General features: G+C 55.7%; 32 protein-coding genes and 1 other RNA gene (1 of these 33 running past the window's edge). 26 read left to right on the top strand and 7 right to left on the bottom strand.

Annotated elements, in window-relative coordinates; genetic code table 11:
* The 3 genes from DQG13_RS18125 to DQG13_RS18115 form a co-directional block, all read left to right on the top strand.
* Positions 1–1332 carry the end of an ATP-binding protein gene (locus DQG13_RS18125; protein WP_113021199.1) on the top strand. Its footprint begins 1803 nt before the window's first position, so only the last 1332 of its 3135 coding nucleotides appear in the window; its start codon lies off the left edge, out of view; the stop codon is at positions 1330–1332.
* A complete protein-coding gene (locus tag DQG13_RS18120) occupies positions 1304–2464 on the top strand; it encodes a response regulator (protein ID WP_113021198.1) in 1161 nt (386 codons plus the stop codon). Before DQG13_RS18125 ends, DQG13_RS18120 begins: the two co-directional genes overlap by 29 nt.
* A gap of 210 nt (positions 2465–2674) precedes the next feature.
* Entirely contained in the window at positions 2675–3349 is a 675-nt protein-coding gene (locus tag DQG13_RS18115; RefSeq protein WP_113021197.1) for a S1 family peptidase, read from the top strand.
* A 110-nt stretch (positions 3350–3459) separates the two neighbouring features.
* Here the strand turns inward: DQG13_RS18115 and DQG13_RS18110 are convergent, their stop codons facing one another.
* Entirely contained in the window at positions 3460–4539 is a 1080-nt protein-coding gene (locus DQG13_RS18110; protein WP_113021196.1) for an RNA-guided endonuclease InsQ/TnpB family protein, read from the bottom strand.
* Positions 4540–4741: 202 nt separating this feature from the next.
* On the opposite strand from DQG13_RS18110, the gene DQG13_RS18105 reads away from it, so the two are divergent.
* From DQG13_RS18105 to DQG13_RS18095, 3 genes are all read left to right on the top strand, one after another.
* Positions 4742–10096, top strand: a complete 5355-nt coding sequence (locus DQG13_RS18105) for a DUF5011/hyalin repeat domain-containing protein (protein ID WP_113021195.1) — start codon at positions 4742–4744, stop codon at positions 10094–10096.
* A gap of 79 nt (positions 10097–10175) precedes the next feature.
* Entirely contained in the window at positions 10176–17777 is a 7602-nt protein-coding gene (locus DQG13_RS18100; RefSeq protein ID WP_113021194.1) for an S-layer homology domain-containing protein, read from the top strand.
* Positions 17778–17818: 41 nt separating this feature from the next.
* Complete coding sequence (locus tag DQG13_RS18095; protein ID WP_113021193.1) at positions 17819–27166, top strand: S-layer homology domain-containing protein; 9348 nt, start codon at positions 17819–17821, stop codon at positions 27164–27166.
* 425 nt (positions 27167–27591) lie between these two features.
* Here DQG13_RS18095 and DQG13_RS18090 read toward each other — a convergent pair whose 3' ends face one another.
* Both DQG13_RS18090 and DQG13_RS18085 read right to left on the bottom strand, forming a co-directional pair.
* The gene (locus DQG13_RS18090) at positions 27592–28410 is read right to left on the bottom strand and encodes a hypothetical protein (RefSeq protein WP_113021192.1); all 819 of its coding nucleotides are present in this window, start codon (positions 28408–28410) and stop codon (positions 27592–27594) included.
* A 31-nt stretch (positions 28411–28441) separates the two neighbouring features.
* On the bottom strand, positions 28442–30418 hold the full coding sequence (locus DQG13_RS18085) for a M1 family metallopeptidase (RefSeq protein ID WP_113021191.1): 1977 nt from the start codon (positions 30416–30418) through the stop codon (positions 28442–28444).
* Between the two features lie 265 nt (positions 30419–30683).
* Here DQG13_RS18085 and DQG13_RS18080 point away from each other — a divergent pair, with 265 nt between their 5' ends.
* On the top strand, positions 30684–31763 hold the full coding sequence (locus tag DQG13_RS18080) for a helix-turn-helix domain-containing protein (protein ID WP_113021190.1): 1080 nt from the start codon (positions 30684–30686) through the stop codon (positions 31761–31763).
* 13 nt (positions 31764–31776) lie between these two features.
* On the opposite strand, the gene DQG13_RS18075 is transcribed toward DQG13_RS18080, so the two are convergent.
* Positions 31777–33495, bottom strand: a complete 1719-nt coding sequence (locus DQG13_RS18075) for a hypothetical protein (protein ID WP_113021189.1) — start codon at positions 33493–33495, stop codon at positions 31777–31779.
* A gap of 174 nt (positions 33496–33669) precedes the next feature.
* Between DQG13_RS18075 and DQG13_RS18070 the strand changes: the two genes are divergently transcribed.
* Positions 33670–34170 carry a YwhD family protein gene (locus tag DQG13_RS18070; protein WP_113021188.1) on the top strand — a complete coding sequence of 167 codons (501 nt, stop codon included), beginning with the start codon at positions 33670–33672 and terminating at the stop codon, positions 34168–34170.
* A gap of 249 nt (positions 34171–34419) precedes the next feature.
* Here the strand turns inward: DQG13_RS18070 and DQG13_RS18065 are convergent, their stop codons facing one another.
* Together DQG13_RS18065 and DQG13_RS18060 are read right to left on the bottom strand one after the other, a co-directional pair.
* A complete protein-coding gene (locus tag DQG13_RS18065) occupies positions 34420–36477 on the bottom strand; it encodes a transglycosylase domain-containing protein (protein WP_113021187.1) in 2058 nt (685 codons plus the stop codon).
* A gap of 125 nt (positions 36478–36602) precedes the next feature.
* Positions 36603–37430, bottom strand: coding sequence for an AraC family transcriptional regulator (locus tag DQG13_RS18060; RefSeq protein WP_113021186.1), 828 nt, complete (start codon positions 37428–37430; stop codon positions 36603–36605).
* A 236-nt stretch (positions 37431–37666) separates the two neighbouring features.
* Between DQG13_RS18060 and gnpA the strand changes: the two genes are divergently transcribed.
* A complete protein-coding gene (gene gnpA / locus DQG13_RS18055; protein WP_113021185.1) occupies positions 37667–39823 on the top strand; it encodes a 1,3-beta-galactosyl-N-acetylhexosamine phosphorylase in 2157 nt (718 codons plus the stop codon).
* Positions 39824–39945: 122 nt separating this feature from the next.
* On the top strand, positions 39946–40353 hold the full coding sequence (locus DQG13_RS30840; protein ID WP_258525742.1) for a YwiB family protein: 408 nt from the start codon (positions 39946–39948) through the stop codon (positions 40351–40353).
* Here the strand turns inward: DQG13_RS30840 and DQG13_RS18045 are convergent.
* Positions 40314–41543, bottom strand: a complete 1230-nt coding sequence (locus DQG13_RS18045; RefSeq protein ID WP_113021183.1) for a S8 family peptidase — start codon at positions 41541–41543, stop codon at positions 40314–40316. The genes DQG13_RS30840 and DQG13_RS18045 overlap by 40 nt on opposite strands.
* Before the next feature lie 430 nt (positions 41544–41973).
* On the opposite strand from DQG13_RS18045, the gene rpoE reads away from it, so the two are divergent.
* The 16 genes from rpoE to DQG13_RS17965 all read left to right on the top strand — a co-directional run bounded on the left by rpoE (position 41974) and on the right by DQG13_RS17965 (position 57499).
* A complete protein-coding gene (rpoE, locus tag DQG13_RS18040) occupies positions 41974–42552 on the top strand; it encodes a DNA-directed RNA polymerase subunit delta (RefSeq protein ID WP_113021182.1) in 579 nt (192 codons plus the stop codon).
* Positions 42553–42800: 248 nt separating this feature from the next.
* Positions 42801–44402, top strand: coding sequence for a CTP synthase (locus tag DQG13_RS18035; protein ID WP_113021181.1), 1602 nt, complete (start codon positions 42801–42803; stop codon positions 44400–44402).
* Positions 44403–44698: 296 nt separating this feature from the next.
* Entirely contained in the window at positions 44699–45091 is a 393-nt protein-coding gene (locus DQG13_RS18030) for a response regulator (protein ID WP_113021180.1), read from the top strand.
* Between the two features lie 296 nt (positions 45092–45387).
* The gene (fba, locus tag DQG13_RS18025) at positions 45388–46245 is read left to right on the top strand and encodes a class II fructose-1,6-bisphosphate aldolase (RefSeq protein WP_113021179.1); all 858 of its coding nucleotides are present in this window, start codon (positions 45388–45390) and stop codon (positions 46243–46245) included.
* 736 nt (positions 46246–46981) lie between these two features.
* Positions 46982–48232, top strand: coding sequence for a UDP-N-acetylglucosamine 1-carboxyvinyltransferase (locus DQG13_RS18020; protein WP_113021178.1), 1251 nt, complete (start codon positions 46982–46984; stop codon positions 48230–48232).
* A gap of 84 nt (positions 48233–48316) precedes the next feature.
* Positions 48317–49594 (top strand): transcription termination factor Rho, encoded by a 1278-nt coding sequence (gene rho / locus DQG13_RS18015; protein ID WP_113021177.1) that lies wholly within the window; start codon positions 48317–48319, stop codon positions 49592–49594.
* Between the two features lie 41 nt (positions 49595–49635).
* On the top strand, positions 49636–50907 hold the full coding sequence (locus DQG13_RS18010) for a radical SAM family protein (RefSeq protein ID WP_113021176.1): 1272 nt from the start codon (positions 49636–49638) through the stop codon (positions 50905–50907).
* Between the two features lie 131 nt (positions 50908–51038).
* The gene (rpmE, locus tag DQG13_RS18005) at positions 51039–51236 is read left to right on the top strand and encodes a 50S ribosomal protein L31 (RefSeq protein WP_113021175.1); all 198 of its coding nucleotides are present in this window, start codon (positions 51039–51041) and stop codon (positions 51234–51236) included.
* 79 nt (positions 51237–51315) lie between these two features.
* Positions 51316–51714 (top strand): hypothetical protein, encoded by a 399-nt coding sequence (locus DQG13_RS18000; protein ID WP_113021174.1) that lies wholly within the window; start codon positions 51316–51318, stop codon positions 51712–51714.
* 62 nt (positions 51715–51776) lie between these two features.
* Positions 51777–52042: signal recognition particle sRNA large type (ffs, locus tag DQG13_RS17995), an RNA gene on the top strand.
* Between the two features lie 188 nt (positions 52043–52230).
* Positions 52231–53640, top strand: a complete 1410-nt coding sequence (locus tag DQG13_RS17990; RefSeq protein WP_113021173.1) for an ATP-binding protein — start codon at positions 52231–52233, stop codon at positions 53638–53640.
* A gap of 258 nt (positions 53641–53898) precedes the next feature.
* Positions 53899–55659 carry a DNA polymerase III subunit gamma/tau gene (gene dnaX, locus DQG13_RS17985; protein WP_113021249.1) on the top strand — a complete coding sequence of 587 codons (1761 nt, stop codon included), beginning with the start codon at positions 53899–53901 and terminating at the stop codon, positions 55657–55659.
* A 64-nt stretch (positions 55660–55723) separates the two neighbouring features.
* Entirely contained in the window at positions 55724–56035 is a 312-nt protein-coding gene (locus tag DQG13_RS17980) for a YbaB/EbfC family nucleoid-associated protein (RefSeq protein WP_113021172.1), read from the top strand.
* Positions 56036–56097: 62 nt separating this feature from the next.
* Positions 56098–56694 carry a recombination mediator RecR gene (gene recR / locus DQG13_RS17975; protein ID WP_113021171.1) on the top strand — a complete coding sequence of 199 codons (597 nt, stop codon included), beginning with the start codon at positions 56098–56100 and terminating at the stop codon, positions 56692–56694.
* 181 nt (positions 56695–56875) lie between these two features.
* On the top strand, positions 56876–57217 hold the full coding sequence (locus DQG13_RS17970; RefSeq protein WP_181592830.1) for a DUF2508 family protein: 342 nt from the start codon (positions 56876–56878) through the stop codon (positions 57215–57217).
* Between the two features lie 15 nt (positions 57218–57232).
* Positions 57233–57499 (top strand): pro-sigmaK processing inhibitor BofA family protein, encoded by a 267-nt coding sequence (locus DQG13_RS17965; protein ID WP_113021169.1) that lies wholly within the window; start codon positions 57233–57235, stop codon positions 57497–57499.
* Positions 57500–57671: the final 172 nt, after the last annotated feature.

The raw sequence follows: 57671 nt of genomic DNA, 5'->3' as shown, positions 1-57671 counted from the left end.
AAGCTGCTGAATAAAGAAGATCCCTTCGGCGATGATTTGCCGGCAGAAGGTTACACCGGAATGGGAGTCGGGCTGTACATTTGCCGCAAGCTGGCGGAGGGCATGAACGGCTCCCTGGGCATTGACTGGTCCGAACCGGGCAAGGGCACCCGGATGAGGGTTAGCTTGCCCGTGGAGCAGGCTCCGGCTTCTTCGGAGGATGCTGAGGGCGCAGGTTTCCCGGACAGCCAATTCCTGCAAAGCCCGGAGCCCCTGGAGATTCTCGGCGAGTATAAGCAAACCATTCTGATCGTGGACGACGAGCCGTCCAATATCTATACGCTGCTGAATATTTTGCGCCGCCATCCCTATAATCTGCTGTCGGCCTTGTCCGCCAAGGAGGCCCTGGCGCAAATAGCCCGGTATCCGAATATTGACCTGATCATCCTGGACGTGATGATGCCCGAGATGTCCGGCATCGAGCTGTGCCGGATGCTGAGAGAGCAGTATTCGATTCTTTCGCTGCCTATTCTGTTCGCCACAGCCAAGGACCGCTCCCAGGATATCGTCCTGGGCTTCGCCGCAGGCGCCAACGACTATGTAACCAAGCCTTTTGAAGGGGAAACCATGCTGGCCCGGATTCAGAACCTGCTGGCGATGAAATCCTCCTTCCAGGAAGCGATCCGCAATGAGCTGGCCTTCCACCAAGCGCAAATTAAGCCGCATTTTTTGTATAACGCGCTAAGCAGTGTCATCTCCTTCTGTTATACCGACGGGGAAAAGGCGGCGTACTTGCTTTCGCGGCTCAGCCAATATCTCCGCTACATTCTGGATGTGGACAGCCATGAGCTGCTGGTGCCGTTAAGCCGTGAGCTGGAGCTGATCGAAGCGTATGTGGATATTGAGCGTGCCCGTTTCGATGACCGGTTCGAGTTTGTCAGCCATGTGGAAAATGGGCTCGAAGAATTTCCCATTCCCTCCCTCTGCATTCAACCGTTTGTGGAAAATGCCATCCGGCACGGCTTCTTCGATCAGGACGGCCAGGGGACGGTGAATTTGATTGTGGAGAGGGAAGCGAAGGGAATCCTGATCACTGTAGAGGATAACGGCGCAGGCATCCCGGAGGAGGCGCTGAGGCGGATTACGGGTGCCGGCAGACCTGGGGAAGGCATAGGGATCGGCATTCTCAATATCCGGCGCCGGTTGGAAGCCATCCCCGGCGCTGCCCTGCAGGTGGCTTCGGAGCTGGGACGGGGAACGAAGGTTGTGATGCGGCTGCCGCGGGCTGCCGACGGCTTGGCAGCGGGGAAAGGGGGAGAGAGGAATGTTCCGAGTAGTAATCGTGGAAGATGAAAAACCGATTCTGGAGCTGATGAAGGTCGTTGTGGGACGAAGCCCCCACTGCCGGATTATCGGCGCCTTCAGCAACCCGCTGGAAGCATTGGAAAAGCTGCCGGAGCTTCAGCCGGATATTGCGTTCCTGGATGTGGAGATGCCCAAGCTGTCCGGTCTTGAGCTGGCCCAGAGGCTGAACGAATGCTGCGAGGGGACGCGCATTGTCTTCACTACAGCTTACAAGGAATACGCCCTGGAAGCATTCCGGGTGTTCGCCTTCGACTATATATTGAAGCCGGTGATGGCCGGCGCCATCGACCGGATTACCACCCGCCTGCTGAAGGAGACAGGCCCTGCGGGGAGCGCGGCAATGCTGCCTCCGGAGCCTGTTCGGAAGGCCGCCATCCATTGCTTCGGCAGCTTTGAGGTGCGGGATGCCAGGGGCGATCTGGTCCGGTGGCCCACCCGCAAAACGGAGGAGCTGTTCGCTTATCTGCTTTGCTGGCCCAATCAGGACATCAGCAAGTGGAAGCTGGTGGATCTCCTGTGGCCGGAGATGGATGAGGAGCGGGCTGTCCATAATCTGCACAACACCGTGTACCGGCTGAAAAAACTGATTAAAGAGCAGGACATCGGGATGGATGTAATGAAAACGGGAGACGGCTATTTGTTGAAAACTTTGGATACGGACTACGACCTGTTGGAGTTTCTGCAAAGCATGCCGGGGCACGGGAAGACAGAGCTGTCCGGACAGGAGCGGCTGGAGGCGTTGTTTGCGCTTTATGGCGGGCCGTTATTGACCCAGAAGGATTATGTGTGGAAAGTCCAGCTGGAGGAAAGCTGCGGCAAGCAGTACAGGACCATCGCCTGCCGTCTGGCGGAGGGGTATCTGGCGGAAGGGGACTGGGGCAGGGCGGAGCAGCGGCTGCTGGCCTGCCTCTCCCATTATCCCCTGGAGGAGGAGTTGAATCTTCTCCTGCTGGAGGTATACGCCGCCGCGGGCAAGCGGGAGCGGATCGCCCGGCACTATACCCTGTTCGAAGCTCAGTACCGCAAAGAGATGGGAATGGAGGTTCCTCTGGAGATCAGCAGAAGAGCCAAGCTGTACATGGAAATGTTGAAAGTTCCCCAGTCCCGCCAAAAAAATTAAAAATAAAAAAACACCTTGCGGCCCAGTGCGGCAAGGTGTTTTTGGCATTTTGTAGCCGTTTTCTTTGATATTTCCGCGAATTCGGAGGTGAGCCGCGGGAACTAGCAGCCTGGCCGGCATCCGACTTTTGAGAGAATTTTGAGAGAAGGCTACTCTATAATTATATCTATTCATTGCGACAAAAGTCGCAGAACGGAGAGTGGTGACGAAGTGTGGCGAAAGGGCGGGCTGCTGTTTGTAATACTAATGGCCCTGTTGCTGGCGATCAACGGGTTTTCCGTGTCCCAAGCGGATTCCCCTCCCCGGTATAATGCGGAGGAGCTTTATTCTCATGTGGAGGAGGCTGTTTTTTATGTAAGGGTGCTTCGGGAGGACGGTACGCTGAAGGATGTGGGCACCGGGTTTCTGATCCGCCCGGACGGTACAGCACTGACTGCGTACCATGTGGTGGAGGAAGCGGAGCAGGTGGAATGTGTGATGAATGACCTGTCTACAGTCACAGGCCTGGTAACGGCCAGGAACGAAGCTGCCGATACGGCGGTATTGAAGCTGGAGCAGCCGGCGGACAACGCCGGAGTACAGCGGACATATTCGTTTATTCCGTTGCGCACCGGTCAGATGAAGCATGGCGAGAAGGTTTTTGCCATCGGGTTTCCTATGAAAGGGACGAAGATGATCACGGAAGGGATTGTGAATGCGCCACGGGCCGCCATCAACGGAAGGGACCGGGTGCTGGTTTCAGCCGAACTGGTCAACGGCATGTCCGGCGGTCCGTTAATGGATGAGCATGGTTATGCGGCCGGCATTCTGTCCGGGTCGCTGCGCACCATGAGCGGCATTCATTTGGCCGTGAGCGCCCAGGATGCGGCGGCAGCTGCAAAGTGAAAGAAACTATCCACGTGATGACTCCCCGTAGCTAAAGCTAGGGGTTTCTCGGTTCAACGAGTCCGCTCATGCGGCGCTCTCCCCGAAGGCTCCATCCGAGCCGAACGTTTTTATGCCGTTGCTCGTTTCAGGATGTTCACAGCCGCGTTTTCGTCTCTGTCGGCCACGAATCCGCAATATGGACAGTGATGTTCCCGATCCTTAAGCTGCTTATTAACGATTTGACCGCAATTCGAGCATAGTTGAGACGTATGGCGAGGGTCTACCTGTTTCACAACTCTACCGGCGCTCTCAGCCTTGTAGGAGGTGAAGGCGACAAGTTGACTCCAACCGCTGTCGATGATGCTCTTTGCCAGGTGATGATTCTTAACCATACCGAGAACGTTCAAATCCTCGAACGCGATCAACCCGTATCGATTGACGAACTGGCGGCTGACTTTATGAGCATAATCCTTGCGCTGGTTGGCGACATGTTCATGCAGCCGGGCAAGAACACGTATAGCCTTCTTCCGGCGATTCCCGCCTTTCTTCTTGCGACTGACGGAACGCTGCAAACGTTTAAGACGCTTTTCCGACTTGCGCAGATAGGCAGGCGACTCGAAATATTCACCGTCAGATGTAACGGCAAGCATCTTCACACCCAGATCAACGCCAACAGCATCCGTACACTGTGGAAGCTGTTTCGGTTCGACTTCCGCTGACAGGCAAGCGTAATAGTTGCCGTTCTTCTGGATGATCGTACAAGTCTTGATCTTCCCTTCTACAGGTCGGTGCAACTTTATCTTAACATCTCCAATCTTGGACAGCGTAAGCTTGTTCAGTTCCAGCTTGTAGCCACCTTGCGGATAGGTAAAGCTATTGTACTGCGTGGCAGGCTTAAAGCGAGGAAACCCAGGCTTCTCTCCTGCCTTAACGCGGCGGAAGAAAGCCTGAAACGCCTTGTCTATGCGTTTGGCAACGTCTTGCAAGAGTTGGGAGTGTACTTGCTTAAGGGCTGGAATCGCCGCTTTACGTTCGCTAAACGTGTTTGCCTGATCGTAATAGGTGAGGCTCTTGCCCTCCTCTCGGTAAGCGTGAATACGCTCGTCAAGCAAGCGATTGTACAGCAGTCGGCAGCGTTCTGTAGTGAAGTCAATCGTTTTGCGCTGTTCCCGATTCGGATACAGCCGATATTTGTATGAAATCAGCATGGTTAACGCTCCTTTTGCAGTCGAACAGCACATTGTTATTGCTATCTACTGTTCTGGACATTTTTTCACCCCAAGAACAATATACCAATCCATGAGATAGCTTGTACATATCTAAACTACGTGTTTCAATGATGGCGGCTTACATCCCCCTAGAATGGGGTTTTACGCCGCGACCTATAAGGTTGCTTTGGGAGGATACATAATGCTGAAAAGGTTAAAAAAGTGGACGTCAATCATCCTTGCCGCCAGCCTGCTGCCGGCCATGTTTGCGCCTGCAGGAACCAAGGAAGTGAAGGCGGCGACAGGGCAGTATGAGGATGTGTTTATTAATCAGACCAAGGTATATAACAAAAGCACCATTAGTCAAAACCCCGCAGTTCCTAAAATAGATAGCGAGGGTAGTATGGACTTTGAGGCTTGGATGTGGTTTCCCCGGCAGTATGCCGGAGCAGGGTTTCCGGGCGTATACATTGAGTATGGCGGAGAGTACCTTAGGGGTACACAATCTGCAATGGATTTTAAGGGCTCCATCCATGTAGCCGAAGTACCGGGTCTGCGGGAGCTTGCTGCCAGTGGACAAGGAGAGTTCCGCTTCTTTATCAACACGATGTGGGAATCTGACGATGACTTCGTCAGCATGGAGATCAAAACGGACAGATCGAACTACTATAAATACAGGGAGGAGCATGGAGGAAGCCATCCCGACCGCAATGATAATGTTGATACGGGCTGGCAGGCACTTGATCCCAATGATGTGATTACCATTACATTAGAACGTGATGGAACCGCCGCTATCGATGGAGTACATCTGTATTTTCGAGACATTCACGACCCGGAATTGCAGGAGTATCAATTCATCTCTACAGGTACGGAGCGGAACAATACGAAAATTGGCGAGAAGGAGCTGTTCCTGAAGGCAGGAGAGCAGATGACCCTTACCTATCCCTTCAGTGAACTGGTCAAGCCCAGCTCACCAGGCGAAGCCGCTGACTTGAATCTTCATTATTTATTTACCAACCCGGCGGGAACAGGCTTGCCCGGAGCCGGACAGAATCAAGGGATGAGGCTTCCTGCTTCAACCAATTGGAGCCAGTTCACAGATAAGCTGGCTTACTCCTATTCCCCTACACCCCTTCATCATTCGGGCAATTTGCCAATTAAGAACGGCGGGGAACTGACGGAACTTCCATTAACAGGAGGGCTGAACGAAAAGGCGCTTAGGGAGAAAATCATTGATGCCGATTTTCATGACCCGGCAGGCAACCCCCTTAAAATAACCAAATTTGGTCAAGCATCCAGTGTTGCCGGTTCCTCCTTTTTAAGCGGCAAAACTGTCAATCCCTTCGATGAAACCGTTGATCCGGATAACGCCATATCCGGTAATGACGGCTACCGGGTTATTGTCGATGCGGTGCCGCCCAAATACTCTTTTGTGGCAAACGGCATTCAGCCTGATATCCTTACGGGCAGTACCTTAAACGGCGGCGACGAGATCTACTTTAAGGTACAGCTTACGGAGGATGTCATTATTAAAGAAGGACTGAACCTGTCCGATTTAATTCTTCATTTCAATAATGGCATGAAGGCTAAATACGAGGATGGCTCGAACACTCCTACCTGGACGTTTAAGGCAGAAGTAACAGATGCTGATATAGATGTAGCATTGTTAAAGGTTATCGCCCTTACCCATGAGAGCAGGGCAGCGCAAGGCTATTACGATAAAGGCGTAATCCAGGATTATGCCGGCAACCTGCTGATGGACGCCGCCAACACCAGCAAATCATCGGAGCCTGCGCCCACAGATCCCTCCCAGCGGATAGCCGACACCAAGATTGACTGGGCAAAGCTGTCCATCGATAACAAGGACCCGGAATTCAGCTACTACTATGACAGCGAAGGCGCAACTGACGCGGTATATGGCAAACGGGGGAAAATCACCATTGATGCCAATGATCCTTCGGTTACGGCTCCCCCTCTTGATCCGGATGAGCCTGGAGTTGTACGCCCAAGCCGTGGTATCTACCGCCCGCTGAATATGACGGGACCGATCGGAGAGAATTCCCCGGGAGTCGGATTAGTGTATTATTACTGGAGCCAAAAACCCGACAATCCGCTGGCAGACAAAGAAGGGGATAACTATGCCGCAGTCAAGCGGTATTCCCTGAAAGGATTGCAACCAAGCGACGGCCTGTATCCAGGGAAATTAGCAGATTTGAACTTTATGGTAGCCAACAACAAAACCAATCTGCTTTCTCCTCCTGCGGAGGCTTACGCTTCTGAAGCCAGCGGCCCCTGGTACCTGCACACCTGGACAGCAGATATGACTTGGGATACGGCCAGGGAACTGATGCAATACAACAAGAATAAAGACTTTGCAAGTGAACATCCCGACATGTACAACGCATGGAAGAATGAATATTTTGCCAGTCATCCCGGGGCTTCTGAGGCTGACGCAGAATTTTACGCCAAGAGTGAGGCTCTAAAAACGGTTGCCGAGTACGGAAATCTATCCATATGGACACCGGAGGATTTCAAACACGATGATTCCAACTGGATTTATAACAAGGCGACGCTGCTGCTGGACAATAAAGCCCCAGAGCTTTCAGCAACCATCGATATCGGCCAAGACACTGCCGAGGTAAAAGCACAGGTAAAAGCAACCGACGATCATAGCGGAATTGATGCGGCCAATGTGCAGTATCAGTGGGTGAAGGAAAATGAAGCGCCAAGCCCCATTGCCTGGACTACTGTTCCGGCTGATTACATCGTTTCCACACAAGGCCATGTTTTTGAAGACGGCAACTATGTATTGTACCTGCAGGGTGCGGATCATGCCGGAAATACAACGGCGGTACAAACGACGAAGGTTGCAAGGGTCAACTCATCCAAAAGGATGGAGGTTTCCTACTCCTCAAAATCGGAAAATTATGTGAAGAGCCATGACGTGGAGTTTTCCATTAATGGGATTTCGGTTGAAGATATCTCTTACGCATATAGCAACTCCGTGGCGCGCCCGGCGGACAGTCAATTTAAGCCGACTACCAGCGTAGTGGTCGGGAATAGCCCTGCAGCAGGCGGCTTGGCAGCGGACAGCACAGCGGCGCCTTCCGTTACCGCCTCTGTTTATGCGGCAAGCACTGTAACCTCGGCGGTCTATGAATCCAAGGTCTGGATTCCGGCGGACACTGCGCTGAACGGCGACCAATATCTGCATGTCCGTGTCAAGGAATTGGATGCGCAAGCCTATTATTTCAACCAGCTGTACAAGTTTGATGATGCCGCGCCTGCCGTCACCTTCAGCATCAACGGTGTCGGCTACGCAAAACCGGGTCACACCGTCATTGTGACGGCAACCGAGCCGTACCGGCCGGATGGCAAAACAGTGAAATACCAATGGGTCCGGGAAGCTGTCCCTGCCCCCGGTGAGGCATCGGCGGGATGGCAGGCTCTTCCGGGAGACGGCAGGGCAGCGCTGGATAACTCCGGACTGGCCGTTGGAGAGGCTGCGGACTTCATCTTATATGTCTTGGCCACAGATGGGGCAGGCAACAGTGCCGTTACCCATACGGGAGCCTTCCGGCTGTCGCGGGAGGATGACCGTCCCGTACAGGTTCTCCAATCCGACCTGATTGCCTTTGAAGGCAATGAAACCGATGGATACAAAGCGGTGCTCCAACTGGAGCTGCAGAATTCCACCAAGGACGGCTATGAATATGCCGTGTCCAAGGATAACGGCGCCACATGGACCGCCTGGATGCCGTATACCAACTTCGTTCGTACGACCGTTGACGAAAAAACACCGTCCCAACTGCAGCTGAAGGTGAAATTCCGTTCCCCCTATGGAGGAGAAAGCAGTCCGGCGGATGTGGACACCAGGGGATTCAACCCGGAGGCAAATCCGCTCTACGGCATCGCCTCGTACAGTACCTTAAAATCAGTGGGCAGCGGAGATGTAGCATTAACCATTTCGGTTCCCGCCGGGGTGAAGGTGACACCTTCCGCTGCAGACAATCCGGCGGCCCCGGTTCATGCCAGAGGCAATACCTACAATATCCCGCAGAACGGGGTATACACCTTCGACATGACCGACCTTACTGCTCCGGACCGCAAGGCCAGGCTTTTGGCGGTAGTGAAAAACATTGACGATACGGCTCCTGAAGGAACGGTTGCCTACAACATTACCGGGCCTACCTCCTCCAATGTAACGGCTGAACTGCAAACCGCCGAGCCGGTGCGGGTGCTGAACAATGACGGAAGCAGGCGGCGCGTCTTTACGGAAAACGGCACATTCACCTTTGAATTTGAGGATGAAGCGGGCAACAAGAGCACAGCGACAGCAACGGTCGGCAACATTGATAAAACACCTCCCTCCGTACGCGTCGCGAAGTCGTATACGTACGGAACCAACGGGTCAAAAACCTTTAAGACCATCACTGACAGCCAAGGCAATGTGATTTTGGCGGAGGGCGTTGTGGTGAGTGTGGCCAAGACCGCTGTCAATGCCAAGGATTTCACTGTCATTCAAGGCCAAACCCCGGTTACCATGCTGGAGAACGGCAAGGCGGAATTTACTGTACGCGACCACATGGGCAATACGGCTGTTCTGGAAGAAGACATTGCCTATATTGCTCCCGCATTTGCGGCGCCGCAGATCGTTTACGAGTATGTGGATGAGAACGGACAACCGCTGCCTGCGGAGAAAATAGTGACTATCGGCGGCAAAACCTATGCCAAGGGCAATGTGAGGGTCACCTTGAGCGGGCAGGTTAATGCCCCCAACAAAATCTTCTTGGGAACGGCACCTTCTATTGACGAACAAGGAAACTACCTCAACCAGATAAGCGGGTCCGACGGCAGTTACGCCCACTCAGCCGTATACAGCACCAACGGGCGGACAAGAATTGCACTGGCCGATCTTCTGGGGCATATGGTCATTTCCCAAATTGAAGTAGCGGGTCTGGATAATACGGCCCCTGAGCTCAAGCTGAACCGTCCCGTAACCTCCGTGATCCGGAATCAGGCAGGCTTCAATCCTTACACGGATTTGGGCGGTTATACGGTTTCCGACAACCTGTCGGATGCGGGCAACCTTGCGGTATCCATCAGTGATCTGGATTTGACCAAAACAGGCAAGCAAACCGTCACCTATACAGTAACGGATGAAGTGGGCAATAGCTCGGCTGTCACGCAATCGGTAGTCGTGATGCCGGATACGGGGCTGTTGATCACCGGCAATGGGGAAGTATTGTCCTCCAGCCTGGAAGAGTCCTTGCTGTTTGATACCAACAAAATTACCTTCCGCGTACAGGGCTACGATGAAATGACGGTTGAGGGAGAAAAGGCAACCAATGAACGGGCCACCTTCACCATCCTGTATCATTCGGGACTGTACCGGGAAGGGCAAATGAAATATATTGCCGAGGAAATATCCTATGAAGCGCTGACGGCCAAACAATTCCAGGTTACCTTCCCCAAAACAGGCTGGTATACCATTATTGTCAGAACGCAAGAGAGAGAAAGGGAGTTCGCTTCCTTCTTTGTAGGCAAAGCAGATTAAGTGAATCCCGGAAGTTTGTCCGGCGGTGCGGTCAACGCCGCTTCGCCGGACAACCCTGGAATAAAGGAGTCAAATGCGGATGAGAGGATTTAAACAGACAATTGTAATCCTGCTAGCTGTAATTCTGGCCTTGGGGCTTCCGGTCTCGGCCTTTGCCAATGAAATGGGCAAAAAAGACGTGACAGTATTAAGCAACAGCTTCATCAAGGTGACGGTTAATAATCATACGGGCCGTTTCGCCATTCGGACCGTGGACGGCCAGCCCGTCCGCAAGAATGACCAGAACGTGAACATGATGTTCCAGGGAGATGATCCCGAAACTTCCTTTACCACCTTCCGGATTGACGGAACCGACTATATTTTCGGCAACCCTTATAAATTCGGAGCGGAGTTCTTCTCGGAAATTTCCACCCCGCGGATTGTGGAGAATACGGACGGAACCAAGCAGATTGAGACCACCTGGAGCATTAAGGGGGTCCAAATTACACAGATTCTTAAGCTCTACATCAATACCTCCGACAAGATGAATGCCGGCAACGTGAATGTCGGCTACATTGTCAACAACCCTACCCAGGCAGACGTGCAGGTAGGCTCCCGGATCTTGCTGGATACCATGTTGGGCAGCAATGACGGTCCGGCCTTCCAGGTAGGCACAGCTTATAAGGTGCCGCTGCAGGTGGAGCGCAGGCTGATGGACGCAGATAAGCTTCCCTCCACTATTTCCGAGGAGGAAAAGCCGCTGCACACCCTGCCGGGATATTGGGTAATGAAGGACAAATACGACAGCTCCAATCCGTTGGCTACCAATGTAATGGCCTACGGCTTTAACAATTTCTCGGAGAATGACATTAACATTGTGGATGAAATGGTAGTTGGCCACTGGGCCAAAATGGCCAATACCAAATGGGATTATGAGGTAAACCCCAATCTGGATTTCACCACTGATACCAATGATTATGGTTCGGCGGATTCTGCAGTGGCTCTTTACTGGAACCCGGACCGGATTCCGTCGGGAACGGCCCGCAGCTTCGAGACGGTCTACGGTCTGGGCGAAATTATTCAGCCGGACAAGGTGTTCTCCATCCGTTATATTGATCCGGTGAACCAATTGGCCACATTGGAGGACAGCAGCGGCTATGAGAATGAGGGGATTTTCGATATTACGGCCGAGGTGGAAAACCTGGCGTCCTACGATATGGAGCAATCCAGCATCCGCGTCAGCCTGCAGCTGGACAATGCGCTGAAATTCGTCGAGCTGGATGATAAGGGGCAGATCGTCAGAGGCGCTGACGGCAAGGCCAAGACGCTGGCGGGCAACACTCAAAGCGCTATTTTTAACAAGGAGGCTACACCGGAGGAGGCAGAGCTGGGCATTCAGCCCAAATTCAAGCCGGGTGAAACCGTAACGGCTTCCTTTAAAGTAATAGCCAAGGGACGTCCCTGGCCGACAACTCCGGAATATATGCTGTCCGTTACCAGTCCGGAAACGGAAAAGCAGCTGCAGGGCGTAGAGGACGAATCCGTCAAAGCCCAGTACAAATCCAGCAAAGCCAATTTTGTCTTTCTTCCTCCGGTAGGGGTTGCGGCGCAGACCTTTGTATACTCCATGCTGCCGGAAGAGGCCTATACCACGGATGTCAAATATATCACGCTGAATTTGTCCAACGTGGAGGCTTATAACCCTGGCAACGCAACATCCGAGCCTAACTTTGACGTGTATTTGAGGGAAATCGCCACCGGCAACCGTTACAAGGTACCGGTACAGGAATCCGTTATTCTTCAACCCGCCAACGACGGAATGCTGGGGGATATGCGGATTACCTACCGCACAGGCGATCTTGTGGACGCCAACGGCGATGTGATGAAGGATAAAGACGGCAAGGAACTGAAGGATCTGGGCCCGACACTGCCCTTGGGCGAGTATCAGGTGGAAGTGGACTACAAGGATACCGCCGATACGGCGGGGTTGTATGATTTGACCACTGTTCAGCGCTTCGTAGTCAGCGAAGATGAATCGTCCCGTGTGAAAAAAGCCAACATTCTGGCAGTAGTCAAGTCAACCTTTGATTTGACGGAAGACTATAAAGATATGAAGGAGCCTTATGAGCAGGCTTTCCCCGGAGAGAAGCTGCCTTCTAAAGTTGATCTGGAAATGATGAAAAATGCCTTCGCTGGCGCTATGAACAAAATGGTGCTGGCAGGCAAAGCGCTTGATCCGGAGTTTAGCGGAGAGTATCTGCTGAAACCGGAGGAGATCCCGGCTTACCGGCTGGAAGCCTTTGAAAGCGAGGAGGAGCTGGAGGCCTTCAAGGAAGAGCTTGCCGAAGAGGAAACAGGAGTCGGCAGTGATGAGGAGGAGGAAAGCGGAGACGAGGTTTTGGTTGAAATCCGCGGCATGATCAACCGGATCGGCAGCGGCAAGGATACGCAGTATGTGGTGGATACCACCAGCGAACCCGCCATCATCAACAATGCTGTCGCCTACCGCGGGAAGGATATGGTTTTTGCCCAAGGGCAGCTGGATGTGCTGGGCTTAAGCTCGATTTCGGGAGCAGGCGATTCTCCCTTCTTCCGCACCTTGGCTGTTAAGGGCGACGGTACACTCTCCGTAGCCAACAGCGGCTTTATTTTCCATAGCGGGGAATGGACCCTCGACTTCTATAACGGCTTCAGCAAATCATTGTCGCAATCGGATGATGAGGACGACGATGACGAGGAAGACGAAGATGAGGATGAGGATGAGGATGAGGACCAGGACAAGGATAAAGACAAAAAGGAAAAAGGCGGAGAGGATGACTCCCTCAACGGTTCCTTGGAATGGGCTACCGGCGGATTGTCTGACCGGCTGAATCCTTTGCGCCAATTGGTCATTGAGGACGTATATTTCAACCGGCACAGCCTGTTTGCCGCTCCCAGCTTCTCCATCAGCGGGTTTGGCATGAAATTCCATGATTTTATTCTGCGTCCGGGCGGCATTTCCTTTGGCGGCAGCATCAACCTTAAGATCGTTGAATCGGAAATCAATAATGTTGTTTTCAATGATAAAGGCTTTGTGGGGATCGACGCCAGTTTGAAATTCGATCTGAATGAGGGCATCGGCCTGATCGGCTCCAGCAAAAAAGGCAAGGATGATCCAAAGCTGCCTTCCGGTGAAATTACCATCGTCCACTATGTGCAGGAGGTGGAGGACGTCTCCAATACCTACGGCCTTAAATTCAAGGCTGAGCTGGCCAACTTCGGCGTAGGAGTGGAGTTAGCCTTCAAGCAGGTGCCGGACAAGCGGATTCTGCCGGATGTTATTGGCTTCGAGGCGGAGTTGGGCGATCCGGGGATAATGATCGCCGGCGCTACCTATCTGCAAGGCATTCGCGGCGCCATCCGCGAGCTGGCGGATACGATTGCGGGAGAGGGCGACGTTCCGCTGACCATTGAGGCCGGGGCGGATATCAACTTCGGCATTCCCCCTGCCATCTTCTATGGCAGCATCGATCTGACCCTGAAGAAAACCGGCATCAAGATTGTAGGGGCCTTGGATTACGCCCCAAGCCCCAATTCTGAGCGGATGACCATGATCACCGAGGCCAAAATTGCCGCGCAATGGGCAACACCCTGGTTTGTCAGCGCATCTGTGGAAGTGGACGTGCTGGGCTGGGATGTCATTATCGGCAAAGCCTCTCTGTTTGTGGGCCAGAATCTGATCAAAAACCGGATTGATTTCGAGGGCTTCTTAAGCGCCAAGCTGCAAATTCCCTCGGATGTTCCTGTAGTAGGCGGCATGCCGTTATCCGGCGTATCCTTGGGGATAAACAACGACAAAATGTGGGGCAGCTACACCCTTCTTTTTATCACCCTGGGTGTAACCTACTACTTTGACGGAGGGATTGAATTCGGCACCTCCGGCGAAAAGCTGCCGGAAGGCCTGGCTTATCTGCGGATTCAGGACCCCGAAACAGGCCCCAAGCTCATCATATTGGGCCAAGGAGTGGAAACGGTGGCCACCTCTTGGGTAACCAAGGAGGATGCGCCTCACGAAATTGAGTATCACAGTGTTGCCAATGGCGTGGATCTGCTTGACAACGGCTCCTTCGGCATAGGCATCGGCGGCATCAAGGTGTCGGATGAAGGACGGCTGCATGAGATTCCCATGAGCTCCGTTTCCGGCGACGCCCTGTTGGAGGTGGAGTATTACGGCAATACCGTTCCGAATCTGGTTATGAAGGATAACAAGGCTCAGGACTATCCGCTTGTTTATGACGTGAACAGAACCAATGATCCCTTAGCCAATGCCTTTACCCAGGAGATTGCCGGCCAGAACGGTGTTGTGAAAAAAATCTACATTGCCGTGCCGGCCAATCAAGCCGGCGGCACATGGAAGCTGTCCTCCGACCAGCAGGTGGATTCCAGACTTTTGAATATTCCGGTAGTCTCCAAGCTGGAGGAAATCCGCTTGACAAAGCCGGATCAAAACCCGAATACATTTACGGCTTCCTGGAAGGTAGCCAATGCCAAGCCGGGGGATACGGTTAGCCTCTATTTGACCAAGGACGCCGTATTGCCTCCTGCCGCTGCAGGCGAAGAAGCTGCCGATCCGGGTTCGGCGGGACTTCTGGTGGCCAAGGATCTGGATGTCACAGCCGGCGGCAATTTGTCCGGCACAACAGCTGCAGGCAGCGCGGTTATCGATGTGTCTCAGGTTTCGCTTTTGGGCGCTACCGAGGACATCCGCGGACTGCTGCCTCAAGGCGACTATTATCTGCGTGCGGAGCTGAAATCCTCCAACACCTTCAATACGATGACCAGTGCCAGCAAGTTCACTGTGGTGGACCCGCTGGCACCCGGCGAGGTGCAGGATGCGGCTGTGAAGCCGGCAGGCAACGGCTACTTCGACCTCTCCTTCCGTCCCGCGGCCAAGAAGCCGGCGCAGGCAGGATTCGGGCACAGCTACAATATCGAGGTGCTGCAGGAGCAAAACGGCGCATTGAAGGAATATGACAACTTCGCCTCCATCCTGTTCACGGAAGAAGAATTGGCCCCGTACTGGAATGCCCAAAGCGGCAAATATGAAGGCATTCGCCTGGGCGGCTGGACCAAGGCCTCCCGTTCCAGCCAGATGGATCATTCCAGCCTGGAGGGCAAGCCTGTGGAGGGGGACACTGTCTCCTACCAGGGGCTGCAGGTGGAGCAAAAATATGTGGTTGGCGTATCGGCTGCAGTAAGACCCGATAAAGCGGCCGACAAGAACGAAAATCTCCATTTTTCCAACCGGACGGATACGGCAAACACTCTGCTGCCTGTACCCGCAAAACCGGTGTTGAGTATCAAGCCTTCGGATAATGTCAATGTGGCGGAGGCGTCCGCCGCTTATGCGGATGTGCTGACCAGCGGCAAGCAGCAGCGGATTCTCCTCAGCTCCGATCAGCAAAATGTGGAGGTGGAGGCCCTGTTCGACGGGCAGTCCCTTGGCAAAACCCAGCTTGCGGACAATGCCTCCGGCAGCGCAGGGGCAATGGATTTCTCCACCTTTGCAACAGATGGAAGGTATGCGGTGGAATTGCGGGCAACCAACCAACAAACCGGCGATTTCTCCATTACCATGCTGTATCTCACCGTGGATACCCTTGCTCCCATACTCTACCTGGATACTCCGCTTACCGGCGAACGCACTGTTGGCGGCAAAATCCGTGTAGCGGGGCAAACCAGCAACGATGCGGAATTGAGGGTAAACGGACAGCGTGTGACCGTAGGCCCGGACGGCCGGTTCGCCGGTGACATTACCGTTGCCGGTACGGAGCCGAAGCTGGAGCTTGTGTTTGAAGCGGTAGACCGTGCAGGCAACAGCAACGGCACAACCGTGCAGGTAACCAACGGCGGTTACCAGGTGCCGGTAGCATTGGTGCTGCGGAAGCTGCCTAATCTGTACGTGCAGGATGAAAAGAAGGTGGAAGCCTTCCTGCGGTATCCGGATGGTGTGGATGAGAAGCAAAAGCTCAAATTTAAGGAAGTATCCGTTCCGGCAGCAGATTTGGATAAGCTGACCTACTCCCTCTACGCCGGGGAAGCTGCCAGCGTAACGGATAGCGGCGCAGTCAAGGCGGTATCTGAAGGATCAGCCATCGTGAAGGCCGATTACCAGCTTACTGATGACGTTGTTCTTCAAGGTATGACGGTGGTGAATGTATCCAGCGAGATCAATGCGTATACGGCTACAGTTGCCAACAAGGCTGGCGTCACCAAGGTAAATGTGGTGTCTGCCGGAGAGATGGCAGATGCGGAGCTGGTGTATAAGGTTTATCCGGCAGCAAGCAGCATTCCGGCGGCTCCCCGGTACAAGGATGATGTAAGCGGCTGGACGGTCCTCCCTGCAGACGGTGTTGTTGCAGCGGCAGCAGGCGACAGGATTGGTGTGGCCAAACGGGCTGTAGGCGGCAAACAAGCCTTGGCGGTTTCCGCGCTGATGGAAGCAAAAATTTGGAGCCAGCCGACTCCTGGCGGCATAGGACCCATGGGCCCCGGGAACGCGGATATTAAAGCCAACGGCGAAACGGTTCAAACCGAATTGCGCAATGACCGTTTGACAGCCCGGATTGACAAGGCGGGAACCAGTGCCGCCAATCCGAAGCAGCTGCTGGTTGAAGGCAATAATGCGCTGGTCAACGGCTACGAGTTTGAAATCGGCTCCGGCCTGCTGGCTCAAGCCGCCAAGAACGGACAGACCCTCCGGATGGCGCTGCCCTTCGCGGATCTGGCCATTCCGGCCAATCTGGCAGCCGAATCAGGCAAGGATCTGAAGCTTGTGCTGGAAAAGAACACGGCTTCCCAAAAAGCCGAGCTGGAAAAGGTTGCTCAATCCCTCCAGGCAGAGCTGCTGGGAGACGGCGAAGGGGTTACCTTCGAAATCGGTACGCCGGGGATCTACAGCGGACGTTCCGTTGCCGCCAGAGTGGCTATTCCCGACAGCATTGCCGCCAGTGACATTACAGGGGTGGTGCTGAGAAGCAAAAACGGCAACTGGACAACCGTTCCCTGGGCATTGGATATCGCCAACAATAAAGCATATATCAATCTGACTCTGACCGATGACGGCAGCATTGCCTTCATCAAGAGCAAACCTTCCTTTGCTGACGTGGCTGCGGACAGCTGGGCCAAGGATGTGATTGCAGCCGCCAGCGGCAAGTTGTTCATGCTGGGCCGCGGAGCGGATGAATTCGCTCCGGACAGCCGGATTACCCGCGCGGAATATCCCACTGTGCTGCTTCGTGTGCTGGGGCTGATGAGCCAACAGGCAACGGCAAGCTTTGCCGATGTGGCTGCAGATGACTGGTTTAACCGCAGTGTGGCCATCGCTTCCGAAAGCGGTCTGGTGAACGGCTTCGAGGACGGAACCTTCCGGCCGCAGGGCGAGCTGTCCCGGTTGGAGGCTATGGTTATGGCAGGACGGGCGCTGAAGCTGCTGGGAGGCAACATAGCAGTAGATGCGGCTCAAGCTGACACCATCCTGGGTGAGTTTACGGATGGGGCATTGATTCCGGAATGGGCCAGAGAGGCCGTTGCCCTCTGTATCCGCGAGGGAATTATCGACGGCCAGGATCAGGCCCTGCTTCCCGACGGAGCGCTTACCCGGGCCCAAGCCGCGGCAATCGCTGCCCGGCTTAATCAGAAGCTGCCAGTAACCAAGCTGTAAGATTGGAGAACAATCCGACTATGAGAGCAGGAAGGTGCTTTATGCTTTTCAGACAAAAGTGGATCAAGCTTGTCTCTTGCCTTCTGCTGCTCGTCACCTTTGTCCCCGCAGGTTTGGGGGCAAAGGCGGCGGCAGGCAGTTGGTCAGACTTTGCTGATACCGCATGGTATAACGCGGACTATGTGACATTTACGGTAGATACGCCCGAAAAGCTGGCCGGTGTTTCCGAGCTGGTTTACGGCGGCATCGATTTCAGCGGCAAAACGCTTGAGATTATAAAGGACCTGAACTTGTCGGAGCATGAGTGGCGCCCAATCGGCACCCCGGAGCATCCGTTCCGCGGCATCCTGATAGGGAAGAGCGGATTGAATCCGGCTGTAACCGGGCTTACGGTAAAAGGCGGCGATTATGTCGGTTTGGTCGGCTATATGCACGGGGCCACCGTAGGCCGGTTTACCTTGGCGGGCAATATAGAGGTTCACGGCTCCGGCGACGTATATGTCGGGTCAGTGGCAGGATATATGGATCAGAAAAGCACCATTCTTGACGTTGTCAGCAGTGTGGACATTCAGGCGTCCGGTTCCCCGGACAGAAGTGTTCATGCAGGGGGCATTGCAGGCAGCGCCTCGGGGCTTATGTCCAATGTGAATAACCAAGGCGATATCACGGTAAGCGGCTTTGGAGAAGTCGTGACCGGCGGCATTGCCGGGGCCTCCAACGGCGAACTGGCGCTGAAGAAAAACCAGAACAGCGGTCCGGTAAGTGTGACTGGAAGCGTGTACCGGTCCGACGCCGGCGGCATTATCGGCTTTGCCCAGGCTAAGCTGGATATGGATGATGAGGATACCTTTATCCGCAACAGCGGCCAATTGACGGTGCAAAATTCCGGCAGCGGCGCCTTGGGCGGCATTGTGGGCAGAGCAGGTCCGGCAGCGGCTGTGGAATTTTCGGCCCAGACCTCCAACTCGGGCAGGATTCAGCTTGATGCCGGCATTTCCGCTACGGATACTTATGCTGGCGGCTTGATCGGTTCCATGGAGATCCCGCAGGAAACAGTTTCCCACGCCAATCTTATGCAATCCGGTGAGATTGTTCACCGCGGCGGCGTACGCGCGTACACCGGCGGCATTGCCGGCAGTGTCGCCGGCAATTTAGTATGGAAGCAAGCTTTCTTAGGGAATGTGCCTGTAACGGTCAGCGGTGTGTCGGAGCTTTATACCGGAGGTTTGATCGGTAAGGCCGGCGCGGCTCTAACCTTCGAAAGTGCGGCGGCTAATCAGGAAACGGTTCGGGTTGACGCTTCCGGGGACCACGTGTATACAGGCGGTTTGGCCGGTTATGCGGCCAATAGCCTGACACTGAAAAGCAGCGCCGCTGCCGCTTACAGCAACACTGGCAGCATCACGGTCGGCGGTACGGCATCCGATGTGTATACCGGCGGCATTATTGCCAACAGGTCTTATACAAAGGCAGCCAACAATGTAGCAAGCAGCGGCGTCATTGCAGTAACAGGCGCACAGCGTTTGTACACCGGCGGTTATTTCGGGATGGTGTCAGGAGCCGATCCTGCAGTTGCGGGAGAAGCCTTTGCCTCCTCCATTCAAGCAACATCCACTGCGTCTGCGGATGAGACGCATGAAGTATACACCGGCGGCATCGCCGGTTATCTAAGCGGCGCCACAGTCAGCAATGTGACAGTGGGCGGTTCCGCCTCCACTCCGGCCCTCCTTCACTCCGGCGGGCAAGTGGGCGGTGTGGCCGGTTATGCCAATGGGGAAATCACCCAGGCCACGGTCCGCTACACCCAAATTGAAGCCACCGGCGTTGGCGGCGCAGCAGGCGGTATCGCCGGTGTGGCCCAAGGCCGCATCGCGGCTTCTTCCGTAGGGGATGCAGCTCCGGAAGCTGCTTCCGATAATGTGAGCATCACAGTGGAAGCCGCTGAAGTAGCTGCAGGTGGCGTGATCGGCAAGAACGGCGGAAACCTTCGTCTCGAGTCGCTCACTGCCGCAGGCATCAGCCTGGAGTCCAGCGCTGCGGCAGCCCAAGCCAAGCTGGGTGGTCTGGCCGGTGTGGCAACGGCTCAGGTTATGGCAGGCACTGAGGAAGCGCCGGTAACCGTCCATCACATTACGGTCAATGCGGCCGGTGATGACAACGCCGTGGGCGGGGTCATTGGCCGCAATGAAGCTTCGCTGGCCGGAGGCCGTTTGCAGGAAGTGTCCGGAATTTCCATCCAGGCACAAGGCAACCGTTCCGCTTTGGGCGGTATTGTGGGCTCCAATAGCGGAGTATTGACGGATCTGGCAGCCACCGGGATCGCGGTTGTTTCCGGCGGTGCGGATAACCAAGTGGGCGGCCTGGTCGGATTTACCGACGCTGCCGTTATCCGTCCTCAAGTTTATGCGGGTGAAACGGAGCTTGCGCTGACTCTGCAAGGAGCGGGAGCTTCCGCAGGCGGCGTGGCCGGGGTAATGGAGAATGCCTCCGTTAACGGCGATGGAACGGCCGGCAATACAGCGGGGCTTGCAGTGAATGCAGGGGCAACGGCAAGCGGCGCCCGTATCGGCGGCATCATCGGCTTTAGCAATGCCTCGCCGTTGACCAACGTAATTGCCGAAAGCCCGATTATCACCACCAAGGGCGCAAATACGATGGTTGGCGGTTTGGCGGGTGAAATTGCCGGAGCCAATATTACCGACTCCGCTCTTAGGGGCATGCTGCCCGAATATGCCGTGTTCACCCTTTACGGCGCAGACAGCAAGGCGGGCGGTGTGGCCGGTAAAGCGCATAACAGTGCGATTACCGGGGATTCCACCCAAACGAATGTGGAAAATCTGCTTATTACCGGCGCGGATACTGCCGCAAACCTGATTGCAGGCGGCGTCGCAGGCCATCTGACGGAGGGCAGTCTGAACAACCTGTACGGCCAGTTGGTGAAGCTGACTGTTAAGGGGCCCCAAGCCACTGTTGGCGGCCTGGCCGGTTATAACCGCGGTTTGGCAGGTTATGGAGAAGACGGACATGCCCAGGTCATCAGGGGCAATTATCTGGAAAACCTGACTATTGATCTGGCTACTGCCGCGGCTTCCTCCACAACCGGCGGTCTGATCGGCATCAACGATGCGCGGACTGATGAAGATTCCGAAGTGGACATCGCTTCGGCTGTAAGCTCCATCGGAAGCAGCCGATACACCGGCAGTGTTACGGTACATGCGCCGAATGCCGCCACGGGCGGACTGGTCGGCGACAACCGTACGATTGTTGCCAACAACAGCATTGCCGAGAAGCTTCCGGTTGTGTCGGACGGCAATAACGGGACTGTAGGGGGGCTGATCGGCAAAAACTCCGGCACGGTGTACTACTCGTACTCCAATTCAAACGTAACAGCCAGCGGAGAATCCACCGTCACCGGCGGACTTGCAGGTTTGAATACGGGCAGCGTAATTGCGTCCTATACGGAAACGGATCTTACAGGCAATGCGGTCGGAACCAGCACCAATTATGCGGCGCTGGGCGGTTTGATCGGTAAAAACACAGGCGAAATCAGAAACAGCTTCACCTCCGCAGTCGTTACCTCCAATGGTGCTTATACCTTCACCGGCGGTTTGGTGGGCGACCATGGCGGCTCGGTAGCCAATTCCTATGCGGCCAAGAATGTGACGGCACATGGGGCAGGCTCCTACAGCGGCGGTCTGGTTGGCCGGATGACCACGGGAACGGTGGGCGGCAGCTATTCCGGCGGCCAGGTTGCCGGGGACAACGGCGCTTATGCCGGCGGCTTTGCAGGGTATTATGACAATGCAAGCAAGGAGCTCATCGACAATACCTATTACGTCAAGGATGAGAGTAAATCCATTAACAGCGGGCTGTTGGACTTTGGCGGGGGCACTTATTATGAGCTTAATCAATACTCCCGTTTGAGCCCGATTCTTTCCACAGTGCTGGCTGACCGCAATGCCTTCCCGGCCCTGTCGGGCTGGACCTTCAGCGATACAGCCTGGCGGTACGGCTCTGAGAATGCGGAATACCGTTATCCGGAGCTGAATCTCAGTGCCAATAACGGCGGTGACGGAGGAAACAACGGCGGCGGAAGCCCTGTCAGCATGAACATTAACTGGTATACCAAGAACCCCGGCGCGCTGACATTTACACTGCAGACAGAGGCTGATCTTGCAGGTTTGGCGGCGATTGTAAACGGAACGGTAACCGGTGTTGACAGGTTCGACTTCAGATTGAGAACCATTCAATTGACCGCTCCGGTGCACATCCAATCCACCCATTGGGACCCCATCGGCGCCGATACGGCCCGTGCTTTCCAAGGGGAGTTTGTCGGCAATGGCAATCTGATCAGCGGGTTGAAGGTTTCCGGCGACGACTATACCGGCTTGTTCGGTGTCATCGGAAGCCATGCCACTGTACGCCAGGTCTCTCTGGAGCCGGTGAACGTTACGGGTACACAATGGGTTGGCGCTTTGGCGGGTCTTAACCTGGGCAAGGTGGCTAATATCAGTGTAGTCTTGTCCAGCGAAGCCCAAGTGACCGGCGGAAACTATGTCGGCGGTATCATCGGACAGAATACAGGAACTATTACGGGCTTGAATTTTGCCGCAAAAGACGGCGGCACCGTGAGCAGTACCGCTGCCAATGCCGCAGTAGGCGGACTTGTCGGCGACAATCAATCCGCTATCACCGCATCCGATGTGGTGCTCACCGGCGGAGCAATCAGCGCCTCCGGCGAAGCCGCTGCAGTAGGCGGACTGGCAGGCAAACAAACAGGCGATATTCAAAACTCCAAGGCAACCCTTGAAACCGGAGGCAGCCTTCAAGCCAGCGGTGAAAGCAGCCTTGCAGGCGGACTGGCAGGTTTGTATGTGTCAGGAACAGCCAATGACATTGCCGTCACCTTCACCGGCGGAACCATCCGTGCAGACGGAGCAGGCTCCATCGCCGGCGGTATGATCGGCCGCTCCCAGGTCGGACAAACAGTGAAGAATGCTGTAGTCACAGGCACCGGCGGCAGTGCCGAAGAGATTGCCGCAGCAGCGGCTGCCGGCGGTATCGTCGGGGATAAAGCCGGATTGGGAACCAATGTATTCGAACTGGAAAAGGTAGAGGTAAAGGGAGCATCCTTTGCTGTTACCGCAGGAAGAAGCGCACTGGGCGGCATTGCCGGCAAGCTGACGGATACTGCTGTGAAGGAAGCTGTATTCCAGGGCACATTGGCCGCAAGCCAAAATGATGTTAAAGCAGGGGGCATTGCAGGCTCTGCCTACAACTCCATTCTTTATCTGACGGAGGCGGCTCCCAAGATTGCGGTATCCGCAGCCGCAGGAGAAAACATTCCAACCCTCGCTCCGATGGCCACCGAAACACGGTCAAATGCCGCAGGCGGCATTGCCGGTGTAATGGAGACAGGCGGCGAGCAGCGGGATGCAGCGCTGGATTTCGGGTATTATACACCTTTTTATCCCGGTATTTATGATGCCAAAGTGACAGAAGGCAGCATTGTCATGACAGGCGCAGGACAAACGCTGGATTTGTATGCCGGCGGTCTTGCGGGCAAGCTCCTTTACGCTTCCCTGTATAACTCTGTTTCGTCCGCGGCAGTGGAGGTGACAGGCGCCTCCCATGCGGTTGTGGGTGGAGCGGCAGGGCTTTTGTTCGACAGCGTGGCAGCCAATATTACGGTCCAAAGCCAACTCGGCGCAAGCAACAGCTCCAACTTCAGCACAGGCGGGCTGGTTGGGCAGGCAGCGGGCAGCGAGATTTCCTATTCCCGTGCTTCCGCTCTGAACAATAAGCCGATTGTGATCGGGGAGAGCGTGGCAGCCAACCGCCAGGCAACTTATGCGCGTATTGGCGGCTTTGCAGGTCAAGCGGATGCCACAACCATCAAGAGCGCATCTGCGGATATGGCGATTGAAGCAACCATTGCCAACCCTTATGCCACCATTTCCGCAGGCGGCTTCGCCGGTATTCTTGGCGATACCGCTGCCGGAACGATCAGCGAAGCTTATGCCAAGGGCTCTGTTACCCTGGACGGCAAAGCAGGCGCTTATGCCGGCGGCTTTGCCGGTGTGGTGAATGGGTATGACATCAGCCAGACTTATGCCACAGGCAATGTGAAGAGCACCTCCTTCGACGCCAGAGGCGGCGGCTTCGCGGGAGTTGTGTATCAAGGCGCCGCCATTACAGATGCTTATGCCATGCAGGATGAGGTTTATGTTGCCGGAACGGGGACGGCTACCCGCGCTTATGCAGGCGGCTTTGCCGGATACAATGACGGCAGCTTGAGCCGGGTTTACGCCAAGGTGGCCCGGATTACTTCCTTGGCTGGAGGAGCCAACTCCTATATGGGAGCGCTCATCGGCTACAACTTCCGTGATGGCCGGGTGGCGGACTCCTATTCCACCGGTTCCCTGGCAGCGATCATGTATGACACCAGCAGCGGCCAAAGCGCCAATGTGAAGCCGCTGCCGGAGGACGGCCAGCCCCTTGCCAATTGGAGCTTTAGCGGAGACGCGCCGGTATGGGTATTTGCCGGCAACGGAGATTCGGTTGTGCCTGCCCTGGCCAAGCTGTCCGGCTGGCGGTTTGCGCCGGAGCTAGGGTTTATGACCACTTCCGCCAAGAACGCAGCAGCATTTGAGGTGGCAGCACCTGAGCAATTGGCAGGCTTTGCCCTTCTGCAGGATGAAGGTTTGGGTCTCTACAGACTGTACAACCGGGGTGCCGTTGGAGTCCCGGCGGTGACGAAGCTGACCCTGACAGCAGACATTGCTCTGGAAGGCAAGCTTTGGACGCCTATCGCGGTGCTCCGCGGGGAGCTGGATGGCGGTAATCACAGCATTACCGGGTTGAAGCTGCACCTGCTGGAGGGAACCAAGCTTGGACTGGTTTCGGAAAATCAGGGTGTCATCACCAACCTGACGCTGCTTCAGCCGCAGCTGGACGGCGCGGCCTACACAGGCGCGGCGGCCGGCCTGAATGGTGTCGAGGGTATGATCAGCCATGTTGCCGTAAAGGGCGGAGCGGTGTCCGCCAGCACGGCGGCAGGGGGCATTGCCGGAAGCAATGAGGGCAGCATCCAAACCTCCCATGCAGGCGGCCGGGTAACGGCATCCCAAGGGGAGGGCGGAAGCGCCGCCGGCGGTATTGCCGGTATCCAAAGCGATGAAGGCTCCATCAGCGAAAGCTTCTCCTATGCGGAGGTATCCGCAGAAGCGGCAGCGGCTGACGCCGGGGGAATCGCCGGTGTGAACCATGGCGCAATCGCCGACAGCTACAATACCGGAAGCGTCGGCGCCAAGGGTGTGGAAACCGCCCGGGCCGGCGGTGTGGCCGGTTATGCAGCAGGAACGCTCACCGGCAATATGAGCGGCGGGCAAGCATCCGCCAGTGTCGGCGGCATGCTGTCCAAGGGTCAGACCTTTGCCGGCGGTGTGGCAGGCCAACTGGCTGAAGCAGCCGTTTTGACAGGAAATCTCTACGATATGCAAATGCTCCAATTCCCGATTGCCTATTATACAGGGTCAGGCAGCAAAGTAAGAACGGAAGCCGGGCAAGCCGAAGGGCTGTCTACGGCCCAGCTTGTGGGAGGCGTACTGCCTGCCGGTCTGAATCCTTCTGTGTGGAATGCCCAACAGGGCTTTTATCCTCAGCTGACCCGTTTTGCGGGAACGCCGGAGAGCGGCTTGTCCACTGCGGCAGTGGTTTTGGCCGATGGGGATACGGCATTCAGCGTGACAGGCGCTTACCGGACAGCCGGCGATGCCTCCATCACATGGACAACCGCCGCATCAGGCAGCATGACTGTGCTGACGGCCTCCAAGGCCGGTGCAAGCCGGGCGGTGGCGATTGGCAGAACGCCGCTGGTTTATGAATTTACCGCGGCCGCGCCCACAAGCCCGACGGAGAAGCAATTTAAGGAAAAAACCGGCATTGTGCTTGAAACAACCGAAGCGGATGCGGTAATCTACTACACCACTAACGGTGCGCAGCCGACTGAATTATCTGCTGTATATACCCAGCCTATCGACATTAAGGATACCGCCACCATCAAAGCAATCGCGGTGGTTGACGGCAAAAACAACAGCGCTGTGTTCACCGCCGAATTCAAAAAAATCGTCCAAGGCGGCGGTGGCGGAGGCGGGGGAGCCCCCAGCAATGTAACAGCATCCGTAGGCGGCAAGGATATTACCTCCACGGTTAGCCAATCCGCCAGCGGCACAGAGACAGTTGTGGTGCTGAAGGATGAAGCAGTGAAGGCTCTTCTCAAGGAAGGACAAAAGGGAACAGAAGTGGCAGTTGCCTTCAGCGACAGCGTCGAGACGGCAACTGTGGAGCTGAACGCGGGGCTGGTCAAGGATATGGCTGCGCATGAGGCTGTTCTCCTGGTGAAAAGCCACGAAGCTGTTTACCGTGTACCGGCCGGCTTGCTGGCACAAGCAGGCACCGAAAGCGGAAGCCTCCGGATTACGGTAGCCCAGCCGAGCGCTGCGGAATTGAAGCAAGTGCAGGAAGCTGCCAAAGCCAATGGCTATGAAATTCAGATTTCTCCTGTTGCCTTCAAGATTGCCAAGGCGGAAGGCAAGCAGCTGAAGGAGCTGGGCAAGCTTGCAGGATATGCGGAGCGGATTCTGCTTCTCCCCAATGGAAGAGCGGCCTCCAAATCTCCCGCTGGCGCCATGGTAAACGCAAACGGCACCTTTAGTCCCGTACCTTCCCGCCTGATCAGCTACGAAGGGAAACAGGCAATCGCGCTTAACAGCGTAGCCGGTTCCGGGACCTTCGCAGTAATTTCTTCCGCTGCCTGGGATTTCAACGATGCCCAAGGCCACTGGGCTCAAGCCTCCATTGGCGATCTGGCAGCCAGGAGGATGGTGGGCGGGTCGGCGCCGGGGATGTTTGAACCGGACCGCTCCATCACCCGTGCGGAATTTGCCGCCATTGCAGTTAAGGCGCTGGGGCTGGAGGGAACAGGCGCCACAGCATTGCCCTTCCAGGATGTGATTGCAGCCGATTGGTATGCAGCCTATCTGGCCAGCGCTTATGAGTACGGCTTGATCTCCGGCTTCGAAGACGGCACGATCCGCGCCCAGGAGGAAATCAGCCGCCAGCAGGCGATGGCCATCTTGGCCAGAGCTATGGCGCTGACAGGCCTTCCTGCGGAAGCTACCGAAGAAGAAGCGGATAGCCTGTTGGCTGCCTTCGAGGATGCCGACAGCATCGCCGATTATGCCAAAACCGCCATTGCCGCAAGTGTCAAGGCAGGGCTGGTTTCCGGCAGAACCGGCGCAGAGATTGCCCCTGATGCCCCGATGACCCGGGCAGAGGTGGCCACTATTATCCAAAAGCTGCTGAAGCTGTCAGGCTTCACGGAATAAAAAGCGAAACGCCGCGGCGGGAACCGGTACAGGTTCCGCCGCGGCGTTTTTTACTACATCAGAATGTTTAACTTCTTTACAGCGCTTAAGCGCGTAAAGCAAACATTCGGATTGGCGATAAAAGCTTCCGCTTAACGCGCTCGCTCATCCTTGAAATGCTCCGCTCCAGAATGGACCCCCGGGATCGGCACCGGTATTTCCTAACGAATATCAGGAGCGTTATTTTGCCCATTAGGCTCCAGTCTCCGTTTTAACGAATCTGTAGAAACTTATTTCGCAAAAACAAGCTAAAAGCAGCCCAGTGAGCAGGAGATAACGTGGCTCATATTCGTTACATGCTCAAACCTGCTGCTTTAGAAGAAATAAGCCTTCTGATATTCGTTAGGTTTGGTTAGGGGCCATCATCAAGCTCCGCAGGCCGCCTTCTACCGCTCCGCCCGGGCTGTATAAATCTCCTGCTGGCTGGCGATGCCCCATACGCTGAACAGCGTCTGGATAAAGCGGTATGCCTGATACAGGACCAGCATCCAGAAGCCTGCCCAGACGATGGTGGAGCCCAGCACGGCCAGGGAGCAAAGGGAGGCTGCCAACAGCAGCAGCACGGCGACTCCCAGCATCATCGGCAGAGACTTTACGGCAATTCTTAAGGCACGCCCTGCGCTATGGGATGTGGCCCGGCCCAACTGCAGATACAGGAAACAGAGCCGGACCACAAAGCTGTAGCCCAGGAGCAAAGCAAGCAGGGGAAGCAGCTCGGAGGCCATCTCCGGGTAGGTGCGGGCGGAGAGGAAGCCGGTTTTCATCCGCGGAAGCACCCACCACAAGGGAAGCAGGGTCAGCAGTGTTTGCCCTGCATACAGCAGCGCGTAGCTTTTCCACAGCTCCTTGATCCCGCGGACAAACCGGTATCCGGCGTTGTAGTGGGGATTGCTCAGGGAAAACAGCAGCCCGGCGTTCAAAAGCGGCGTCAGCACCATCCGGATTACCAGCAAGGCTGCCAGGAGCCAAAGGACGGAATGGCTGATATCGGTTTTGAGCAGGACGAACTGGGCCTCCGCCAGGAACAGCTGATTTTGGCTCTCCAGCCCCTCCACATTCGGATAACGGTGAAGCATGGGCAGGATGAGGGATTGAGCCAGCTTATACAGGACCATGCCCCAGCCGAACCGGTACAAGAATAATACCAAAATGGAAAACGGCTGGTTCAGGGTGGAGCGGAGGCCGGTTTTGATATATTTGAACACGGATTTCACCTCCCGGAGGAATAGTAGGGGTTTACCAAGCCAGCCAGCCAAAGAGCAGCTCCATCACACGGGTTAACCCGACGTTCAGACGGATGGAGGTTGTATTGTCCACTTTATGCTTCATGAAGTTGTTCATATGCTTGTTCTCCAGCACCAGGCTGTGGCCGGGGTCGATGAAGGCCCACTCCAGGGGGGCGCTGTGGTGTAAGGTATAGACGATTTCGCTGCCCTGGGCGTCCCAGCTTTTTTCTGTAACGGTGCCGTCCGTGAAGCGGAAGCGGATGGGAACCGGGGATACATTCGCCCCGTTTTTGCGGATGAGCACCTGGCTGTTATAGCCGCCCTCCGGCGCTTTTTCCACCTTGATGCCCGCCACCTCGAAATCCGCCATCCCTCCCGCATAGATAAACTGGTCGAAGAACTCCTTCCAGCTTCTTCCTGTCTTCTCCTCCAAAACAGTCTGGAAGTCTGCGGTAGCGGGATGCTTGAATTTCCACCTTTGAAAATAAGCCTTCATCACCTTGGCCATCTGGTCGCTGCCGATTTCCTTCTCGATGGCGAACAGCGCCAGCTTGGCCCGGGTATACACGTTCTCGGCATATTCGTCATGGCTGCCGTAATCCCACGCATTCCGGGTCAGGGATTCGGGGGCTGTAATATAGCTGGCTTCTACAGGCAGATTGGAGCGCACCCCATACTCCTTCTCCATCACCTTGTCTTCCGCATAGGAGGTAAAGCCTTCATCCAGCCAGGCTTCCTCAAATTCATTAGAGGCAACCATTCCGTAGAAAAACTGGTGTCCGATCTCATGCACCACCACCCGCTCCAGCTCCAGGCCGGGGCTGCTGTCTTCCGCTCCCCAGGCAGTGACCAGGGTGGGATACTCCATCCCGCCTGCGCCGTTGCCCCCGGCAGGAGGAACCACCACGGAGAGGGTGGAGTAGGGATAAGGGCCGAACCATTCGCTGTAGCGGGCCAGGGATTTTTTGGCGGCGGCCAGGTAGCGGCTTTTCAGATGCTCATGGGCCGGGTCCAGATACAGCTTGATCTTGACTCCGGGAACATTGGGCGCGGAGAAGGGCTCCTCCACATAGATGAAATCCGGCGATGCCGCCCAGGCGAAATCATGGACATCGTCGGCATAGAACCGGTACACCTTGATGCCGTTTTCCACGGCGGCAGGCTTGGTGGGAAAGCCGGTGGCGGCAACGGTGTAATTGGCGGGAACCTTGATCTTCACATTGTAGATGCCGAAGTCGGCGTAAAATTCCGAGTTGCCGTGGTATTGATGGAGATTCCAGCCCTCCTGGGTCCTTCCCCGGGTCCCGGCGGGTTCATACTTGGCCAGCTTGGGGAACCATTGGCCGGCCATCACGAAATTGCCGGAGTAGCCCATCCGGGCGAACACCTGGGGAAGCTTGACCCGGAAATCCATGGTCAGGGTGATTTTCCCTCCGGGCTGGACGGGGGTGGGCAGCTCAATTTTCATCAGGGACTGGTCATGCTTGTTGCCGTCATCCGGCTGCACAAAGCTGATCCGGTCCATTAGGTTGGTCCCTTCCTCTGTCGCCAGGCTGTCCAGACGCATCTGGCCGAAGCCGTCCTCCTGCTGCTTGTCGCCCCGCAGACGGCCGCCGGACTCCTGCATGAAGGTGGTTTTTTTGGAGGCGAAGGCGTTGGGGTACAGATGCAGGTACAGCTGGGAGACAGGCTGGGAGCCGGGGTTTTTCCAGGTTACCGTCTGGGCGCCCTGAAGCAGCTTTTCGTCCGGCGAAAGGGAGACGGCCATATGATATTCCACCAGCCGGTTGCTTAAGGCCGGTTCGGAATCGCTCTCCCGGGGGATCTCCATGGAGAGAGATTCGCCTGCTGCGGGTTCATCTCCCAGGGCGGTCTGCACTTTGGCTCCCGGACCGGGAAAGAACGAGGAGACAGTAACGGTGACAGCCAGGCCAAAGGCCAGCACCAGCCCCCATTGGAATATACGGTTGGACAGTTTCGGTTTCATTACATTCACCCCGTTGACAAGCGTCTACAGCATGTATATGTGAGGGGGTGGACAAATATATCCGGCATCCGGAAACTCGTGGGACAAATCTTCCGGGGGAAGGGAGCGGAATAGATCCCCTTTGCCGGAACAACTGCGCTTCCAGTGGAGCGCGGTTCACATTTTGTGGAGGAGTACGTGACTTTGCCTCCATTGTTGGCGGGCATTCCGGAGGGTAAGATAAGGATAAGCAAACGGAATCGCCAACAATAAGGAGTTGAAATTCATGGAGAGGTCCAAAATGGGAGACGTGATTCTGGCGCTGCGGAAAAAGCGGGGGCTGACCCAGGAGCAGCTGGCGGCAAAGGTGGGGGTGTCCGCCGGAGCGGTGAGCAAATGGGAAACAGGCGGCTCCTCCCCGGATATTTTCCTGCTGAGCCCGTTGGCCCGGGCGCTGGATACTACCCCGGACGAGCTGCTGTCCTTCCGCCGGGAGCTGCCTGAGGAGGAGCTGGCGCGAATTAAGGAGGAGCTGCGGAACCTTTACCTGTTCGACAGTTATGCGGCGGGAGAAGCAAGCGCTGAACGCTATATGAAGGAATATCCTAACAGCGGAAGGCTTAAGCTGGTGGCGGCCGGTCTCGGCCAGATGTTTCTGGGGTTGCGGGAAGGATTGCCGGAGGAGGAAATTGAGGCGAAGCTGCGGCGTTGCCTCAGCCTGCTGCAGGAGGCGGCGGAGAGCTGCGGGGATGAACGCCGGGAGGAGGCGCTGTTTGTCTCGGCGGGGATTCATATGCGGCTGAATGAGCCGGAGGTCGCCGAAGCACTGCTCCGGGATTTGCCCGCTGGCCGGGGGGCTGATCCCATGAACCTGTATCCTGCCGTGTTGCTAAAGCTGGGGAGGTATCCCCGGATGGTGGAGCTGTGCCAGCAGCAGCTGCTTCAGCATGTCACCCTCTCCGGGGTGATGCTGTCATACCTGGCCCAGGCTGCTGATGGAGAAGGGCGTGAGGCGGACAAACGGCTTTATCTGACAGCCGCCCATCAGCTGGAGCGCCTGTTCGGTCTCCATATGGGGGCGGGGGCGAGAGGCTTGGCCCTGCAAAGCCTCCGCAGCGGCCACACCGACGAGGCGGCGCGATGGTTCGGCGAATATGCGGAGATGGTGCTGGGGATGGAGCCGGATTACAGGAGCAGCCCCTACTTTGGGAACATCAAGCTTGAGGTTGACCCTTCCGGCCAACTGGAAATCGGCAAGCGGCTCCTTGCATCCCTTCTCGAGGAAAAGGAATGGGAGCCGCTGTCCGGTCTGCCAGTCTATGAGGCCGCTCTGTCCCGGATACGGGCAAGGCTCGGGGAAATGTAGCCGGGAAGCCTCTTTACGGGAGCACCAGATCCCCTTTCCCGTTAAACGAGTAGGGCAGCTCCGCTTCCTTGTCGCCGTTGGTGTAGCGGATGATCCCATCCTTCACCTCCACCAGGCGGTAATCGTCGCTGTAGTCCGGGGTAACTTTGATGTCGATGATCTTGTTCGAAACCGTATCATAACCGACAATACCCCGGAACGATACCTCGAAGATCACATACCGGTCAGACAGCCAGTTGATGTTCCACAAGAAGTTGCCGATGTGCACCTCCCGGGGCGGCTGCTCCTTGTCGGGATACAGCAGATACAGTCCGGCATGTTCGTAAGTGGTATTGTCCTTCGCCTTGGCAATGACCCGGCCGTTGGGGGAGACCGCCCCTTCCTTGGCCGCCGATTCCCGAATGGAAAGCTCCTCCCGCAGCCGGTCCTTCTCCTGGTTGAACACCATATCCTCCTGGAAACGGAACTGGTAAAAAGCCAACGAATCAGGCCAATCCGGGGAGGCGGCCAAGGCCTTCAGCTTATCCGCGTCTTGCGGCAGTCGCAGGCCCTCTGCCAGCTGCCCTTCATAGTTGCCGTAGAGCTGGATGAAGCCCCCTTTGTAATCCGTATCCCCGCCCAAAAGATCATCCGTCCATATCCCCCGGTGGGGATAGGTGACGCCGTAGCTTCCCCTGCCATAGCTGAACACCTTATAATCCGGCCACTTGTCCCGCATCTGATCCACCAATTGCTGCACATTGATGCCATTCTCCCCCGTATTTGCCGCTGCAAGCTCCGGAAGCTCCGGCCCGCCGATGCTGCCTGTAAACTTTCTCGGATAAACGGCAATATCGTATGGCGGCCCGCCTCCCGCGAAGAAGAGATAGAAGGGCTCCAGCTTGTAGCCGAACACAGGAATTGGGGCGGTCTCCTCAAAGGCAGGTTTCCCCAGGAGCGATTCAATTTCCGTTCTGGCGGAGGAGGTTCCCAAGGCTCCCAGCACTGGCTGGGTATATTCTTTGCGGAAAATGATGCTGGACAGAATTTGCTCCTCCTTCACCTCTACCTGCTGCCGGAAGTAGATGTCGAAGCCGTTAAAGCTGCTGTCCGGCTTGCCCAGCGCCGCCGCCAGCGCTCCGGGCTTCCAGCTCTGCTCCAGCCCGGCTTGCAGCAGCGGGTTCAGTTGGGCCTGAGGAAGGGTAAGGGCGTCTACCGGCTGATAGTTCCGGATGCTTTCCTTGTCAAAGTAATACGCCTCGCCGCCGATTTTGGCCAGACGGAATGCCTTTCGACTGGCGGAATCCGTCTCCATGACGGCGGCGCCCCCTTCGTCTTCCACCCGGAACGGCGCCCATTTGAGGGCATTCCCAATCCCATAGAACATATCCCGGTAGAGGGTTTCCATGCCCAGTCCGGGCGGCTGGAGTCCCTGAAGCCGCAAGAGGGCGGCAGCTCCGCTTTCCGCCGGTGTGTAGCTTACGGGTGTGATGCTCCGGTTCACAAAGAGCAGCTTCAATTCCTCCGGCAGCGCGGCGGTTTGATCCTTGGCTCCCGGACTGGGGCTGACTGTCCCGGCAGAGCCGGCTCCGCCCGGTGACGGGGAACCGGCCGCTTCGCTTGACAGCGCCTCACTGCCGCCGTTGTCTTGGCACCCAACTAAAGACAGCACAGCCGCAAAGGCTGTGCCCCAGTACGCAATTTTTTTCCATTTCCCCATCTTCATTCCCGCTCCCCATTTGCCTTTTTCCATTAGACGGCCTCCGCAGAGGTTTGGTTGCATTCTTTCGTGCTAATCCCGCAGTATGATTCTTGTCCCATTGGTGCGAATGTGAATATTGTGTTACATTGATCACAGAAGCATTTGAATGCGACAGGCGGCTTCTTCCGGAGGCTGCCCAAAATCCAATGAGGCGGTGTGAATAGAATGGAGACAGGCAGCCAGAACAGCAAGCCGGGCGGTTTGAATATTATCAGCAACCGGAACAGCCACAAGGGCTTCGGGGCAGGCTCCATTGACCTGTCCAATGTGTCCGGCGTAATCATCGACGGAGAGGAAGCCTATATTGACGCCGGCACCCTTCATGCCAGAAGCAAGCTGGAGAAGGGAATCCGTTTTACCGCGGACAAAAATGAGGTGCCTAACGGGCGCCCATGCTGGGTAGTCTGGGTGGCGGTGGACCGCAATGCCGAAGGCCAGTTCTATGGCGGATTGGCCTCCTGCGAGATGCTGGTGGACCCGGAGGCGAGGAAGGGCTGGAAGGTTCTCGCCGACCATGTGAACCGGATGGATAAGGCCATGAAGCGGCAGATTCTGGTGGAGAATCTGGATGCAGCAGGAAAGGCCGCGCTGCGGGACCTGCTTATCCGGCATAACCCGGAGTGGTGGGACCGTACCCCGGCGGAGCTGAAGCAGGCGCTGAGGTAAGCAGCGGCCAATCAGGCGCGCCAGCATAGCGGGCAGACAGAGGAAAGCCGGGATCGGGGTCCCGGCTTTTTGGCCATGTCAGAAAGTTGGCGCGAAAGCGCAACGAAGAATCTCTCGAGCGAATGTCCCATTGATGGTTGGTCGCGGACCGCCCCGGAGAAAAATAGGCTGATTTTTGCGAAATAACGGAACCTCGGTCCGTCCAACGAGACGTATGATGGAGGGTCAAGCCACTGGCCCTCCACTCACTCATTCATTCCACCACCGCTTCAAATCCTTCCACCAGGAGCTTTCCTGCTTCTTGCCCTCTTCCGCCTTCCCGTTGTCGGCATTGGGGGCCGGGGCGCAGTATTCCGTCGGCTCCGTGCCTTCCACGAAGGCCTCCATCCGGCTGTTGGGGCAGGCGTCATTGGCCAGCTTTCCGGTTTCCGGATCGATGTAGACGTTGACCACCCCTTCGGGCACAGGGAACAGCTTGGGCGGCACCGTCTCCAGGGTCCGCTCGGTAAATTCGGCGAAGATGGGAGCGGCCTTGCGCTGGTCCAGCTTGCCGATGGTTTTGTCCTTGTCGTAGCCCACCCACACGGCAGTGGACAACTCCGGGGTATACCCCACCATCCAGGCGTCATAGTTGGTGGTGCCGGTTTTGCCGGCTACCGGGCGCTTCATCAGGTCGGATACCCGGTACCCTGTGCCGCCCTCCTCAAAAACAGACTGCATCAGGTTGGTCAGCACATAGGTGTAGGCCGGATGAATCACCGACGTTTCCGCCGGTTTGGCTTCATACAGCACCCGTCCCGCATGATCCTCCACCCGGATGACAGCCATGGGCTCTGCCCGTACCCCGCCATTGGCCAGCACACCATAAGCGGAAGCCATTTCGAAGGGGCTGACGGGAGAGGTGCCCAGCGCCAGAGAGGGAAGAGCGGCCAGCGGCGCAGTGATCCCCAGCCTGCGGGCCATATCCACGGTTTTCTCCGGAGTGACGGCCATAATGGTGCTGACCGCATAAATATTATCCGATTTCATGATCGCTCTGCGCATGTCGATTTCCATATTGTCATAAACATTGTCGTAATTGCTGGGCGCATAGGTTTTGCGTCCTTCGTCATAGGTGAAGATCGTCGGTTCGCTTTTGTACCAGGTCAGAGGGGAGACATTCTCCGACAGCGCCGCCAGATAAATAAACGGCTTGAAGGCGGAGCCCGGCTGCCGGGTAGTGGAGAAAACCCGGTTGAACTGGTTTTCCTTGTAATCCTTCCCGCCCACCATGGCCTTGATGTACCCGTTCCGGGGGTCGATGGCGATCAGCGCCGCCTGCAGCTCCGAATCCGCCGGAATTTCCGCAGCTACCGCCTCCTCGGCGATCTTTTGGGCCCGCAAATCCAGGGTGGTGTAGATCTTCAGGCCGCCTGCCTCATACTGGTCCTCGGTCATATTCAGCTTGTCCAGCACCACATTTTTCACATACTCCTGAAAATAAGGAGCCTCCGATGGGGTATTGGTCTGGCGCGGAATGATGGTCAGCTCCTCCCGGTGGGCGGCCTCCGCCTGCTCCCGGGTGATGATGCCCTCCTCCGCCATGGCGTTCAGGACTACCTTTTGCCGGTCCTTGGCATTCTGCATATTCAAATACGGGGAGTAGTATTTGGCCCCTTTGGGCACACCGGCCATCAGAGCAGCCTCCGCCAGGTCCAGGTCCCGGACGTCCTTGCCAAAAAACATTTTGGCGGCGGCCTGCACCCCGTAGGTGGAATGGCCAAAGTAAATTTGGTTCAGATATTGCTCCAGGATTTCATCCTTGGTCAGCCGCATCTCCAGATGAAGGGTATAGAAGGCCTCCTTGATTTTCCGGGACCAGGTGCGGTCATGGCTCAGATACAGATTGCGGGCCAACTGCTGCGTCACTGTACTGGCGCCTTGCTCAATGGACATGGTTTTAATATCCTGAATGGCCGCCCGGGCCAACCCCTTGGGATCAATCCCCAAATGGTTGTAGAAGCTTCGGTCCTCCACGGACAGCACAGCCTGAATCAGGTACGGGGAAATGTCGGAAATACTTACCACCTCGCGGTTTTGCCCGGAGTGGAAGGTATCGATGAGATTGCCCTGCATATCGAGGATCTGGGAATTCTGGGATACGGTTACCGCAGGCAGGGCCTGGGAGCGCAGGTACAGCAGGGTCAGGCCGCCCAACACGACGCCGATTACGGTAAGGGACAGGAACAGGGACAGCATCCGCTTGGCGCCGCGGACAATTCGCTTGCTTTTGGGCCGCCTTCTGGATTCCCGGCGCTCTTCTGCCATGTGTGCCACCTCTTTACTGGTTTTCGCACGAAACGTTCATGCATGTTAGTAACCAGTATGGAAAAATCCGGGCGGCAGTATTCAATTCGGGGCAGGCGGACGCAAATAAATTTGCCGGGGAGGGCTTACTGCCGGTGGACCTTGCGGAAAGCGCTGGGGGTAATGCCCTCCTGCTGCTTGAACAGCTTGATGAAATAGCTGGCATGCTCGTAGCCTACGGCTCGGGCGATATCCTTCACATCCACATCGGGATGCCGCAGCAGCAGCTCCTTGGCCCGTCTTAAGCGGAACCGGTTAATGTATTCAAAGGGGCGCAGGCCGAAGCTTTTTTGGAACAGGTGGCAGGTGTATTGAGGTGAAATCCGCAGTTGGCCCGACAGGGTCTCCAGGGTCAGCGGCTCCATAAAATGCTCGTCGATATAGGACAAAGCGGGCATAAGCTGCTCATAATGCTCGGTGCGGGAGCGCATGTCCGGGGTGCTGGAATACATGAACAGGTCCAGAACAATGGCATAGATCAGCGCAGAGCAGCGGATATAGCGGGAGGGGTCCTTGGATTGCAGCAATTCATTGGCCTCAAGCAGCTTCTGGAGCACAATATCCGGGTGGGACAGCTGGAGAACCGCCGAAGCGTTCATTTTGAGGGAGGCCAGCATCCCCTCCGCCTGAACGCCGTTGAAGGAAATCCAGCGGGTGGCCCAAGGCTCCCGGACCGCATAATAATGATGCTTCCGGTTAGGATAAAGAAGCATCCCCTGGCCCGCCGAGACGGTGTACCGCTTTCCTTCGGTCTCCAGAATCCCTTCGCCGGAGAGGCATTGAATCCATTGGAAGTCGGGGAAGCCGCCCTCCCGGAGCATGTTGTCCTGGTGTTCCCAGCCGCCGGCGCTGGTCACAAAAAAAGGCAGTTTCAGCTCCGTATCCGTCAGCACCACAAAAATATTATGATCCATGACTTTTCTCCTATATGATGCTCAAATTTTTATATATTCACGAAAATTCTTAGGTTGAATTCAAGCCAAAAGGGCTATATGCTTTTAATATAATCACACTTTTCAGCTTTGGCAACGCAATTCGGCGGCGGCTCCGGCCTTCAGCCGAACCATTTGTTGTTTTACCCGGATTTGGGTCCTTGCAACCAAGAAAACGCTTGCAAAATATTGCCCGCAAAACGGCAGGGAGGCACATTATGGTACAGAAGAAAACAGGAGGCTTTACCCTTCCGGGAGAATCCGGATATGAAGCCCTAACCCTTGAATTGGCAAAAAAGTGGGGAGCCGATGTGATTCGGGACAGCGACGGCACTGCCTTGTCCGATGAAATCCTGAACGCAGGCTACGATATTTACTCCACCATCTGTATTATCCGCGATCACAATGACTGGGCCAAGCAAAACCCGGACAAGCTCCAGCAGACTTTCCTCATGACCCAGCCGGTGGTGGCGGAGGCGGAGAGCTTCTCCATTTCCCTGATGAAGGATTTCTTCGCCGAGCAGTTCGCGGTGAACGAATCTCCCGAATCCATAGCCTACTGGCAGGTTTTTGACCGCACCACCGGACTTGAGCTTCCCCGCGCCCAGTGGTCCTATGACAGCAGCGCACAAAGCGTGGTGTTGAACGGCGCAACCCAATGGCATGCCTACACAGTCAACTTCATGGCCTTCCGGATTTGGGAAGAAATCTCCATGTACAATCATACCACAAACAATTGGAACAAAGAGCATCTGATGCAAATCGATCCCATTCATACCGAAACCCAGGAGTATATGCTGAACTGGCTGGACGAGTGGTGCGTGAACCATCCCGCTACCAACGTGATCCGCTTTACCTCCATGTTCTACAACTTTGTCTGGATCTGGGGCTCCGATGCCAACAACCGCCATCTGTTTACGGATTGGGCGTCCTATGACTTTACCGTCAGCCCCCGGGCGCTGGATTTGTTCGCAGAACGCTATGGCTACCGCATGAGCTCCGAGGACTTCATCAACAAGGGCAAGCTGCGGGTTACCCATGCGGTTCCGGACCAGCGGAAGCTGGATTGGATGGCGTTCATCAATGATTTTGTCATTGAATTCGGCAAAAAGCTGATCGATATTGCCCATAAGCATAACAAACTGGCCTATGTATTCTACGACGACAGCTGGGTAGGCATTGAGCCATATAATGGAAGGTTCGCCGAATTCGGCTTTGACGGCCTGATTAAATGTGTGTTCTCCGGCTTTGAAGCGCGGCTGTGCTCCGGTGTGGAGGGTGTCGCCACTCATGAGCTGCGTCTGCACCCGTACCTGTTCCCTGTAGGTCTGGGCGGACTGCCTACCTTCATGGAGGGCGGCAACCCGACTCTCGATGCCAAGAACTTCTGGAACAGCATCCGCCGCGCCTTGCTGCGGGCTCCGGTGGACCGGATCGGCCTGGGGGGTTATCTTCACCTGGTGGAGCCGTACCCGGACTTCTGCGACTATATCGAGAAGATTGCCGACGAATTCCGCGAAATCCGCGATCTGCACCAAAGCGGCAAGCCGTACTCCCTTGCCCCCAAAATTGGCGTCCTCACCGCCTGGGGCAAGCTGCGCAGCTGGATTTGCTCCGGCCATTATCATGAAAATCCGGATATTGATTTGATCAATGTGCTGGAAAGCCTGTCCGGTCTTCCCTTTGAGGTGGAATTCCTGAGCTTCGAGGACATCAAGGCGGGCATTCCCGCAGATGTGGGCGTCATTATCAATGCCGGCACAGCAGGCAGCGCCTGGAGCGGCGGCGAGCTGTGGAATGACGCGGCTGTTGTGGAAGCCATCACCGGCTGGGTGCACGGCGGCGGCGTGTTCCTGGGTGTGAACGAACCCTCCGCCGCCCCCGGACAGGACACCTTGTTCCGCATGGCGCAGGTGCTGGGTGTGGACCGGGATACAGGGGAGCGGATCAGCCATGGCAAGTGGCCGGTGGAGCCTGTCCAGCCGGACTTTGCCCTGCCTGCCGGCCTCAAGGTCCGCGAAGGCGTCTATCTGACCAACGGCAAGGCCAAGGTATGGGCAGCGGCAGGCAAGGCGCCTACAGCGTCTGTGCATGAGTTCGGCAAGGGCAAGGGGGTATATCTCTCCAGCTACACCCATTCCGTGGCCAATACCCGGGCGCTTCTGGAGCTGATTCTGGCTGCTGCGGGAGAGTCCGCAGATCAGCCGTACCTGACGGACAATGCTTACACAGAGTGCGCATTCTATCCGGCCAGCAGCACGCTGATTCTCATCAACAACTCCGACAGCGAGCAAACCGTCACGGTGCGCACGCAGAAGGGCGGGCAGATCAAGGAAACCCTGGCTGCGTTCGATACCAGGATTCTGCGGGTGTAAAGTTTAAGGGCCTTGCTTGCGCGCGCAAGGGTCTGTACACTAATAGCAGTACACGGAAGAGGAGCCCTCAAGGTGGCTCCTCTTTTTTGGGGAGATGTTCTAAGGAGGCGGACAAATTGGATGTGGAACTGACCATTGCCAGCACAAGCGACAGCGGCAGGGTGGTGCAGCAGGTCCGGGGCAAGCGGTATGTCCGGAACGGGAAGCTGTTCTTTCAATATGAAGAGCCTGAATCGGAAATGGGCAAAATTACCGCGCTTTTGCGCATTGAGCCGGAGGGCAAGGGGGCCATCCGGCTTCTCCGGCAGGGAGGCATCCGGAGCGAGCAGCAGTTCCGTCCGGGGGAGCGTCTGCCCGGCTATTACGATACCCCTCACGGGCGTATGGAAATGGACACCTTTACCCGGAAGCTGTCGGTGACGGCGGTGGGCGGGCTGGAGCAGCTCAGGTGGGAGTATGAGCTGTATATGGGCGGGGAACTGGCCGGAAGCTACCGCCTGGAAATCGGCATCCGCGCCGCGGAGGCTTGAGCTCCGGCACGTGAGCCGGGGGTGCGCGGTTTCTTGCGGGCAACGGCCCGGATCGCCCGGATGGCGTTGACCTCGCCCAGAAAGCCGGCTTTCCGCGCCGTGGAGCTGATGGGCATAGCGGAACGCTGAAGCCCTGCCAGAAGCGAGGAGAGGCCTATTCCCGGCTTCACAGCCATCATCAGGGCGGCTACGCCGCTGATATGGGAGGTGGCCATGGAGGTGCCGGAAAGCTCCTGGTATTTGCCGTTCAGCCAGGTGGACACAATGCGCTCCCCCGGCGCGTAGATATCGATTTGGGTGCTCCGGTTGGTGAAGTGGGCGATCTTCCCGTTCCGCCCTGTAGCGCCCACGGCAATGGCGGTGGGAAAACGCGCCGGGTAGTCGATGATCCCCTTCTTGCCTTCATTGCCCGAAGAGGCGATGATAATGACGCCTTCCTTTGCGGCGTTGCGTACGGCTGCCTCCAGGGCAGGGCTGTAGCTCTTCATGCCGAAGCTCATGTTGATGATGTGGATGCCGTGAGTGACGCACCAGTCGATGCCTTTGACAATATCGGTAACAAAGGATGTGCCGTTATGGTCGAAGGCCTTGACCGCATAGAGTTTGGCGTGGGGCGCCACTCCCGACATGCCCTGGCCCGCTCCTGCGGCGATGGTGCCGCTGATGTGGGTGCCGTGGCCGTTGTCGTCCAGAGGGGGGAGATGGCGGTGGATCAGATTGATGCCGCCGGCGATGGAATCCCGCAGATCCGGATGGGCAAAGTCCACGCCGGTATCGATGACGCCAATCCGGATTTCACGGCCTGTCGCCGTTTTCCAGGCCAGGGGAGCCTGAATGTGGCGGATGCCCCAGGGAATGAAGGGTTTGTTTCGGGTGAAGCTGGCCTGGCGGCGGATTTCTCCGGGGGACAGCCGGGTGGCCTTTTCCTGGATGACAGCCAGCGGATGATCCGGCTCCACCCCCTCCACCTGGGGATGGTTCAGGAAAGCCTTGGGGGATTGCAGGTGGAGGAAGACGGCATTAATAAGGGGAAGGGCTTCAACTTGATTTGCCGGGCTGCGCCCGGTCGCCTGGAGCTCTCGGACAATATCCCGGCAATTGGCAGAGGACCGGAGCCGGATGAGATATCGTGCCGATGATTCCCCAAACCCGCGGAGCTCCTCTTCCATCAGTTCGGTGAGCGTTGGCATCGTCAAGGCGGACCCCTCCTCAAGCAGTTGGCGCAAAAATACATGCGTAGATAATGCTGTATCTTATGAACGGTCCGGCTGGTACGCACATGCAAGCGCCTTATTCCCGCAAAATGAGCGGATACCCGTGTCAAACCGGCGGTCCCCACATAGGATATAGGGAGAGGGCAGCAATGCCTGCTCTCGTTATGCATCAAGGGAGGATAGGCGCATGCCTGCCTCGGACGGGGTACAGTCATAAGCGGAGGCGCTGTCGGGGCGCCTCTGCTTATTTCTTGGGGAAATACACGGTTCGCGGCAAAAGCCGGTGAAAGATGCCCGTGGGCGGGTTTTCAGACACGGCCCAAGCAACCGCTTGCTTTTTTACATAAAATAGGGTTTACTTATATGAAGATAAAGGCGAGACTGTAGGAAGGGCGTGTACACGTACATGAACGAATATCTTTCAAAACTGACACCGGAGCAGGCCAGCGAAGTGCCCATGGTGGATTTGGCATTCAATATTTTGAAGGCTGCCAATACTCCTTTTTATTACCGGGACCTTATGAACGAGGTGGCCAAAATCAAGGGGTATACCGAAGAGGATGTGCTCCGGCTGATTGCCCAGTTGTATACGGAGATTAACGTGGACGGCCGTTTCGCTTGCGTAGGCAACAACCTGTGGGGGCTGAAGCGCTGGTACCCCGTTGACAATAAAGAAGGCGAGATGGGCGGCACCAAACGTCCCCGCATCATTAATGACGACGATGACGATCTGGACGAAGAGGAATATATCGACGAGGAAGAGGAAACCTTCCCGGCAGAGGAAGAGGACTTCGACTCCTTCGACGAAGACCACGAGGAAGTGGTGGAGGAAGAGGACGATATGTTCGCTCCCGACGAGATCGAAGAAGAGCTGGATGAGGCCGAGGATATTCAGGATCTGGATGAGGAATTGGACGAGCCGGAGGAAGAGGACCCGGAGTTCGAGGACGACCTGGATGAAGGCGATGACGACGACGATAAATAAGCTGCATTTTTCCCGTTTTGGCGGGGCGTGTCGATAGACGTTCTTTTTTACCGCGCAACCTTGACACGCTCATGCGAAAGAGGGTAATATATTGCATGGGCTTTGGATTTGATGATCCGAAAGCGAGATCAATGACCAATTGAAAGTGCCCCGTCTTTTTGGCGGGTCACTTTTTATTTTTGCCCAAGCGGACCTGATCCATATTGAACAAAAAATTATGCGCATGATCATGCAGGGGGTTAAAACTTGTGACGAAGTATATTTTTGTGACGGGCGGTGTTGTATCTTCCTTAGGCAAAGGCATTACGGCGGCGTCTTTGGGAAGACTTCTGAAAAACCGGGGATTGAAGGTCACCATTCAGAAGTTTGATCCGTACATCAACGTGGACCCGGGTACCATGAGCCCGTATCAGCACGGTGAAGTATTCGTGACGGATGACGGGGCGGAGACAGATTTGGACCTGGGGCACTACGAGCGGTTCATCGACATCAACCTGTCCAAGAACAGCAACGTTACCACGGGCAAAATTTATTCCTCAGTCATCACCAAGGAGCGTCGCGGCGAGTATCTGGGCGGCACTGTGCAGGTTATTCCCCACATCACCAATGAGATTAAGGACCGGGTATTCCGCGCCGGCCGGGAGGCTCAATCCGATGTGGTCATTACGGAAATCGGCGGCACTGTCGGCGATATCGAAAGTCTGCCGTTTCTGGAGGCCATCCGCCAGATCAAGAGCGATATTGGCCGGGATAATGTGATGTACATCCATGTTACGCTGATTCCTTACCTGAAGGCGGCGGGCGAGGTCAAGACCAAACCTACCCAGCACAGCGTTAAGGAGCTGCGCAGCATCGGCATCCAGCCTAACGTAATTGTCTGCCGCACCGAGCACACCCTCTCCGAGGATCTGAAGCGCAAGATCGGCCTGTTCTGCGATATCGACGCCAATGCGGTGATCGAATGCATCGATGCCGATACCCTGTATGACGTGCCTTTGATGATGCGCGAGCAAGGGCTCGACGATATTGTAGTCAATCATTTGAAGCTCTCCACCAATGCGCCGGATATGACCGAATGGGAAGCCATGGTGCAAAAGGTGAAGCAGCTGAAGCATACCACCGAGATCGCCATTGTCGGCAAATATGTGGCGCTGCATGACGCGTATTTGTCCATTGTGGAAGCACTCTCCCACGCCGGCTTCGCCTGCGATTCGGAAGTGAAGATCCGTTGGGTCAACGCCGAGGATGTATACGAGCATAACGTGGGCGAGCTTCTGGGCGGCGTTGCCGGCATTCTGGTGCCCGGCGGCTTCGGCGACCGGGGCATTGAAGGCAAGATCATGGCCATCAAGTATGCCCGCGAAGAGCGGATTCCGTTCTTCGGCATTTGTCTGGGCATGCAGGTGGCTGTGGTGGAATTCGCCCGCAATGTGCTGGGTCTGGACGGCGCCAACAGCTCCGAGATTAACCCGACCACCGGCTATCCGGTGATCGACCTGCTGCCGGAGCAGAAGGATATTGAGGATCTGGGCGGCACCATGCGCCTTGGCCTGTACCCCTGCAAGATCGCTTCCGGCTCTTTGGCCGAGGCTTGTTATGCCGATGAATTGGTGTACGAGCGCCACCGCCACCGGTACGAGTTCAACAATGCTTACCGCGATGCCATGGAGCAAAAGGGCCTGCGCATTTCCGGCACGTCTCCGGACGGACGCCTTGTGGAGATGATCGAGCTTCCCGACCATCCGTGGTTCCTGGCTGTTCAATTCCATCCCGAATTTACTTCCCGCCCCAACCGTCCGCAGGCGTTGTTCCGGGAGTTTGTTAAAGTTGCCTTTACATTGTCCCATTGATGCTGCTCCGCTCCGCACAGGATTTCTGCGCGGAGCGGAAGTTTTTGAAATAGGGGGGATCGCACAAAGGAATGACGTTTCGGCAAACGCTTACATTATGGTTTTGTCCATCTTCTCAAATTGCCTTTAACCTGCACAATCTCCTTCGGAGAGGCGATTTTCTCACAATTTTGAAGAAATCCTCGAAGCAATGCAGGAATTTGCTCAAGGAATAGCGAATGTTATACCCATTCATTGGAATTGATGGCTTTATTCGCCGAAGAAGCTGTTGTATTGCAAGATAGGGAGGGTATGCAGTGGACAAGAAGAAGATTCTGATTGTGGATGACCAGAACGGAATTCGCATCCTGCTGATGGAAGTCTTCAATGTGGAAGGCTATCAGACGTATCAAGCCTCCAATGGCAAGCTTGCTCTGGAAATCGTCCGAAAAGAATCGCCGGATCTGGTGCTTCTGGACATGAAAATTCCGGGTATGGACGGCCTTGATATTCTCAAGCATATCAAACAGATCGATTCGTCCATCAAGGTGATTATGATGACGGCTTATGGGGAGCTGGACATGATCAAGGAAGCCACGGATTTGGGGGCGTTGACTCATTTCACCAAGCCCTTTGACATTGATGAGCTCCGGCTGGCCGTGAACACGGAGCTGCGGCATTTCGGGCCGAACAACAGCTTCGCCATCTAACCGGGCAGAGCGCAGGAGAACTCTGCTTTACCCTTATGATCCTGTCGGCAGGATCATTTTTTTTGGGATTTTGTGAAAAGGATGCCCCCGCAATGCTCTGCATGGCATTGCAGGAAGCGGAAGAGTAGTCTGCGTGCTGACTGGGGACACTAGCCAACAGCCTCCCTGAAGCGGATGAAGGGCTTTATTCCCTTCACGCGGCGCAGGCAGAAGGTTTTTTGCGGGCTTGGTTACACATGGCAGGGTTGTATGATATAATGTTGCAGATGATTGAAAACAGATAGGAGGAAACCTGCATGTCTTTATTAGTTTCGATGAATGAGTTCCTTCCGCAGGCAAAAGCAGGCAAGTATGCGGTAGGCCAATTCAACATGAACAACCTTGAGTTTGCCCAAGCTATTACTGAAGCGGCCATGGAGCTGAAATCCCCGATTATCTTCGGTGTCAGCGAAGGCGCCCTGAAGTACATGGGCATTGAGTACACCGTAGCTCTTGCGGAAGCCTCCGCCAAGAAGTCCGGTTTGCCCATCGCTCTCCACCTGGACCACGGCAGCAGCTTTGAGGTTGCTATGAAGTGTATCCGCGCCGGCTTCAGCTCCGTTATGTTCGACGGCTCCCATTACTCCTATGAGGAGAATGTCCGTCTGACCAAGGAAATTGTTAAAGTGGCTCATGCCATGGGCGTTTCCGTCGAAGGCGAGCTGGGCACTATCGGCGGCACTGAAGACGACATCAGCCATGACGAAGCCAGCGCTCAATTGGCCAAGCCGGAAGAAGCCCTGCGTTTCTATGAAGAGACCAAGGTTGACGCTTTGGCGATTGCGGTTGGCACCGCTCACGGCATGTATAAAGGCGAAGTTAAGATTCATAACGATATCATTGAAAAGGTTGCAGCCGCGATTCCGATCTCCATCGTGCTGCACGGCGGCTCCGGCGTGCCGGACGAGCTCATCGCCCAAGCAATTGCCGCAGGCGCCACCAAGATTAACGTAAACACCGAGAACCAAGTTGCCGGTACTGCCGCGATCCGCGAGGTGCTTGCCAAGGATTCCAAGGTGTATGATCCCCGCAAATATCTGACGCCTGCCCGCAACGCCATGATCGACGTGGTGAAGTCCAAGATTAAGCTGTTCGGCAGCGCCGGCAAAGCCTAATCTGTTTTCCGTAATGTGACATAATTCGGAAAGGGAAAGCATCCATTTCTTACAGGTGCCTTCCCTTTCTATTGTTATGGGAACCTTGCCGTCCGTCTAATGCTGTCGCAATTGATAGAATGATTGATATATCAGCCTCATTTTCCTGCCTCAATGTTTACCATGTCCCCCAGGCGGCAGATTCGTTTGCTGCGAAACGCCCAACGGCGTACAAGTCCCTTACATACACAGGTTTGGTATGCTTCTGCTCATGAGACAGTGCGATTATCTCGGCAAAAAGGTTGGTGGTGCGCCGATATGATTTGATAGGCTGGCTATATCAGGTTAGGAGAAGGACCTCAGTCTGGCTTTTTGCCTATTCAGGCGATTCGGGGGCTTCCCTGGCTTTATCCGGCCTGTACTGCTGCCAGTGTTCAGCATGATAGCGGACAGCAAATGTATGCTAATTGATAGTTTGTTAAGGAAATAGGGAAATAACGTACATGAAATGTTCGCTAAACCTCGGAAATCCCTCCAAATTCGGTGGAAAGGGCGGATAGCGTACATTTTGTGGCTCTTATTTGGTAAAAACGGTCTGGTAAGGCCGGATAACAGACAATTTGTGGCGCTTACATTTTTGAGAGGGCGCCAGGCTCAGCGAATGCTTACGAAGTAAGTTTTGTCTCCGACAAAACTCAGCCTATGCTTACGAAGTAAGTTTTGTCTCCGACAAAACTCTCAGGAGGAAAAGGTGCACATGCAGAAACTGATGATCGCAGGCGGCTCGCCCTTGCGGGGAACCGTCACCATCAGCGGCGCCAAAAACAGCGCCCTTGCTTTAATCCCGGCTGCGCTCCTTGCGGAGTCTCCCGTCACCTTGGATAATTTGCCCGTGTTAAGCGATGTCTCCATCTACCGGGAGCTTCTGGTGGAGCTGGGGGCGGAAGTGGACTGGCAGGGAGACCAGATGACCATTGACCCCTCCGCTTTAAAGTCGGTGCCCATGCCCAACGGGAATGTCAAAAAGCTTCGTGCCTCCTACTATTTGATGGGCGCGCTCCTGGGACGGTTCGGTGAAGCCGTAATCGGCCTGCCGGGCGGCTGCAATTTTGAACCGCGGCCCATCGACCAGCATATTAAGGGATTTGAAGCCCTGGGCGCCAGGGTAAGCAATGAATACGGCGCCATCCACATTCAAGCCAAGGAACTGCGCGGCGCGAAGATTTACCTGGACGTGGTCAGCGTCGGCGCCACCATTAACATCATGCTGGCAGCCTCCCGTGCCAAAGGCGTGACTTTAATCGAAAATGCGGCCAAAGAGCCTGAAATTATAGATGTTGCCACATTGCTGAACAATATGGGAGCCTGCATCAAGGGGGCGGGAACCGAAACCATTCGGGTGGAGGGAGTCAGCGAGATGCACGGCTGCCGCCATTCCATCATTCCCGACCGGATTCAGGCGGGCACCTACATGATTGCCGCCGCGGCCACCCGGGGCGATGTGATCGTGGACAATATTATTCCGAAGCATATGGAAGCGGTCACGGCCAAGCTGCGGGAGATGGGCGTCCAGATTACCGAGATGGATGAAGCCATTCGGGTGCTGGGCCAGCCGAGCTACCAGGCGGTGGACGTAAAGGCGCTGGTGTATCCCGGCTTCGCTACGGACATGCAATCGCCTATGGCCAGCCTTTTGACCCAGGCCAGCGGCACAAGCCTTCTCACCGATTATGTGTACAACAACCGCTTCAAGCATGTTCCCGAGCTGGTGCGGATGGGGGCGAAAATCAAGGTGGAGGGCAGGACGGCCATTATTGAGGGCACCGTATTGTCCGGGGCCAAGGTGAAGGCTGCCGACCTGCGGGCCGGCGCAGCTTTGGTGGTCGCCGCTCTGACTGTGCCCGACGGCGGGCTGACCGAGGTGGCCGGTGTGGAATATATCGACAGAGGCTATGACAATCTGGTAGAGAACCTCAGCCTTCTGGGGGCCAAGGTCTGGCGGGAATAAGGGCTGGGCAATTGGGGTAAACTGGTTAAGCGTATTGTGTACGAACCGGAATAAAAAAATTAATAGAGTGTGGTGGTTGATGAGATGGATATGCAACTGGCGGAGCTTCAGACGCTGAAGCTCACTGAATTGTACAAAATGGCCAAACTTCATCAGATTCCTTATTATGGCCAAATGAAGAAAAAAGAACTGATTTTTGCGATCCTGCGGGCCCAGGCGGAAAAGGGCGGCCTGATGTTTATGGAGGGGGTGCTGGACATCCTCCAGGAGGGCTTCGGTTTCCTCCGGCCCATCAACTATTTGCCCAGCGCGGAGGACATTTATATCTCCGCTTCGCAAATCCGCAAATTTGACCTGCGCTCCGGCGACGTGGTCTCCGGCAAGTGCCGTCCCCCCAAGGAAAACGAGCGGTATTTCGGATTGCTCCAGGTGGAAGCGGTGAATGGCGAGAAGCCGGAAACGGCGGCGGAACGGCTGCACTTTCCCGCTTTGACCCCGCTTTATCCCCAGAAAAAAATCGTTCTGGAAACCAACCCTACCCAGCTGTCCACCCGGGTTATGGATCTTCTGGCTCCCGTCGGCATGGGCCAGCGCGGCCTGATCGTGGCCCCGCCCAAGGCAGGCAAAACCCTGCTGCTGAAGGAAATCGCCAACAGCATTTCCACCAATTATCCCGATGTGGAGCTGTTTGTGCTGCTGATCGACGAGCGGCCTGAGGAAGTAACGGATATGCAGCGGTCGGTCAAAGGCGAGGTTGTGGCCTCCACCTTCGACGAGCTGCCGGAGAATCATATCAAGGTAGCGGAGCTGGTGCTGGAACGGGCCCAGCGGCTGGTTGAGCATAAGAAGGACGTGGTGATTCTGCTGGACAGCATCACCCGGCTGGCACGAGCGTACAACCTGGTTGTGCCTCCAACAGGACGGACTTTGTCCGGCGGTATTGACCCGGGGGCGTTTCACCGGCCCAAGCGCTTTTTTGGCGCGGCCCGCAACATCGAGGAGGGCGGCAGCCTGACCATTCTGGCCACTGCCCTCATCGAAACCGGCTCGCGGATGGATGACGTCATCTACGAGGAGTTCAAAGGCACCGGCAACCTGGAGCTGCATCTGGACCGGAAGCTGGCGGAGAAGCGGATTTTCCCTGCCATCGATATCCGCAAATCCGGCACCCGCCGGGAAGAAATGCTCCTGGCCAAGGAGGAGCTGGAGAAAATCTGGGCGCTGCGCAAAAATATGCAGGACACCCATGAGTTTACCGAAGCCTTCCTGAAGCGGCTCAGTGAAGCCAAGACCAATCAGGAGTTCCTGGAGAATCTGGACCCCACCGGCAACATCCGGAAGTCCAAAACCTCGGTTTCCTAAAACCTTGTTCTTGCAGAATGAAAAAGGAGGCAGCAGCATTGATGCGACTGGTATACGCCGACCGGGACGGCAAGGTCTATGACCATCCCGACTGCGAGGCGTTGGGGCGCAGCGGCGATATGATTGTCGATCTGTTGGAGGATGAGCTGATTCCTCTGCCTGAAGGAGCGACGCTAGTCAGCCTGCCCTGCACCCGTCCCGTGTATGCCGATCCGGCAACCGGAGACATGAAGGTGATGCAGGGCGAGTATAACGCTGTTGGAGCGCTTTTGCCCCAGGGCTATACCCGGCTTCTGATCCCCGCCTACATCAAATCGGACAAAACCGCAGTGCTCCCGCTGTTCGGCTATACTGCCGTAGTCTGGAAGGATGACGGCTTCTATGTTGCCGCCGAACAATGCGACGATCCCTATAAATGGAATCCCAATACCTGCGATCCCTGGGAGCTGAAGCGGAAAGTCCGTCAGCTGACGGAGCAATATCCAGAGAATCGGCTCTACACCCACCTGTCCCACTGCGCGCTGGAATACCAGTGCCTGACCGCCTCCAATACCTTCCTGGGCCGTTGGGAGGGCGGAGTGCCGGTATCGTATTCCTGCAACGCAGGCTGCTTCGGCTGCATCTCCGAGCAGGATGAGGACAGCGCTTTTGTGGCGCCGCAGACGCGGATGAACTTCAAGCCCACTGTGGACGAGCTGGTGGAGCTGATGCTGCAGCATTTGAAAACGCCGGAATCCATCATCAGCTTCGGGCAAGGCTGCGAGGGGGAACCCTCCACCCAGGCCCCTCTGATCATCCAGGCCATCAAGCGGGTCAGAGAGATTACCTCTGTCGGCTATATCAATATGAATACCAACGCCGGGCTCACGGATCATATCCGCGGCATCGTGGATGCGGGGCTGGATTTGATCCGGGTAAGCACCATCAGCGCATTGGATGATCACTATAATGCTTACTACCGGCCCAGGGGCTACAGCCTGGCCAACGTAGAAAAATCCCTGCGTTATGCCGCGGACAAAGGGGTGGTTACCTCCATCAACTACCTGGTGTTCCCCGGAGTCAGCGACAGGGAAGAGGAAATTGAGGCGATGGTGGGATTGGCCCAGCGGACAGACCTGAAGCTGATCCAGCTGCGCAATCTCAATATTGACCCGGAGAGCTACCTGGGGCTTATTCCCAAACCCCGGGGAGAGATTCTGGGCATGAAGCAGATGTTGGAGATTTTCCGCGCGGAATTGCCCGGCACGAAGATCGGCTCGTACACCCACACGCCGGAGAGCCTGGCGCAGAAGGATATCTTTTTGTCGAAATAGCCGCGGACTCGCCCTCGAAAAGTATTGCTTTCCCAAAAGGGTCTATGCTACAATACCGCTATGTGTCAATTTAACTCTGGTTCGTGGACACTCCCCTTACGAGGAACCAGGGCAGAAAGAGGTGAATGAACATGAAAGAAGCGATTCATCCGAAGTATTATGCAGCCACGGTGACCTGCGCATGCGGCAACACCTTCGAATCCGGCTCCGTGAAGCAAAATCTTCGCGTCGAAATCTGCTCCAACTGCCATCCTTTCTACACCGGCAAGCAGAAGTTCGTGGATGTTGGCGGACGCGTGGATAAATTCAAAAAGAAATACGGCATCTAAGCCTTCCACTATTTACCTGTGGCTGGAACGAATAAGCGCACCTCCCGGGGCTAACCTAAGCCCTGAGGAGGTGTTTTTTATGTTTATTAAACCCTTGCCCGCCTTCTGCTGCGTTCTTCTGGCTGCGGCAATGGTAACCGCTTGCGGCGCCGGTTCCGGAGAAAGCAGGATTCGAAGCTACAGCGGCGGCGCTGCTCCCGTTGAAGCGGCTGCCGGCTCCGCGGCTTCCATCCATTCCGGAGCCCGCTCCTATGCGGCGGATGCGAAAACATTGAAGGAATCCATTGCCCGCATCCCCGGAGTAACCGGCTCCTCGGTGCTGTTCAACGGGCTCACCGCTTTTATTACGCTTCATCTGGACAAGACTATTGATATAGAGGAGTCCATGAACATCCGCAAACATGCCCAGGAGACACTGGAGCAGCTGCTCCCTCAATATGAGGTCAGGGTATCGGTGGAAAAAAACCATATTTTTTAGAGAGGATGCCAATTTCTGCGGACAGTTGCGTTCATCCCGGGAATCCGCTATACTTATCAATACCGTGCTAGACGGGGAGGTAGCGGTGCCCTGTAACCCGCAATCCGCTATAGCGGGGTTGAATTCCTGGTTTGAGGTCTTGTAATGTGGGGTCTGACGTCTGCACGTAGTGTTGACGGCCGGGTCCTCCGCAATGGATACTTGTGAACCCGGTCAGGTCCGGAAGGAAGCAGCCGTAAGCAAGATTTTCCATGTGCCGGAGGGCAGCCTAGCCTGAGCCAACGACAGATGTTCCGCCCGGATTGCCTGCCCGAGAACAGGTGCACGGTTCCTATATTGCATATTGGAGGCACTCCATTGCGGGGTGCTTTTATTAATTTTGACATGCTTTTTAAAAAATTGATTTGCCAATAGAAGGAAATTGTAATTATGAAGAGAACTCTATAAATTGTTAATCTCCGAACGTGATGAATCTGGCTTAGCTGCTGTCCATATAGCAGGGGGGTGTACAATCTTATGCAAGAGGCCTTGATTTACTACGCCATATCAGAGGAGAAGCTCCAGTATTACCTTGATCAATTGTATAAGCATGCTGTGGCCGTAATTGACGGGAACGATTGCCTGTACTGCTGCAACCGGGTATTCCTAGAGATGACAGGCTATACGCAAAACCAGTTGCTCGGGGAAAATGTCGGCAGATTTTTGGAAATACCGTCCATGTCCAATGGCCGTGAATTGGAGCAGGGCCATTCGCTGCTGCTGCGGGATTACGCAGGAAGGGGGATAACCAGCCGGTATTTTCAGGGAAGATTTACGGGACCGAACGGAGAGGAATTCACCATGCTGCATTTGCAAGATTTAAAGCCGGGCGATGACTTGAATCTGCTGCAGCAGTTTGCAGGGACACTCCTGCAGGATATCAATTTGGGTGTGCTTTTGTTCGATACGGACTACAAGCTCATCGACATTAGCGATATGGCATGCCGGATTTTCGGAATTGAGCGCGGCAAGGTAATCAACAAACTGCTGTCGGAGGTTTTTCACGAGCTTCCCGAGGAGCATCAGCCTATGCCGAAGGGCATCTTCGAGGGGATTCTTTACCGCAATCATGCTTTGTCCTGGACCAATAACGGCGAGCGCTACGAGCTTTTGGTGGACTCCAATATTTTGCGGGACCACGCCGGGCGGATTCAGGGCGGGTATGTAACCTTTAAGGATGTGACCAATCTGCGCTCGCTGGAGGAGCAGGTGCAGCGCAACGACCGGCTTTCCATGATCGGCCAGATTGCGGCGGGTACGGCCCATGAAATCCGCAATCCGTTGACATCCATTAAGGGGTTCCTGCAGATGTTCCGCAATACTTTCATCGAGAAGGAGATGGACAAGGAGAAGAGCTACGCCGACATTATGCTTATGGAGATCGACCGGATCAATGAGCTTGTGAACGAATTTTTGCTTCTGAGCAAGCACAAAAATGTCAACTATGAGCTGGTGGATATTCCCTTGGTACTGAAGGAGATTATGCCGATCATTCACAGTGAGGCTACCTTGCACGACATTACCGTCCAGCAGTTTGTGGCAGAGGGGCTTCCCCGGGTGATCGCGGACCGGGAGATGCTGAAGCAGGTCTTTCTGAATATCAGCAAAAACGGGATTGAAGCCATGTCCGGCGAAGGGGTTCTGACGGTGCAGGTCAAGCGGGATGTGGTTGAGAACAGGCTCCTTATCGATATCCATGATACAGGGCCGGGTATTCCCCATTTTGTCGTGGACAAAATCTTCGATCCGTTCTTTACCACCAAACCCAACGGAACGGGACTGGGCTTATCCGTGTGCCAGCGGATTATCCATGATATCGGCGGCATTATCCGCGTTTCCTCCAAAGGCTTTGGCACGACCTTTACAGTAAGTATCCCTATACCCTAATCCTGTAATTATTTAGATTAATACATAATTATAAGCATTATTTGTATCTAAAAAGGAAGACTGGCAGCCGCAGGGGGGCGCCGGTCTTTTTTTGCCGAAGAACGCCGGCAGGCGTTTATTGCCGCATGGCCGGAAGCGGGCGATTGGCGGATGCTTTCTGGAAGAAAGGTCGCCTCCTGTGGTATAATGTTGAAACGAATGACTGCAGGGCCCGGTTGTCTTAAAGCCGGAGCCGCCTACGGAAACGGAGAGGAAATCATGGCTCATAAAGCGTTGTACCGCACGTGGAGACCCCAGCTTTTCGGGGATGTGGTGGGACAGCAGCATATTATCCGTACTCTGCAGAACTCGCTGAAAGAGGGCAGACTCTCCCACGCCTATTTGTTTAACGGCCCCCGCGGCACCGGCAAAACAACCATTGCCAAGCTGCTGGCCAAAGCCGTCAACTGCCGCCAGGGTCCCGGCGCAGAGCCGTGCAACGCCTGTCCTTCCTGCCTGGCCATCACGGAAGGCTCGGAGATCGGGGTGCTGGAAATCGACGCCGCCTCCAACCGGGGGATCGATGAGATCCGCAATCTCCGGGACAAGATGATTTTTGCCTATACCGAGGTCCGGCATAAGGTATATATCATTGACGAGGTTCATATGCTCACCACCGAGGCCTTCAATGCCCTTCTGAAGACATTGGAGGAGCCGCCTCCCAATGTGATGTTCATTCTGGCGACTACGGAGCCGCACCGCATTCCGGCGACGATTATTTCCCGGTGCCAGCGCTTTGATTTCCGGAGAATTCCGTTGGAGGAGGAGGTTGGCCGGCTGCTTGAGGTATGCCGCGAGGAGGGTGTGAATCTCCAAACGGAAGCGGCCCAATACATTGCCCGCCTGTCCGAGGGCGGCATGCGGGATGCGCTGAGCCTGCTGGACCAAATTATCTCCTTTACGGGCAACACCATCAGCTATGAGGATGCGGTTGCCATGACGGGGGGCATTGCCGGCGAGCGGTTCGCCGAGCTGGCTGCCTATATCCGCGAAGGCGACAGCGGCCAGGCGCTCAGCTGGATCAGCCAACTGATGCAGGAAGGCAAAAGCGCGGACCGCTGCATGGAGAATCTGCTGCTTTATTTCCGCGATATTCTGATGATTAAAATGGTTCCCGGCTCCCAGACCGTTACGGAACGGGTCTTGGATATTGCCCGGTTTAAGGCCATGGCGGAGACCTTTTCCGCAGACCGCCTTTTTTCCATTATGGAAGTGCTGAACCATTTTCAGAATGAAATGAAATATTCCACCCAGCCGCAAACCTTGTTCGAGGTGGCGGTATTGAAGCTGTGTACCCTGGCTTCGCCGGGTGAAACCGTTGTCCCTAAGGCCGAGTCGCCTTCAGCGGCGGCTCCTGCAGCCGGACCGGCCGGCAATGAGGAGCTCCAGCTGCTGAAGCGGCGGATCGGCCAACTGGAGGAGCAGCTGGCCGGGCTGCTGCGGAATCCGCCTGCGGCAGGAAGCCCGCAGCCTGCGGCCAGCCGTTCCGCGGGCCAGTCGCCCGGTGGACGCGCTTCCGCGCCTGCCGTCCGCAGATCAACCATCAAGCTGGACGGTTTTGTGAAGGAAGGCCAGTCATCTTTCTTCAAGCAGGTGATGGCCAAATGGAGCCAAGTCCTGGCAGGCGTCAAGGAAGCCCGGATTACGGTCCATGCCTGGCTGGTGGATGGCGAGCCTGTGGCTAGCCAGGAGGACCAGGTGCTGGTTGCCTTCAAAAGCCCCATGCACCGGGAAACCACCGAAAAGCCTGCCAACAAGCAGGTGATTGAACAGGTGCTGGACCAGGTTCTTGGGCAGCCGGTACGATTGGCTACGGTGATGATGAACGAGTGGAAGGAAGCCCAATCCTCGGGCGCCGGACAGGCGCAGCCGGAGGAGCTGAAGCTGGAGCAGGAAGTCTCCCAACCGGCAGAAGGCGAATGGGTGCAGGAAGCGGTGAAGCTGTTCGGGGAGGATCTTGTCCGCATCAGGGAAGACTGATCTTATAACTCCCAAAAATGAAGGCAAGCGTTGAGAATCCACTAAGGCAAAGGAGCGAATCAATATGAATAACATGAACCAGATGATGAAGCAAGTGAAAAAGATGCAGGAGCAAATGATGAAGGCCCAGGAGGAGCTGGGCACCAAAACGGTTGAAGGCACCGCCGGCGGCGGAGTGGTTACCGCTGTAGTAAACGGGCATAAGAAAGTGATGTCCATCGCCATCAAGCCGGAGGCTGTTGATCCGGAGGATGTGGAGATGCTCCAGGACTTGGTGCTTACTGCTGTGAATGACGCCTTGAATCAAGTCGACGAGCTGGCCAACAAGGATATGGGCAAGTTCACCGGCGGCATGAAAATCCCCGGGCTGTTCTAACGTTTTTTCCGTCGCAGATGTGATGGCGCGGGACCATTTTAACAAAAGAAGGGGCTGCTGGCTTGTTTTACCCGGAACCTTTAGCGAAACTGATTGACTCCTTTACCCGCCTTCCGGGTATCGGCCCCAAAACGGCCGGACGCCTGGCCTTCTTTGTATTGAATATGAAGGAGGAGGAGGTCCTGGAATTTGCCAAGGCGCTGGTGAATGTGAAGCGCAATCTCCATTATTGCTCCTCCTGCTGCAACATTACGGATGTGGACCCGTGCCGGATCTGTCAGGACAAAACCCGGGACAGCTCTGTGATTTGCGTTGTCCAGGAATCCAAGGATCTGGTGGCCATGGAACGCACCAAGGAATTTCGCGGCTACTACCATGTGCTTCACGGGGCGATTTCTCCTATGGAGGGGATCGGGCCCGATGATATTTATATTGCCGAGCTGCTCAAACGTCTAGGCGACGATAAGGTGCAGGAGCTGATTCTGGCCACCAACCCCAATATTGAGGGAGAGGCAACCGCCATGTATCTCTCGCGGCTGGTCCGTCCCTTCGGCATCAAGGTGACGCGGATTGCCCACGGGCTGCCGGTAGGCGGAGATTTGGAATATGCAGACGAGGTGACGCTCACCAAGGCGCTGGAAGGGCGCCGGGAGCTCTAGTTCGGATTTTCATCATTTTCATCTCAGCAAGAAGACCGGGAGGTCTTCTTTTTTTGTGCAAATTCAGGTATGAGGGGGCGTCAGAAACCTTTCCGGTCGAGTTTGTGTTCTAAACCTTCTTGAGATTGCCATATATCTAGAAAGAAGGACATGCCGGTTTGCCGGAAAGGAGATGTTGAGCATGAGGTGGCTGCCAAAGTGGAAGGTCAATGTGCAAATGCGGATGGAGGAGCCTGCATTTCTGGATAAGGTGGGGATGCATCGGGAAATCCGCAAAGCCCACTTGGAATGGACGACTGCGCATCAGCGTTTGGAGTGGGTGGTGGAAAAGGATCAGATTGATTATGCCATTTACGCTCTGGAAGCGGCGGAAAAGCGCTACATTATGCTTTTGCGGCAGGCCAAGCTGATGCAATGGGAGGACGGGCTTCTGGTGGCGACGCAAGCCCAGAGGCTGCATTCGCCTGAAGGCAAAGGGAGTGGGACATCCAAAAGAAACGGAGGCCAAGCGGCCAGTTCCTGACGGGAGGGGTTCTACATGGAATATTTGTGGTGGGCGGTATTTCTTCTGTCCCTTTCTTCGCTGGTGCTGCTCGTGCTCCGCAACCATGGCGCGGCTGCCTGGTTGAAAACCTTGGGGCTTCATGTAATCGCTGCGGCGATTCTGCTTTATGCCGTAAACTGGGTGGGGGGAAGGTATATGTTTCAGGTGCCGATCAATGCTTATACGCTGTCTACCATAGGCGTTCTCGGCATCCCGGGCTTGGCTTTGCTGGTAGCGCTGAAGCTGACAATTGTTCGTTAGTGGTTTTCCGAAAAAAAGAGTTGCATTCTTCATACGCGCTATGGTATCATCAAATTCCTGCCGCTGGGACAAGCTATACAGCGGAGGGGCAAGAAAGCAAGGCGAGCATGAGCTTTGAAAAATAATGCTTGCAAAGATGTAAGGCGATGTGGTATATTAAAAAAGTCGCCTC

This window comes from Paenibacillus sp. YN15, assembly GCF_003285005.1.
Lineage (GTDB): Bacteria > Bacillota > Bacilli > Paenibacillales > NBRC-103111 > Paenibacillus_AR.
The sequence above is the reverse complement of the archived record's forward strand: the minus strand, read 5'-3'. Positions and strand labels throughout refer to the sequence as shown.

Excerpts from the sequence above, each read along its gene's own strand:
- DQG13_RS17970 (WP_181592830.1), top strand. The coding sequence starts at position 56,876 with ATGAGGTGGCTGCCAAAGTGGAAGGTCAATGTGCAAATGCGGATGGAG.
- gnpA (WP_113021185.1), top strand. The coding sequence starts at position 37,667 with ATGGTACAGAAGAAAACAGGAGGCTTTACCCTTCCGGGAGAATCCGGA.
- DQG13_RS18075 (WP_113021189.1), bottom strand. The coding sequence starts at position 33,495 with ATGGAAAAAGGCAAATGGGGAGCGGGAATGAAGATGGGGAAATGGAAA.
- DQG13_RS18000 (WP_113021174.1), top strand. The coding sequence starts at position 51,316 with ATGTTTATTAAACCCTTGCCCGCCTTCTGCTGCGTTCTTCTGGCTGCG.
- DQG13_RS17965 (WP_113021169.1), top strand. The coding sequence starts at position 57,233 with ATGGAATATTTGTGGTGGGCGGTATTTCTTCTGTCCCTTTCTTCGCTG.
- DQG13_RS18105 (WP_113021195.1), top strand. The coding sequence starts at position 4,742 with ATGCTGAAAAGGTTAAAAAAGTGGACGTCAATCATCCTTGCCGCCAGC.
- DQG13_RS17990 (WP_113021173.1), top strand. The coding sequence starts at position 52,231 with ATGCAAGAGGCCTTGATTTACTACGCCATATCAGAGGAGAAGCTCCAG.
- DQG13_RS18010 (WP_113021176.1), top strand. The coding sequence starts at position 49,636 with ATGCGACTGGTATACGCCGACCGGGACGGCAAGGTCTATGACCATCCC.
- DQG13_RS18020 (WP_113021178.1), top strand. The coding sequence starts at position 46,982 with ATGCAGAAACTGATGATCGCAGGCGGCTCGCCCTTGCGGGGAACCGTC.
- DQG13_RS18065 (WP_113021187.1), bottom strand. The coding sequence starts at position 36,477 with ATGGCAGAAGAGCGCCGGGAATCCAGAAGGCGGCCCAAAAGCAAGCGA.
- DQG13_RS18060 (WP_113021186.1), bottom strand. The coding sequence starts at position 37,430 with ATGGATCATAATATTTTTGTGGTGCTGACGGATACGGAGCTGAAACTG.
- DQG13_RS17980 (WP_113021172.1), top strand. The coding sequence starts at position 55,724 with ATGAATAACATGAACCAGATGATGAAGCAAGTGAAAAAGATGCAGGAG.
- DQG13_RS18085 (WP_113021191.1), bottom strand. The coding sequence starts at position 30,418 with ATGAAACCGAAACTGTCCAACCGTATATTCCAATGGGGGCTGGTGCTG.
- fba (WP_113021179.1), top strand. The coding sequence starts at position 45,388 with ATGTCTTTATTAGTTTCGATGAATGAGTTCCTTCCGCAGGCAAAAGCA.
- DQG13_RS18100 (WP_113021194.1), top strand. The coding sequence starts at position 10,176 with ATGAGAGGATTTAAACAGACAATTGTAATCCTGCTAGCTGTAATTCTG.
- DQG13_RS18110 (WP_113021196.1), bottom strand. The coding sequence starts at position 4,539 with ATGCTGATTTCATACAAATATCGGCTGTATCCGAATCGGGAACAGCGC.
- DQG13_RS18095 (WP_113021193.1), top strand. The coding sequence starts at position 17,819 with ATGCTTTTCAGACAAAAGTGGATCAAGCTTGTCTCTTGCCTTCTGCTG.
- rho (WP_113021177.1), top strand. The coding sequence starts at position 48,317 with ATGGATATGCAACTGGCGGAGCTTCAGACGCTGAAGCTCACTGAATTG.
- DQG13_RS18120 (WP_113021198.1), top strand. The coding sequence starts at position 1,304 with ATGTTCCGAGTAGTAATCGTGGAAGATGAAAAACCGATTCTGGAGCTG.
- DQG13_RS18045 (WP_113021183.1), bottom strand. The coding sequence starts at position 41,543 with ATGCCAACGCTCACCGAACTGATGGAAGAGGAGCTCCGCGGGTTTGGG.
- DQG13_RS18070 (WP_113021188.1), top strand. The coding sequence starts at position 33,670 with ATGGAGACAGGCAGCCAGAACAGCAAGCCGGGCGGTTTGAATATTATC.
- rpoE (WP_113021182.1), top strand. The coding sequence starts at position 41,974 with ATGAACGAATATCTTTCAAAACTGACACCGGAGCAGGCCAGCGAAGTG.
- DQG13_RS18080 (WP_113021190.1), top strand. The coding sequence starts at position 30,684 with ATGGAGAGGTCCAAAATGGGAGACGTGATTCTGGCGCTGCGGAAAAAG.
- rpmE (WP_113021175.1), top strand. The coding sequence starts at position 51,039 with ATGAAAGAAGCGATTCATCCGAAGTATTATGCAGCCACGGTGACCTGC.
- dnaX (WP_113021249.1), top strand. The coding sequence starts at position 53,899 with ATGGCTCATAAAGCGTTGTACCGCACGTGGAGACCCCAGCTTTTCGGG.